The sequence below is a fragment of the Arthrobacter sp. B2a2-09 genome, from assembly GCF_027587375.1.
In the GTDB taxonomy this organism is placed as follows: domain Bacteria; phylum Actinomycetota; class Actinomycetes; order Actinomycetales; family Micrococcaceae; genus Arthrobacter.
Genome location: NZ_JAMXIC010000004.1, coordinates 1 through 57,381, shown reverse-complemented (window position 1 = coordinate 57,381; position 57,381 = coordinate 1). Strand labels below are relative to the sequence as shown.

Sequence of the window (57,381 nt, the reverse complement as noted above, 5' to 3'; positions counted from 1 at the left end):
CCGCCCGAGAGGGCATCGACCCTGGACTTGGCTTTGTCTGTCAGCTGGGCGAACTCGAGCAGCTCATCGGCCTTGGGACGCAAGTAGCTCAACGGCAGGCCGAAGTAGCGGCCATAGACAATCAGGTTTTCGCGGACCTTCAATTCCTCGTCCAGGTTGTCCTGCTGCGGCACCACTCCGAGGTGCGCCCGGACTTCCGGACCGTGGGTTTCCGGGTCCAGGCCCATGATGCTGAGCTTCCCGGACGTGCGCTGGGAGACTCCGCCGATCATTTTCATAGTGGTCGATTTGCCGGCGCCGTTGGGGCCAAGCAGGCCGAAGGACTCCCCTGCCGGGACCTCGAAGGAGATACCGTCGACGGCGATGAGCTCGCCGTAGCTCTTGGTGAGGTTTTCGGCTGTGATGACTGCGGGTGGGTTCATCTGGAAGCTGGCTGACGTGGAGAAAGAGCGGGTGGCTTCATTGTGCACCCCAGCAGACTAGTAGAGCCAAGGAATACGTGAAAGAGGTATTCCGCAATTTTCTGGAATAACCTCCTGAAACCGGGTTACCCCGGGCCCTGCGCGACATTCTGCTGGATCATTCCGCACCTCAGGCCCTGGAACCGCGTGATTCCAAGGCCTGACGGTTTATCCAGACGAATGATCCAGCAGAATCCGCCGGTTCCTCACTTCGTCGGATGTGTCCGCAGCACTTCCAAGCGCTGGCGGTACTCGGTCTCGTCGATTTCGCCACGTGCGTAGCGCTCCCTCAGCACGCTTTCGGCGCCTTGGGTTGCTGCCCAGTAGTGGTTCCTGCGCCACATCCGGCGGCCGAAGAAGATGAAGAATCCGATGACCAGGAACCAAAACAGCGGGATCAGGAGGAAAAACGGCCAGAAGACGAATCCGTCCCCGGGTCCATGGACGACGTCGGCGGGCAGCTGGGCGGCCGCGGCGCCGATGGTGGTGGTCAGTGATGTCAACATGTCCAGTCCAAACTCTCAACAGGCCGTATCTCGGCTCTGGTTCCAGTCTGGTTTTTGGCCCATCGAAACGCGTCGGCCAGCGGGAGTCACTTGCCACCCGCCGCCTACTCCCCCGGGAGACTGCGTCCCAGGGCTAGCTGCTCCAGCCCGGCCGGACCAGGCCGGATTCGTACGCCAGCACTACCAATTGCGCACGGTCCCGAACCAGCAGTTTGGTCATGATCCGCGAAACGTGCGTCTTCGCTGTCAGCGGGGTGATGAACAGCCGCTCGGCGATCTCTGCGTTGTTCAGGCCCTCGCCTACCAGTGCCAGGACTTCCCGTTCGCGCTCCGTGATTTGGTGCAGGGGTACCGTCTTCGACGCCGCTTTGCTGTGCAGGGCGAGCTGGGCCATGATGCGGCGTGTCACAGACGGCGAAAGAAGGGCGTCGCCGTCGTGCACTACCCGCACTGCGCGGATCAGTTCCTCCGGCTCGGTGTCTTTAACGAGGAAACCGGCGGCCCCCGCGCGCACGGCTTCGGCGATGTACTCGTCCAGCTCGAACGTCGTGAGGATGATGATGCGGGTGTGCACGAGGCGGGGGTTGGCCAGGATTTGCCGGGTTGCGGCCAGCCCGTCGCCGTCAGGCATGCGGATGTCCATGAGGACGACGTCGGGTGCCTCGCGCTCGGCCAGCCTGACGGCATCCCGGCCGGTACCCGCCTCAGCCACCACTTCCATGTCCGGCTCAGCGTCCAGGAGGGCCCGGAAACCGGCCCGGATGAGGTTCTGGTCGTCGGCCAGCAGCAAGCGGATCATGGCTGGCGTTCTCCCTTTTTGGGGTTCAGCGGGAGGTTGGCTTCCACGCGCAGCCCGGGCTCCAGCGAGGTCAGGCCAAGGGTGCCACCGAGGGCCTGGACGCGCTCATGCATGCCCCTCAGCCCGTTCCCGGCGGGCGCTCCCCGGAGGCCTCCGCCGTCGTCGTCGATCCTCACCCGCAGCTCGTCCCCTGCCAATTCCAGAAGTACGACGGCGGACGCCGCGCCCGAGTGCCTGCGGACGTTGCTCAGCCCTTCCTGGACGATCCGGTAGGCGGCTTCCTGCTGTGCCGTGCCTACTCGTTCCAGGCCAGCTCGTTCCGGGCCTACTCGTTCCGGGCCAACTCGTTCCGGGTCAGCTCGTTCCGGGTCGACGGAGTTTTCGAACCGCACCTGCAGGCCGCCGCGCCGCGCGTCTTCCACGAGTTCCGGGATCCGCCCCAGGCTTGGAGGCGGTGCGGGACTTAGCGGGGCGTCGTCGCGGAGCACTCCGAGGAGCTGACGGACTTCGGCCAGGGATTCCTTGCTCGCTGCCTTGATGGCTTCCAGCGCCGGGCGGAGCTTTTCGGGGTCGTTGGTGCCCAGATGGAGCGCCACGGAAGCCTGGACGTTGATCATCGACAGGGAGTGCGCCACCACATCGTGGATATCGCGGGCGAGTGTGAGACGGTACTCGTCCCGTTCGGCCTGTTTGGCGGCCTCCCGCCGTCGTCGGTATTCGGCCATCCGCTCGCCCCGCCGTCGGAAGCCTTCACCGATCAGTACAAGGATCGCCGCCCAGGCAACGCCGGCAGAGGCCCGGACCAGCCCCGTCTCATCCCCGGCGAGGACAGCCATCAGCACGACGGCTGCGGCGCAAATTCCCGCCCCAAGCCAGGCCTGCCAGCGGAGCCCCGCGGCAGCGGTCAGGATAATCGAGAGAGCCAGGGACAGCACTATCGGACCCCAGGCGTAACCGAGTAGCACGTAGCTGAACGTGGCCGCGAGGGTGATCGGCAGCATGACGGCGGGCTTGCGGGTCCGGAAAGCCAAGGCCACCGGTCCGGCCAGCAGCAGCATGAAGGCGAGGGGGTCCAAGGGGCGCAGGGCCACCTGATGGCTTGCCGAAAAGACGGTCCCCAGGACCTGGATCAGGGCCACCGCGATCACGATGAAACTCGTGGGAGGACCCTGGAAACGCCGCTGCATGCTCCGAGCCTAGCCGCGGAGGGCGCCGGCGTCGTCGGGTTAACGGTGTAGGGCGCCTACTCCCGCGGGAGTAGGCGCCCTACAAGGCGGTGGGAAGCAAAATCAGGCGACGCCGGAGACGCTTTCCGCTGCCAATTGGCGTTCCGCAGCTTCGACCACGTTGGTCATGAGCAGCGCCACGGTCATGGGACCCACGCCGCCAGGGTTCGGCGAAATCCAGCCGGCTACATCGGCAACGGCGGGATCGATGTCGCCGTGGACCTTGCTCTTGCCCGTCTCGGGGTCGGTTTCACGAGTGACACCGACGTCGAGCACGGCCGCGCCCGGCTTCACGTCCGCGGGTTTGACGATGTGCTTGGCACCCGCCGCGCCTACAATCACGTCCGCCTGCCGCAGCAGCTCCGAGAGGTTCTTGGTGCCGGTGTGCGTCAGCGTGACGGTGGCGTTCACGGCCCTGCGGGTAAGCAGCAGGCCGATCGAGCGGCCGATCGTGACGCCGCGGCCGACCACCACAACGTGCTTGCCGGCGAGGCTGTAGCCGTTGCGCTGCAGGAGCTCGATGACGCCGCGGGGCGTGCACGGCAGCGGCGAGGTGATCTCTCCGTTGACGTTGAGCACCAGCCGGCCCAGGTTGGTCGGGTGCAGGCCGTCGGCATCCTTGGCGGGGTCGATCCGCTCGAGGATGGCGTCGGTGTCCAGGTGCTTGGGCAGCGGAAGCTGCACGATGTAACCGTGGCAGGCGGGGTCCGCATTGAGTTCGTCGATGAGGGCCTCAACCTGGGCCTGGGTGGCGTCCGCCGGAAGCTCACGCTGGATCGAGTTCATCCCGATCTCCACAGACTGCTTGTGCTTCATGGACACGTAAAGCTGCGAGGCAGGGTCCGCACCTACGAGCACAGTGGCAATGCCCGGAGTTACGCCGCGGGCCCTCAGGGCAGCGACACGCTCAGTCAGCTCGGACTTGATGGCGGCGGCGGCGGCCTTGCCGTCAAGAATCTTTGCGGTCTGCGCCATGGACGGGTTCACCACTGCTCGTGCTGCGGGTACAGCGGGAAGTCAGCGGCGAGCTTGTCGACGCGGGCCTGCAATGCTTCAACATCGGTAGCGGAGCCGGACTTCAGCGCCGAAGCGATGATCTCGGCAACCTCGGTGAATTCGGTGGCACCGAAGCCGCGGGTAGCCAGGGCCGGGGTACCGATGCGCAGGCCGGAGGTGACCATCGGCGGGCGGGGGTCGAACGGAACGGCGTTGCGGTTGACGGTGATGCCCACCGAGTGCAGGAGGTCTTCGGCCTGCTGGCCGTCCAGCTGCGAGTTGCGCAGGTCCACGAGGACCAAGTGGACGTCGGTGCCGCCGGTCAGCACGGAAATGCCGGCTTCAGCGACGTCGGCCTGGTTGAGGCGGTCGGCGATGATCTTGGCACCTTCGAGGACGCGCTCCTGGCGCTCCTTGAATTCCTCGCCGGCAGCGATCTTGAAGGCAACAGCCTTGGCGGCGATCACGTGCATGAGCGGGCCGCCCTGCTGGCCCGGGAACACGTTGGAGTTGATCTTCTTCGCCCATTCCTGCTTGGCGAGGATCACGCCGGAACGGGGGCCGGACAGCGTCTTGTGCACCGTGGAGGTGACGACGTCGGAGTGCGGCACCGGGCTCGGGTGCAGGCCTGCTGCAACGAGGCCGGCGAAGTGGGCCATGTCCGTCCAGAGGAGCGCGCCAACTTCGTCGGCGATGGAGCGGAAGGCTGCAAAGTCGAGGTGGCGCGGGTAAGCGGACCAGCCGGCGATGATGACCTGAGGCTTCTCGGCAATGGCCTGTTCGCGGAGCTTGTCCATGTCCACGCGGAAGGTGTCTTCTTCAACCTGGTAGGCAGCTACGTTGTAGAGCTTCCCGGAGAAGTTGAGCTTCATGCCATGGGTCAGGTGGCCACCGTGGGCCAGGGAAAGGCCGAGGATCTTGTCACCAGGAGTGATCATGGCGGACAGGGCCGCGGCGTTGGCCTGCGCACCCGAGTGCGGCTGTACGTTGGCGTACTCAGCGCCGAAGAGTGCCTTCACGCGGTCGATGGCCAGTTGCTCGGCGATGTCCACGTATTCGCAGCCACCGTAGTAGCGGCGGCCCGGGTAGCCTTCGGCGTACTTGTTGGTCAGGACAGAGCCCTGGGCCTCCATGACGGCGCGGGGCGCAAAGTTCTCGGAAGCGATCATTTCCAGGGTGCCGCGCTGGCGGCCGAGTTCCTGTTCCAGAACCGCGGCGATCTCGGGGTCGAGCTCGGCAAGCGGCTGGTTGCTGATGGTCGCGGAGGTGATGGTGCTGGTGGTCACGAAGATCTCCTGGATAGGCATCGGGTATTTCTACAGGTCAGGCTACCGGCTGGGTTTTTTCCATGCCTTTGATTACGGGGCATGGCACAGCGACAGTAAAACGTGACCCTCGGCCCAGGCGTACGATCCGTGGTCTTCATCAATGCCGCTCCCTGGTGGTACACCACCCAACGCCAGTCGCGACGACTTAAACAGTACAACAGGTGCGCAACGGTAGGCTTGATCGTGTGACTGACTCCACCCTGCCTACGTCTTTTGTTGTAACCCTGTCCTGCCCGGACCGGCCCGGAATTGTGCACGCCGTCGCAGGCGCTTTGTTGGAGGCTGGCTGCAACATCGCCGATTCCCAGCAATACGGCAGCCCCAGCACGGGAAACTTCTTCATGCGGGTGGAAGCCACGACGTCCTCGACCCAGGCTGAACTGAGTTCGGCGCTGGCCCCGGTGGCCGAAGAGTTCGGCATGAAGTGGCAGATCAACCCGGTGGGCCAGAAGGTCCGTACCCTGATCCTGGGTTCAAAGGACGCACACTGCCTCAATGATCTGCTCTTCCAGCAACGCTCCGGAACCCTCCCCATCGAGGTACCGGCCATCGTATCCAACCACCGGGACCTCGAAGGTCTGGCGGAGTTCTATGGGATCCCCTTCCACCACATCCCGGTCACTCCGGACACCAAGCCACAAGCCGAGGCGAAGCTCCTTGCGCTCATCCAGGAGCACGGCATCGAGCTGACTGTCCTGGCGCGCTACATGCAGGTCCTCTCCAACGAGCTCTGCACCGAGCTCAACGGCAAGGCCATCAACATCCATCACTCCTTCCTGCCCTCCTTCAAGGGCGCCAAGCCCTACCACCAGGCGCATGCCCGGGGCGTGAAGATCATCGGCGCCACTGCCCACTACGTCACGGCGGACCTCGACGAGGGCCCGATCATCGAGCAGGAAGTCATCAGGGTGGACCACGCCCGCACAGCCGAGCAATTCGTGCAGATGGGCCGCGACGTCGAGGGCCGCACCCTCGCCCAGGCTGTGCAGTGGCACGCCGAGCACCGCGTCCTGCTCGACGGCACCCGCACGGTGGTGTTCAACTAGCGCTCCCCCCCTGCCCACCTACCCGTCGTCCCCACCCAACTAGCTCGCATTTGTTGTCGTTTTGACGCCTCATAACGGCATCTACTGCTAGTTAGTTGGGTGTTCTACGCTGGGTGCATGGACGGGACCCGGAGGGCCTTCAGCGACGAAGCCGACAATCACGAGGCGAACCTGGCCGTCTACTACGACCGGCAGGCCGGCATCCAGAACACCCGCGCCATGACCACGCATCGGACGGAGTGCCGCGATTGGTTCATTCGCCTGCTCAAGGACGAACACAGGCATTCTCTGTTCGAACTAGGCTGCGGCACTGGCGTCGAAGGTTTGGAATTCGTGCGGGCGGGACTGCACTACACGGGCGTTGACCTGTCCGAGGAGAGCATCCACGTCGCCCGCGCCAAAGGCTTGGACGCGAGCGTGGCCAGCGGCCGCGCCTTGCCTTTCGCGGACGTCTCCTTCCCGGCCGTGTGGACCATGAGCACCCTCCTGCACGTCCCCAACGCGGTAATCCACGACGTCGTCCGTGAGCTCGTGCGGGTCAGCGCGGCTGGCGCGCCGATCGCCGTCGGGCTCTGGTCCGGTGACGATGAAGAAGTCCTCAACCCCGAGGACCAGGACGAGCCGCGGCGGTTCTTCAGCCGGCGGAGCGACGACGCCGTGCGCCGCATCTTCGGTGCGCACGGCGACGTGGAGCACTTTGAGACCTGGCCCGAGGGAGCCGGAGCGGAGTCCGGACCCGGCGCGGGGAATTGGACGCAGCACTACCAATTCCTGGTCCTCCGAACGCCTCCCGGCCCACCCAAGTAGCTCGCATTTGTTGTCGTTTTCAAGGCTCATAGCGACACCTAATGCGACCCAGTTGGGATGGGCGGGCCAGACGGCGTGTTCTAGGCTTGCCCCATGGCTCCCATTTACACCTTCGCCGGGGATACCCCGGTCATCCATGACACCGCCTTCGTGGCACCCACGGCTTCCATCATCGGCAAGGCCACCCTTGGCGAGGACTCGAGCGCCTTCTATGGTGTGTCAGTCCGGGCAGACACCGCTGCGATCAGCGTCGGCGCCGGCTCGAACCTGCAGGACAATGTGGTCCTGCACGCCGACCCCGGTTTCCCCTGCACCGTAGGCGAGCGCGTCAGCGTCGGGCACAGCGCTGTCGTCCACGGATGCACTGTGGAGGACGACTGCCTTATTGGCATGAGCGCAACCATCCTGAACGGCGCGGTCATCGGTACAGGTTCGCTTGTGGCCGCCGGCGCCGTCGTGCTTGAGGGAACTGTCATCCCGCCGCGATCCTTGGTTGCCGGTGTGCCCGCCAAAGTGCGCCGCGAACTGAGCGAGGAAGAGCTCGACGGCGTGAAGCGCAACGCGGCCCACTACAAGGAACTCGCCACGGCGCACAGGGAGATGCACGCGAAACTCCCCTAACAAGCAAATGCGAGAGCTCCCACGGCAGACCTATGCCCCGACTATCACTGTGCCGGCGCCCTTCCCGGATTCATCGTTCCACTGTCGAATTCTGGTCGCGAGGGCTGCAAGGTCTTTGTCACGGGGGCCCTTGACGAGCTCGAACAGAGATTCATCGGGGTTATCTGAGTCTCCACCCCACGCCACGACCCCAGCACACTCCGCTAACAGGCTTCTGATGGTTCGAAGCTCCGAGCCGAATAGATAGCCTCGGCTTCCGAACGGGAAAGAACCCGGCAAGATCTGAATAGCCGTGCCTGATGCCAAGTTCGTAGAAACACCCGCCGCGATCTCTGACAACGGTCGGAAGCCAACCACGTCCCCTTTACCTAGCGGCCGGACCTCATAGTTGAAGCGGCGAGCGACGTAAATCAGGATCGCTTCGGGATCTCCGGCACGGACCGACACTGATGCGGCACTTCCGGGCACAGGACGCGCCCAAACTCCTTCGTTCGTATCGGATGATTGTGCCGTTCGCCAGCCGTTGTTGCTTCGTTTCGGTTGCTTCCCTGAAGGTGCCCCAACAACATGCGTGGCTTGGGCGACGGCTGGGGATGCCGTGACGATTGCACCGCCCGCGACGACTATTGCTCCCCCCAATACAGCGCCGAGAAGGGAGCGGCGGCCGACTTTTCGACTTGGAGTCTTCACGGGATTGGACCTTTCACGACGCGAATTGGTTGACCAACGGCTTGGAAAGTCAACCGAGATTGGTCTCGGTGAGGACAAGAAAGACAAACAGGGCAATTGCTGGCAGAAGGAGTGTTCCCAACCCCGCTGACCATGACTTAAGGTTCTTGAGTTGCCTTAGCTTCAGCAGCACGACAGCATCGGCGAGAAGAAACACCACAGTGATGAGAACGAAGAAGAAAATGCAAATGCTGAGATTCGTGTCGTCCTGACCGTAGCGGGCATCCGGGTATCCGCCATTTTCCAGGATCAAGTGCGCGGCGTTCAGTGAAGCTAGTGCCAACCATGGGAAGCCCAGCAGATTCAGGAAAACGACGGCCGCAAGCGAACCGGGCTCCCCCGCGCCGGGCGATGCGGGCTGGGCTTTTGTCATGCTCGCCTATTCCTCAAGAGGCCGTTGTACTTCTCAAACACCCGGTAGAGGCCTATGAGTTCTCCCCCGTAGCGCTGGGCGTCTGGACCTGTTCCGTTGTAGCGGGCCAGAGTCGTCTGATACTCGCTTTCGGGGTTTCCCCTGCCCAGAAGCACGTCCTGATCGACGGCTCCATGGATCAGGACCTGGGCGGCGGTTTGCACATTGAAGTTGTCGTCCTGGAGTTTCTGCCACATCGTCCACACATCGGGCTTATTATTGGGATCCATGATTGTGCCCGGCATCATTCCTTGGCTGATGCAGTAGTTTTGCGCCCGGATGGCAGTCCTCGCGAAGATTTGTCCCAGACCGGTGCTTGAATCATCGTTGCCGCGCCCGAGGAGTCCTGCGTAGTAGAGCCGCACTCCCTCGTCCGCCACCGTGTCGAGGTGCGTGTACTTGCGGTACTCCCACAACAGGGGACATTGGACCAACGATTTAGGCACTCGGAACCGACCCGCAGTCTGGGTGATTTGCGCATCGAAACGAAAGATCATCTCGACCGCATCAGTGTTAGACCGCAGCGTGGTCAGAGGCTCGCCTTCGTATTCAAGGCCCTTCTCCGGAACCCCGATCGACTCGAGATATGACTTGATGTCGGCCATCAATGCCCCTTGTAGCTGAGCATCAAGGAGGACGTCCACCACCTGAGTTTCCTTCGGCGGATTGAATGAATTCTGTCCCGCATCGCGTCCCGACGCGATGTTTTTGTCGATTTCGATGCTTCCGGCGCCCGTCCCGACAGTGATGGTTGATATCTGGTCGAAGGCCCAATCTTCCGGCAGCGGATATCCCAGGTTGCCCGAGAATCCGGTGGACATGTCACACACAAAACTGGCTGTTGAAAGCCCCTCGCCGGCTACACGGGAACACACGTTGCGAGGACCATAGATACCTATCTTGTAGCCTGCGGCGTTGAAGTCCATCGTGGACTTGATCCCTCGGAAGTGAGGGATGATGTTCTCGGTAACTTCATAATCGAGGGCGTCGAAATCAACGGCGAAGTAAACGGTCGTGCCGGGCTTGAACCCGTAGAAGCGGAGTCTTTCGATGGCCGCCAGTGCATCTGCTTGCCCCTGTCCGGCATTGAAGTATGCCGCCGCGCCGCCCCAGGTTTGGTAGATGGGGAAGACGCGCATACCGCTTGACTGGATTGCCGCGAGTTCCCCTTGTTCGATCTGTTTGTTCCAGGTAGAGCGGGGAGCATTAGACAGGTAACGGCCAATGATCTGGTAGCCCGCCGCCGTCAGAGCCGAAGCCCGTGCAGGAGTGATCGTGGTGATGCAGTCGGCAGCCGTTCCTCTCCGGGTGACATCGCCGGTGGAAACCAAAAGCGACGCCCATGTTTGAAAGTCGCCTTTTCCCGTGACGGGCAATTTGGCGAAGCCTTGAAAATCGGACACCAGCGCAGACAATTGAGCGGTAAACACATCCGCAAACGCGGTTCCGGCACGTTTATTGAAGATCATGGCGGCGCTAAACAGCCGAACCCAGGTTCCCGTGGAGCCAACTGTCAACGTGTTATTGCGAATCCCTGATTGTGTGCCCGGTCCAAAGAATCCGTTGGCCACATTGTCGCTCATGCCGATCTGGTACTGAATGGCAAACATGAGAGCCTTCTGCACATTCCGTGAGAAGAAACCGTCGCAGGGGACGATGAAGAATTCACGACGCGCGATGTACGCTGCATTCAGCCATTGTTGGGCAGAACGGACAGCACTGTCTCCGCCCGGCAGCAGGACGTACGGATCCATGGTCAGAAGGGCCTTGAATACTTTCGGCGCGACGCCATCACCAGGGAAGGCCTCTTGGACTCCCATGTCCAGTTTCAGCTTTCGGACGGCGTCCTTGACCCGCTGATTGTAGATTCCGTCGATTTCTCCGCCATCGTAACCCTTGCAATACAGAGCCGATTGGATGATCTTATTAATGCGCCCAGCGCCAGGAGTGGCCCCGTCGATATTTGGCATTTTGGATTGAAGAGTCGCCAACGTCGTTGGGCCAAAGCTGTCCGACAGCACGGTGATACCAAGCTCGAATTGCAGCGCCCGGGTCAGGGCGAACATGACCGCCCAGCTCGTTCGCCCGTTCTCCTCCACTTTTGGAATACCTGCGGAGTTGTAGGTGTTGATGAATTTCTGCGCACGGATAACCATTACGTCTGCCATTATTCCCCCAAATTGGCTTCATTTTCGTAAAGGGTCATAGCTACTAGACGCCGCCATCAAACATTGGTGGAGCCGGTTCTAGAACCGCCACCGACAGCAAGTCGGCGCCATGATGAGTCCACCCCCCGCCTAACGTTCACAAAAGGATTAGGCGGCCAATTTTGATGATTTTGTAAATGATAGCTCACTATCATTATTCGGTCAAACCGACTCTTGACGGATGCCTGCAGGCGTGGATGTCCGGGATACAGGCCTGGGCGTGCACTGCGGAAGAGCAACGCCAAACAATGGCTGTGGACCGTGTTCAGCTCACGAACCGAACTGGTCCACGCAGGCGCGCAACCCACTAAAATGCGAGGCCCGCTCTGCGTCCTTGGATCAGGTTTAGGAACGCAGAGTGGACCTCGCAAACGCAACAGCGGCAACTAGTCCAGGCTGATAGGCCCGAGCTCGTCCAACAAGTCACCGGGACCGGGGTTGCCTGCCACGGACGAACCACCGAGGTGGTTCACGACGCCCCACACGGCGTTGAGCCCTGTGGTGACAGCGCCTTCGGCCCAGCCTGCGGTGAACGAAACGTCGTCGCCGGCCAGGAAGATGCCGCGCTGGCTCTCCGGCAGCTTGTCCTGCTTGAAGTGCGTAAACAGGCGCTGCTGGTAGCGGTAGTGCCCGGGCAGGTTCGCCTTGAAGGCGCCCATGAAGTTCGGGTCGGCCTCCCAGGAGACTGTGATGGGCTGGCCCACGATGTGGCTCGCGATGTCCACGCCTGGGTAGATCTGCTCGAGCGAGTGCAGCATGAGCTTGACGCGTTCCTCGGCATTGAGCGAGAGCCATTTCAGCGCGTCGTCGTTCCACGTGTAGGAAAGCAGGATGACGGCAGGCTTGTCCGGGCCGTCGTCGAGCAGGTACGTTGCCCGGTTGAGCCGGTCGGTCAGCGTCATGGACAACACTTCACGGCCCGTTTCGGGGTCGACGTCCTTCCAGAACGGCCGGTCCACCATCACGAAGGTCTTGGACGACTGCATGTAATGCGAGCGCTCGATCGCGGTCCACAGTTCCGAGGGGAACAACGATTCGTGGGTGTGGATGCGCGTGGACAGCAGCCAGGACTGGCACGTGGTCACGACGGCGGGGTAGCCCGTTTCGCGGCCCCAACGCTCGCGCACCATGAGGTCGCCGTTCCCGCCTCGCTCGATGCGGTCCACGGCGCCGCGCGGGCAACCGGAATGCAACGATGCGAGCGACGTGCCCTCGGGCCAGTGAGCCATGCCCGACGGCGCGTGGTGCCACAGTGCCTCGGGGAGTCGTTGCGCTCCCCCGGTGATGAGCCGGTGCTGGTCATCGGCGTCGGTGTAGACGACGCGCAGGATTTCGAGGATGGAGTTGGGGAAGTCGGTGTCCCAGCCGCCGGTACCGAAACCTACCTGCCCGAAGGCCTCGCGGTGCGCGAATCCGGCATCCTTGAAGGACTTGCTCGCGGCGATGAAACCGTAGAAAGTCTGCTCATCCAGGAGCGGGAGCAGTTCGTTCCATAGTTCCTTGATGCGCTTGGTGTCACGGGCCCGGATCGCCTCCTGCATTTCCTGGAACGCAGCACCGTCATTCACGGCGGCCTTCCAGGCTGCGGCAACCTCGTGGAAGAACTCCGGAAGGTCAGCAGATGTGGCGGCGTAGTGCTTCTGTCCGGCGAGCTCGATCACGGTGCTTGATGTTGCGGGCGCGAGCGGGTTGGGGAATTCCTGGGTGTCCAGGCCGAGGAGGTCCACGTAGTGGTAGAACGCCTTTCCTGACACCGGGAAGCGCATGCCGCCGAGGTCGGCCACCACTCCGGGAGCGGAGGGGAAGCTCGCGGTGCGGAGCCGCCCGCCGATCTGGTCGGCCTCGTAGACCACGGGGCGCAGCCCGAGCTTCATGAGCTCGTAGGCCGTGACGAGTCCCGACAGGCCGGCACCGATCACCGCGACCTCCGTGCCGTACAGTTCCGGCTGAACAACCGCCAGGCCGTCGGGGTGGGCCAGGTAGTGGTCGTAGCTGAACGGGAAGTCCGGGTTCAGCATGGTGATGGGAGCGTCGGCCGGCGTTGCTTGGGAAGTTCCCGTGTGCCCCGCGCGGGGTGTGGGTTCCGTGGGCAATTCGGTGGCGGTGGTCATGAAAGTTCTGCCTTCACAGTTTCCGGGTCGGCGACCCTGGCGGATAGTTCACGGTATTCCTGTTCGCTCAGGGCCGCTACTTTGGAGTTCTGGCGTCCGTAGCCGAAGTAGAGGGCGATCCCGACCAGCATCCAGCCGCCGAACACCACCCAGGTGTCGGCTCCCAGGTTGGCCATGAGGTAGGCACACATCAGCGTGCCGAGAACGGGGGTGATCGGGTAGAGCGGCACGCGGAAGCTGCGCTTGAGCTCCGGGCGGTTGCGCCGCAGGTAGATCACGGCGACGTTGACCAGCGCGAACGCAAAGAGGGTGCCGATGCTGGTGGCGTCGGCCAGCGCGCCGAGCGGGACGAGCCCCGCGGTGAGTGCGACGGCGGTGCCCACGATGAGCGTCCCGGCCACCGGCGTGCCGGTGCGCGGAGAGATCCGGCCGAAGACCTCCGGGACCAGTCCGTCGCGGGACATGGAGAGCAGGATGCGGGTCTGGCCGTAGAGGACCGTCAGGACGATGCTTGCGATGGCGAGCACGGCTCCGATGGAGAAGACGAGCGCGATCCAGGGCTGGTGGGTGGTTTCCTCGAGGATCTGGACCAGGGCGGCCTCGGTGCCGCCGAACCATTCCCAGGGGCGGGCGCCGATGGCGGCCACGGCAACCAGGACGTAGATGCTGGTCACGATGACCATGGATAGCAGGATGGCGCGGGGCATGTCGCGCTTCGGGTTGCGGGCTTCCTCACCTGCCGTGGAAGCGGCGTCGAAGCCGATGTAGGAGAAGAACACCCGGGACGCGGCAGCCGAGACGCCTGCGGCCCCCATGGGCATGAGCGGTTCGAAGTTCCCGGCGTTGAACGCGGTGAACGCAACGGCGCAGAAGAACAGCAGGATGACAATCTTGATGCACACGATCACGGTGTTGATCCAGGCGCTTTCCTTGGCACCGCGCACCAGCAGGATCATCGCGAGGACCACGATCGCCATGGCCGGGATGTTGACCACGCCGCCGCTGCCCGGTGGCTGGGACATCGCGTCCGGCAGGAACTGTCCGAACGCCGCGAGCGTCTCGTTCACGTATTGCCCTGCGCCGACGGCCACTGCAGCCACGGAGACCGCGTATTCGAGGACGAGGCACCACCCACAGATCCAGGCCATACCCTCGCCCATCGTGGCGTAGGAGTAGGAATAGCTGGAGCCGGCAACAGGCACGAGGCCCGCCATCTCCGCGTAGGACACGGCCGAGAACAATGCCGCCAGCCCAGCCACTACGAAGGAAATCCAGACCGCGGGGCCAGCCAGTGGCACGGATTCACCCAGGATCACCAGGATGCCGGTGCCCAAAGTCGCGCCGACACTGATCATCGTCAGCTGGAGGACACCGAAGCTGCGGACCAGCGGCGTACCGCTTTCGCTGCTTCCGGCTTCGCTGACCATCTGCCCGATCGGCTTGCGGCGCAGCAGCTGCGAACCGAGCCCCGGGCGGCGAGCGGCGTTACTGGCACCTGTAGGTGTGGCTTGCGTTGGCTTGGTCTGGGTGGAGGTAGGCACAGTCACCGTTGACGTCCCTTCAGAGTAGTTTGCGGTTTCCCGTGTCCACCGTAAGCCTGTGAGCCAGCTCTCACGGCGGTGCAAAATGACCTATAGTGATCAACCATGAGACGTATTGCACAATCAGAAACGACGCCGGAAGCGGCGCTTTCCGGGCAGGTCAGCGTTGACCTGTCTGCGATTTCAGACAACATCAAAGCCCTCAAAAAGCGCACCCCAGCACCGCATTTCATGGCCGTCGTCAAGGGGAACGGCTACGGGCACGGCCTCGTTGATGTTGCCCGCACGGCGGTGGCGGCAGGAGCTGATTGGTTGGGAACCGCTCAGTTGAACGAAGCCATCACATTGCGCCAGGCGGGCATCACAGTGCCGGTTCTTTCATGGCTATATCTGGCATCCCAGACCAGCGCGACCATACGTGAGGCACTCGAGTACGACGTCGACGTTTCGCTTGGGAGCGTCGGTCAACTTGAGGTCCTGGCCGGGATCGCGAGGCAACTGGGCCGCCCCGCCGTCGTGCACCTGGAACTGGACAGCGGCCTCAGCCGCGGCGGCGCGCGCAAGGAGGACTGGCCCGAACTCGTGGCCCAGGCGCGCAAGGCCGAGCAGGACGGCACGGTACTCGTCCGCGGAATCTGGACCCACTTGGCCTGGGCCGACGTCCCCGCACACCCCGGAAACGCCGCGGCCGTAGCGGAGTTCGAGGACGCCGTTCGCGAAGCCCGCGCTGCCGGCCTGGACCCGCAGTTGCGGCACGTATCCAGCTCGGCAAACATCCTGGACCGGCCCGAATTCCACTTCGACATGGTCCGCGCCGGACTGGCGATCTACGGCTTGGCCCCGGCCGACCACCTGGATCCGGCCGACTTCGGACTGCGCCCCGCCTTGAGCGTCACCGCACCGCTCGTCATGGTCAAGAAAGTCCCGGCAGGGACCGGCGTCAGTTACGAACACCAAGCCATCACCCACGAGCCGCGCTACCTCGGGCTCATCCCCCTTGGCTACGCCGACGGCATCCCCAAGGGCATCAGCGGGCGGAGCCTGGTCCAGATCGCCGGACGGAAAGTCCCCGTGATCGGCAAGGTGTGCATGGACCAGTTCATGGTGGACCTCGGTCCGGATGCGTCTGGAGTCGAGGTCGGAGACACGGCGGTTCTGTTCGGCGATCCTGCCGGAGGAGCTGCGAGCGCCGACGATTGGGGCGCCGCCATCGGGAGCCATGGTGACGAGATCATCAACCGGATCGCACCGCGACTCCCCCGTGTGTATGAGTCCGGTGCCTACGAGTGCCCCGATTACCAGGAGGCAGCGAGCGATGTCGCCTGAGCCGACCCCCAGCCGCCTGAGTTTCGTCACGCTAGAGCAGTTCCTGAAGCAGCTGCCGCCCGAGTTGGAGATACTCCACGACGGCGGCAGCGGCGGGGAGCTGCTGCGCTGGGTTGAACCCAGCGAACTGGACGATCCCACCCCCTACCTGCCGGATGGGGAGTTCCTGCTGACCGCGGGGCTCCCTTTCCTGGGGGATGGCGGGTCCAGGGAGAACGTTGACGCTTACGTGAGGCGGCTGGTGGGGGCCAAGGTGGCGGCGCTTGGGTTCGGGATCAGGCCGTATTTCGACGCCGTCCCGGCCGAGCTGCTCAAGGCGTGCCGGCGGCATAAGCTCACCTTGATTGAGATCCCGGAATCCATCCCGTTCGCCGCGATCGGGCTGGAGTTCTCCCAGCTTCTGGAATCGGATAACGCGAAGGTCTTCCGCCAGCTCGCGGACACCAACAGGCAACTCATGCGGGCGGTCCTCTCCCCTCGGCCGGAGCACGAGCTGCTCGCTGCTTTGGTCCAGAAGGTGCCCGTCTGGGCACTTCTCGTCGGAGCGGACGGGCGGGTACGTGCGCGCGCCCACGCTGCCGGCGGCAGCACCGGCGTCGAGCATTCACTGCTGGAGCCCATGCTGGAACGGCTCCTTTCGGGCAGCGGGCCGCGGGTTGAGGTGGACGGCTTTGAGCAGCCGGGATCGGCGATGGTTTTCGGCCACCCGCTGCGGAGCACCAAGGACGCCAATCTGGGCGCCCTGATTCTGGGATCGGATGCTGCGCTGACTCCCGCCCAGAACAGCGTGGTGCAGTCAGTTGTGGGGTTGCTGGAGTTGCTCGTCCGCCAACGGACCAGCGGCTCGCTCGCGCCAAGCCAATTGGCCACGGCATTGTTGCTTCACCCCGAAAGCCTTGCCACCGGTGGGACCCGGCACGTCAACGGGCTCAAGGACCTCCTCGCCCAAAGCCTGTCCTCCACGCGATCCGCTCCCCTGCGCGTGGTCCAAGGCATCAAAGTGGACTCCCCCGAGTGGCCCGCGGGAGACAGCCCGGTGCGCGAGCTATTGCATTGGCGACGCCTGTTCGACACCAAACTGGTGGAAATCACCGAGTACGGATTCGCTGCGATCACTCGTTTGAAGGTGGACGACGCCCTCCTGGCGGACGTCGAAAAGCTGGGTTGGCGGCTCGTGATTGGAGATCCGACGGAGCTGACCGGACTCGCCGCAGCGCACCAGCGCGTGACCTCGCTCCGTTCACGGGTCCAGTCCAGCGGACGGAGCGCCCGGGTGGACGAGATGACATGGTCCGTCACCGGACTCCTGGGACGGGAGGCCGGGTCCATGTTGGCCGCGAGGCTTCTTGAACCCGTGCTTACCTTGGGAGCCGATAAACGCGATCCGCTCTTGGCAGTGCTCCGGGGCTGGCTGAGCGAAAACGGCAGCTGGGACGCCTCCGCCAAACTGCTGGGGTTGCACCGCAACAGCGTGCGCCGCCAGATCGGCCTGCTCGCCGAACTGCTCGACGCCGACCTGAACCAGGCCCAAGTGCGCGCGGAGCTCTGGATCGCGCTGCAGTACACGGACGGTTTGGTGGGCGGAGCGGACTCCTAGTCTTCGGCACTTCCGGGTTGTCGTCTCGGCGCCGCCCGCCTACAGAACTGTCTACGTTTGTGCTTGCGCAACACGTAGACGGTGCCGCGACCACACTGAGAAACGTCGATTTTGCACGTATTTTGCCCCATTCCACCACTTAATTTCGCCGTTTGACCACTGAGACGCGGTTTTCACGGCCTAGCATTCGACTGCCGGCTACACGGCGTCCGCCAGTAGCTCATATCGAAGTGGAGGAACGAAATGCTCACTACGATCGCGTTGAATGCAAGCAGCACGATGGCAGCGGCCCGAACCAAGATTGACGAAATGATTGTTCGTTACGATGGCTGGTTTCTGGTGTTTCTCGCCGTCCTGATGGCGCTTGCTTTTGTATTGCTCGCAGCGATGGCCATCTGGTGCTTGACGCAGGGACGAGGCCGGTTCACTGGCAACTGGAGTTGGAGCCAATGGGGCGTCTCTGTGTTCGTTGAATGCAGGTAACCAGCTGCAAGCCAACCGTCGTGGTGGCACTGACAAGCTGCCACCACGACCAGAGCATCGGAATCGCCCTCATGACTCTCAGCGTTGCCAACGTCAACTACGCCTACAACTCCAGAACCCAAGTGCTTAATGATGTCTCGTTCACGATCGCCGAGGACCAGATCATGGGCCTCATTGGTCCCAACGGGTCCGGGAAGTCCACCCTGATAAAGGTCATCCTGGATCTGCTCCAACTTCAAAGCGGCCGCATCCGCATCGGGTCTGAAAGCAGTCAGAGCCGCAGCGCCAAGATGTCTTCGATCTACCTGTCCAGCAATGATTACCTCCCTGAGTTCCTCACAGGCGAGGAATACCTGCGCTTTATGCACGGCCTCTACCGAGAACCCATGGATCACGCGGCACTGAGGACTCAATTCGTCAGGTACTCCATGCGCGACAGGCACCGCGATTTGATCGAAGACTACTCGCACGGCATGAGGAAGAAATTGCAACTCATCGCCGCGTTCATGCTCCGACGAAGATTTACCGTAATCGATGAAACCCTCAATGGCGTCGACATCGACGCCATCAACCTCTTCGAACGGGACATCCGGAAACTTGCCACAGAAGGCCGGTCAGTTCTGCTGTGCAGTCATGACTTCACCATGTTGGAACACGTCGCTGACGAGCTGGCGCTTCTCATCCAAGGGGCCCTAGTGGTTCAGGCTCCGGTCCGGAAAATTATCCAAGATCACGGCACAATAGCTGACCTTGCGAACGAATTCATTCAAGCAATGGAACCATCATAAATGCGCCTCAAGAGCGTTGTCCTGCTGTTTCGACTGTTCTGGCTCTTCATCGTGAGACGCGTCCTGGGACGAGGACTGCTGGCCAGCCCGGCTGCTCGGCTTTCTGCCATCTTCCTACTCGTTGTCGCGTTCGCCGGATTCAACGCGTTGAGCTATGTGGTCATCCGCCAGTATCTCGGTGGAACCGGCCTACTTGAGCCTGTTCTTCAAGTAGCCAACGCATCCGTCGGATTCTGGGTACTTATTGCGTACACACTAATCCGGGTGCTGTTTATGAAGGCCGATGAGCTTCTAAGGCTCTCCTTCAATCTGCCGGTGACCAACAAGGAAAGGACCATGGCATTTGCGCTGTTTGAGTCGTCCCTCGTCCTCCTCGTGACCGTGTTCATTTTCGGTGCTTTCTCCATTTCAACCGTGCTGATCGAGGGGACGGATTACATTCCGAGGGTTCTGGCGTCCATCTGGTTCCCCGCTATTTCAACGTACCTGCTTCTGAGCCTCGGCTACTATCTGCTTGAGCGTGCTTTACAGGCCCTCAGGATAGCTCGACTTCGTGGCCTGATAGTCCCGATGGTGCTTGCTTTCGGGCTGGCGGTCGCCTTTCCTCAAACCAACGAGCAGGGCAATCAGATTACCGAAAGCTACGTCAACGGGCGGGACTACTTCGCGCCTGCTTTACTCTACGCAAAGCTGCAGGAAGACGTCGGGCTCTTGTTTTCCACTTTAGTGCTGCTTGCGACATCAGCAGCACTAATTCCGGCAATCGTCGCCATCGCACCCAGGAACTACGTTCCGATGCGTCGCTTCTTCGTCTTTCTGCCTTCACGCTTGGCAGATCGCAAGTTCGGCGTTTACATTCTCGTCTTGTTTCGAAGTTTCGAAACAATGGTGGCCGCCTCTTTTATCATCATTTATTCAGTATTCGCCTGGCTCGAGCATTTGGTGTTGCCGCCCTACGCACTTGCCCTCATAACGTTTCAGGGAGTCTATGCATTTTCAAACTCGGAGCCCCTGCGACGCATGGTCACCTATCCGGGCAGCACCGTGGCGAACTACTTACGTCTCATAGGCTCGCAAGGCGTTCTCCTGGTGACTGTGGGCATCCCAGTCATCACGATTTCCGTGGCCCAGGGAGTCGCCTTCGAAACGTGCCTGCCAGTGGCGGGATTCTGCTTGAGCAACATTCTCATATCAACCTTGGTTGGCATCGCTTTCCCTCCCGAGAAGGGAAACCCATTCACTGTCATCATCGGGGTCCTGCTCACGGTGATAGTCGTCATGATTGTGGCACTTGGCTTGAACGTCTTTAACTTTGATCCAATGATCAGTGCGGGAATTTTCACCGCGCTTAACATGCTGGTCGTCTTTTACAGCATCCTGGGTATGCGAAGAATGGAAAGGATTGCACGCCATGAAGTGGCTGCTTAGATTCATCGTCGGGCTGACAGTCTCTTTTGTTGTCACCATGATCGTCGTTGTCGCAAGTTTCATCACCACGATGTTCTCTGCGTCCGAAATAGGAGTCAGGAAATTTGGCCTGTTCGGCGCGCTCTTCTTCGAGCCCCATGCACAGCCCGACGGGGCGACCGCATTGGAAATCGGGGTGTCAAACGGCGCGCCCATCGCTTTTGTCTTCGCGGCATCGCTGGTCTTTTATGTTGCCGTTGCATCAGTCCTGGAACGCCTAAAGCTCCACAAGAAGCGACTCCTGCAAGCGGACCAGGGTTGACCCCTCGAAAGTTCGCCCTCCGGGATGTGACTGCCGGGCTGATAGCCAAGCAACTCATATGGTCATGTAGATTGCCTTTTGCCGCCGCTGCTCTCGGCTTCACGGCGTGCACCTTCCTGGCCACCATGACCACTGACCCGATACTTTTCCAGGCTGGCCTGTGGCTCCTTGCGCATGCACTTTTCCTGCTGGCCGGTTTTCTGGTGCACGAGTCGTCTCACGTCGTGGGTATGCGGCTGTTTCACGGGGTCTCCGACGTCGTGATATCTGCCGGCGTCCTTCGCTTCTCCGTTATTCCCGTCGGGCGTCTCTACGGGTGGCAGATCGCAATCGTGGCGATATTTGGCCCGAGTGCATCATGCTTGGCCGGGGCGGTGGTTGCCCTACTCGCACCCGGTTCATTCCTGCAGTACTGGTTCCTGTTGCATGCAGTCTTCCTTCTGCCATTCTTTGGTGATGGACGCAGCCTCATTCTCGGAATCCGTGCGTGGGCTCGGCCTGTTGGGTTACTCGCGCCCGGGGTCAATTGCTGAGCTGCCCTTCCACGCCATGCACCGAACCTCAACCTTTTGGTGCAGACTCTTCCCACTCCCGGTACAGCTCCGGGCGGCGCTCGCGCAGGTACGGCACCTGTTCCCGGGCGGCCCTGACGCCTTCCGTGGAAATCTCGGCGAACAGCAATGCCGCACCATCCCCGGCAGCAGCGAGCAATGAACCGTCCGGACCGGCGACCACACTACCGCCAAGGAAGTCACAACCGTCCTCGTGGCCACTGTGGTTCGCGTAGGCCACGCTGAGCTGGCTCTCCAGCGCCCGGGCCCGGATCAGGACTTGCGGCACGGCGTCGAAGCCCGCGGACAGGGCGGTTGGAACCAGCAGAAGTTCAGCGCCTCGCATGGCCGCGGCGCGGACAGTTTCGGGAAACTCGACGTCGTAGCAAATCAGCAGCGACGTCTTGACCCCGTTGAAGTCCACGACGCCGGGAGCTGCTTGGGCGGCGGAGAACGCCTTTCGCTCCTCCCCGCCGAAGAGGTGCACTTTGTCGTAGTCCAGAAGCACGGTTCCGTGCGCGTCCAGAAGAGTGGCGGAGATATGCCAGCTGCCATCGGCAGCCGGTGCGGGAAGGCTGTAGACCAGTCCGATTCCGTGCGTGCGGGCGATGTCAGCAAGGCGCTCCCGGATGCCTGGGAGCGCTGCAGCATCCAGCTCCGAGTGGAGCCTCAGCGGCGCGTACCCCACTGGGAAGAGCTCGGGCGTCAGCAGCAAAGCGGCCCCTGCCGTGGCAGCGCGCTGCGCCGCAGCATCGACCGTCTTTAGATTGGCGTCGATGTCCAGGACAACAGCGTTGGCCTGTAGGACGGACAGCAGCATCATTACCACCTCGATAGCACCTTGCATCCCCCGGCAGGCGTTCTTGGGAGACGCGCCCGGGATTACTCGTGATTCCAGACTAGCCAGCCGCAGGCCGGTCCCACAGGACAAATGGACCTGCGGAGGACCCCACGGGGATGGTTCGTACAAATTGGGGGCATAGTTCATGATGCCGATGCAAGTTTACTCCATTGCGTTAACTTCTTGACTGCAACTGTGATTTGAGGCACGCTTCATGTCATGCCTGCAACATCCAGCTCGACGAAGAGCCACCGCAAAAACCCCGGCTCGCAATCAGCGCTGCGCCACCTGAACCAGCAGCGGCTCATCGAATGCCTGCTGAGCGGCCCATCCACCCAGGCCGAACTCGCCAGGCAGACCGGCCTTTCCACGGCAACGGTGTCCAACATCGTCAAGATCATGCAGGACGCGGGGCTCGTCTCCACCGAGCCGATCACCAGCTCCGGACGCCGCGCACTGAACGTCAGGCTCAACAGCAACGGCGCGGTCGCCGTCGGAATCGATTTTGGCCGGCGCCACCTGCGGGTGGTCCTGGCCTCGCTGGGCTATCACATCATCATCGAGGAAACGGTCACGCTTCCCCTTGGCCACCACGCCGAACAGGGCATCAGCGCCGCCGTCGCCCTCCTCAACAAACTATTGATCGAAAGCGGGGTTGACCGGAGCGCGATAGTGGGCGCGGGCGCCGGCATAGCCGGCCCCATCGACCGCCGCTCCGGCACCGTGGCACAGGGTGCCATCCTGCCTGAATGGGTGGGGATCCAGATTCTCGAACGACTGGAGGAAGCCCTCGATCTTCCCGTATACGTTGACAATGACGCCAATCTGGGCGCCCTCTCCGAGGTCACCTGGGGACCCCACAGCGGGATCGGCAACCTCATGTTCCTCAAGATCGGCTCCGGCATCGGAGCGGGCCTCATCATCAACGGCGCGCCCTACTACGGGGCGGTGGGAATCACGGGAGAAATCGGCCATGCGACCATCCACGAATACGGCGCAATCTGCCGCTGCGGCAACCGGGGCTGCCTGGAAACGATGGCTTCCACCACCACCATGATCGAGCTGCTCGGGAAGGGCTCGGGGCTGCACCTCGAGCCCGAGGACATTGTCCGCAACGCCCTGGCGAGGGATCCGGCAACCCTTCGCGTGGTGGACGACGCGGGGCTCGCGGTGGGGCGCGCATTGGGCAATGTGGCGAATCTCATCAATCCGGAAGTCATCGTTGTGGGTGGCCCCTTGGCCGGCCTCGGCGACATCCTCCTGGACCCGATCCGGCGCGGCCTCGTCCGCCATGCGGTGCCTGTAATCGGCGAGACAACGCACCTCGCGATGTCTTCGCTCGGCGCCCGGGCGGAGGCCCTCGGGGCGGCCGCTTTGGTGTTCCAGCACGCCGGAATCAAGCAGTCCTGAACATTTCGTTACCACGCTGTTATCGCCGTCTTGCGTTAAAGTCTTGACGACAAGCGGTGTGATCCAGTTTACTTTCTCATCAGATAGGCTCGCCATCCCCGAGCCGACAACGACGTCAAACATTGGAGGCGCGAGGGTATGTCGACCCCCATAACGCACCAGGATCCGGTTCTTCTCGAGATGCGGTCCATCACTAAGGAATTCCCCGGCGTGAAGGCGCTCTCGGACGTTAGCCTCCGGGTCAAGGTGGGCGAAATCCACGCGATCTGCGGCGAAAACGGTGCAGGAAAGTCCACGTTGATGAAGGTGCTCTCCGGGGTTTACCCCTACGGCAGCTACGACGGCGACATCGTGTACCAGGCGGAAGTCCAGCAGTTCAAGGACATCCGGGCCAGCGAGCATGCGGGAATCGTGATCATCCACCAGGAACTGGCACTGATCCCCGAGCTTTCCATCATGGAAAACATCTTCCTCGGCAACGAACCCGTCCGTCGTGGCATCATCGACTGGGCCGAGGCACGCAAGCGGTCAATCGAACTGCTCGCACGGGTTGGCTTGCGCGAGAACCCGGATACCCCGATCAAGGAAATCGGCGTCGGCAAGCAGCAGCTGGTGGAAATCGCCAAGGCGCTGAACAAGTCCGTCAAGCTGCTCATCTTGGACGAGCCCACTGCCGCCCTCAACGAATCGGACTCCCAGCACTTGCTGGATCTGATCCTTGGCCTCAAGGGCCGGGGCATCACGTCCATCATCATTTCCCACAAGCTCAATGAGATCGAGCAGATCGCGGACGAGATCACCATCATCCGCGATGGCAAATCCATCGAGACGCTCAACGTGGTGGAAGACGGCGTCGACGAGGACCGCATCATCAAGGGCATGGTCGGGCGGACGCTCGAGTCCCGCTTCCCCGACCACACGCCGAAGATCGGCGAGGTGTTCTTCGAGGTCAAGGATTGGAACGTCGGGCATCCCCAGATCCAGGACCGCTTGGTCTGCAAGAACTCCAACTTCCACGTGCGCCGCGGCGAAATCGTCGGCTTTGCCGGCCTGATGGGCGCAGGCCGCACCGAGCTTGCCCGCTCCGTCTTCGGCCACTCTTACGGCCGGTTCATCTCGGGGCAGGTGTACAAGGACGGCAAGCCGATCACCATGCGCAGCGTCCGCCAGGCGATCGACGCCGGTCTCGGCTACGTCACGGAGGACCGCAAGAGCCTGGGACTGAACCTCCTGGACGACATCAAGACCACTACGGTGTCTGCCAACTTGAAGAAGATCAGCCGGGGAATCGTTGTGGACACCAACAAGGAGTTCATGGTGGCCGAGCAATACCGGAAGTCGCTGCGCACCAAGACGCCGTCGGTGGAGGAAGGCGTCTCGAAGCTCTCCGGCGGAAACCAGCAAAAGGTGGTTCTCGCCAAATGGATGTTCACGGATCCTGACCTTCTCATCCTGGATGAACCCACACGCGGAATCGACGTCGGCGCCAAGTACGAGATCTACGGCATCATCCAGCAGCTGGCCAACCAAGGGAAGGGCGTGATTGTGATTTCCTCCGAACTCCCCGAGCTGCTGGGCCTCTCGGACCGTATCTACACCATCTTCGAGGGCTCCATCACTGGCGTGCTCAACAAGGAAGAAGCCAGCCAGGAGAGCCTCATGAAGCTCATGACATCCAGCCGCAAAGCCGCCTGACCCCGGTCATCTCCAGAACCACACGGACACAAGGACCCAAAACAATGAACGCGCTCAAGAAGCTATTCGGTGGCAACACCCGCCAATTCGGGATGATCTTTGCCCTGGTTGCGCTCGTCATCTTCTTCCAGATCTTCACCGACGGCCGAACGCTGACCCCCGGCAACGTCATCAACCTTTTCAACGGCAACTCCTACATCCTGATCCTGGCCATTGGCATGGTCCTGGTCATCATCGCCGGCCACATCGACCTTTCCGTAGGTTCGGTAGCGGCCTTCGTCGGTATCTCGGTGGCCCTGGCCATCAGGGACTGGCACCTGCCCTGGTTCGCAGCAGTCCTGTTCGGTCTCCTGCTCGGCGCCCTGATCGGAGCCTGGCAAGGATTCTGGACGGCATACGTCGGCATTCCGGCATTCATCGTGACCCTGGCGGGCATGCTGCTGTTCCGCGGTTTCAACCAGTTCGTCGGCAAGTCAAACACCGTTCCGGTCCCCGAAGACTTCCAGTACCTGGGCTCGGGCTACCTGCCCGAGGTGGGGCCGAGCACGGGATATAACAACCTGACTCTCCTGCTGGGCCTTATCGCCGTCGCGTTCGTGATTTTCAGCGAACTGCGCAGCCGCCGCAACGCTCAGGCGCTGGGCGCCGAAGTCCCTGAAACATGGGTGATGATCACCAAGCTCGTGCTGGTCAACGCCGCCATCCTGTACGCGACCTACCTCTTCGCCACGGGCCGCCCCGGCACCTCGTTCCCCATCCCGGGACTCATCCTCGCCGTGCTGGTCCTCATCTACGGTTTCATTTCCGCCAAGACGGTCATTGGCCGCCACATCTACGCAGTCGGCGGCAACCGCCACGCGGCCGAGCTCTCCGGAGTTCAGTCCAAGAAGGTCAACTTCATGGTCATGATGAACATGTCCATCCTTGCCGGCCTCGCCGGCATGATCTTCGTGGGCCGCTCCACCGCTTCAGGTCCGTTTGACGGCGTCGGCTGGGAACTGGATGCCATCGCGGCCGTATTCATCGGTGGCGCCGCGGTCACCGGTGGCGTGGGCACTGTGATCGGCTCGATCGTCGGTGGCCTCGTCATGGCTGTCCTCAACAACGGCCTCCAACTCCTCGGCGTCGGCGCAGACCTCACCCAGATCATCAAGGGCCTCGTGCTGCTGGCAGCAGTCGCCTTCGACGTCTACAACAAGACCCAGGGCAAGAAATCGATCATCGGAATGATGATGAAGAACTTCGGCCGGAGCAGCGAAAACGCTCCAGACGAAACATCCTCAACCAGGGAAACCATCTCCAAGGAAGCCTGATCGGCTTCAGGACGACTTGTTCCATCCACAACAAAGAAAGCGAAGCAAGATATGCGAATGTTTGGTAAAGCAGGAAAGGCAGCAGCGGTTGCTGCGATCGCGGCACTGGCGCTGACGGCCTGCGGCCGTACGGACAGCGGCAGCACCGGCGGTTCATCGAGCGGCAGCGAGGCATTCCCCAAGGGTTCCTCGATCGGCGTCGCGCTCCCCCAGAAAACCAGTGAGAACTGGGTCCTGGCAGAGAAGCTCTTCAACGACGGGCTCACGAGCGCAGGTTTCAAGCCGGATGTGCAGTTCGCCAACGGCGGCGTTTCGGAGCAGCAGAACCAGATCAGCGCCATGATCACCAAGGGTGACAAGCTCATCATCGTCGGCGCGATCGACGGCGCGCAGCTGGGTACGCAGCTCAAGCAGGCCAAGGACGCCGGCGCCACTGTCATCGCTTATGACCGCCTCCTGCTGAACACCGCCAACGTGGACTACTACGTGGCCTACGACAACTTCAAGGTCGGCGTGCTGCAGGGCCAGGCCCTGCTGGACGGACTCAAGTCCAAGAAGGCGAACGGCCCGTACAACATCGAGCTGTTTGCAGGTTCCCCCGATGACGCCAACGCGAAGGTCTTCTTCGACGGCGCCATGAGCATCCTGCAGCCGAAGATCACTGACGGAACCCTCAAGGTGGTTTCCGGCCAGACATCCTTCGAACAGGCCGTCACCCAGGGCTGGAAGGCAGAAAACGCCCAGAAGCGCATGGATACCCTGCTCGCAGGTACCTACACGAGCGCGTCGCTGGACGGTGTCCTGTCCCCGAACGACACCCTGGCCCGCGCCATCCTGACCTCGGTCAAGGCGGCCGGCAAGCCGCTGCCGATCGTGACCGGCCAGGACTCCGAAGTTGAGTCGGTCAAGTCCATCCTTGCAGGCGAGCAGTACTCCACCATCAACAAGGACACCCGCAAGCTCGTTGAGCACGCCATCACCATGGTCCAGGACGTCCAGTCCGGCAAGACCCCGGAAATCAACGACACCAAGTCCTACAACAACGGTGTCAAGACCGTGCCGGCATACCTGCTGCCTCCGGTCATCGTGACCCTGGCCAACGTGAAGACGGCCTACGTCGACGATCCGGTACTCGGCCCGATCACGAAGTAGTAGTTCTCATCTAGGCACCAGCGACGGCGGCCATCCCCACTCAAGGGGGTGGCCGCCGTCGTTGGGTCCGGTTCCAGGCGCCGTCGGGCAACGCTTCACAGGCCCCGCATAGCAACAGCAACACAGCCGCACAGCCGCGGTGCGCACTGTTAGGTGAGCAGGCGCGCCGCTGGGGCGGGCCAGGTCCAAAAGGAGAATCGTGAGCGTCCTCGCCCGGAGTGTAGGCAATGCCTTCCGCAACAAGATAAGAACCGCGGCTGTAGTGGCAGTGCTGGCCGTCGCGATCGGGCTGGCGCTGGCCATGCTCGTGGCCAACCAAGCCGTAGGCGGCAAAGTCCAGGAGCTCAACGCCTCCGTGGGCACGGTCCTGACCGTGAACCCCGCCGGTGCGCAGGGCTTCGACGGCGGTGGCGAGCCGCTCACCACGGCCCAGACCGCGACGGCGGCAGCCGTACCGAACGTCGTTTCCGTGGTGGGCACCAAGGCTCTGCGGCTGGAGACCGCAACGGCGGCCTCCGCCTCAACCACCGGCACCACGGCGCAACAGGCCGGACCGGGTGGCGGTCCCGGCGGCGGCACGAGCGTCACCACAAACCTTCAGGCCGCCATCGACGCCGGCACGCTCGGCAATCGCAACAACACCAGCGGCAGCACCGGATCGGGAAACACGGGCACGGGCAACACCGGAACCGCGCCGACGTTCTCGCTGCCCATCACGGCTACAGGTATCGGCGCCGAGGTGGACACCGCCGGCAAGGCCCTGAACATCACCAGCGGCACAGGCCTGGGCGACTACACCGTGGCTAGCACCAAGGCCCTCGTCGGAACCACGCTCGCGACAAAGAACAACCTCAAGGCCGGCTCAACGTTCACCATTGCCGGCAAGACGTTCACGGTGGCGGGCATCTTCGACGCCGGCACCACTTTCGGCAACAACGCCGTGTACACGACACTCGCCGAGGCCCAGGCCCTCGCCGCAACTCCGGGCGAGCTCTCCAGCATGGTGGTGACGGTCAACAGCATGGCGAACGTGGATGCTGCCAAGACGGCGCTGCAGACTGCCCTCGGCTCCAGTAAGGCCGACGTGACGCAGGGCCAGCGAAACCTCGACACCGCCGTTAGTTCCTTGGACAGCGTCAAGAACATTTCATTGGTGGCCTTCATCGCGGCACTCGGCACCGCCGGCCTGATCATCTTGCTCATCATGGTCATGCTGGTCCGGGAGCGCCGCCGTGAGATCGGCGTCCTGAAGGCCATCGGCGCCCGCAACCGGACCATCGGCTTGCAGTTCGTACTCGAAGCCCTCGTCCTCGTGGCGCTCGGCAGCGTCGTTGGCGCTGCAATTGCTTCCGTCGCCAGCGGCGGCATCGCATCGGCATTGATCAGTTCCAACAGCTCGACGGCGGCCACGAGCCAGCGCGGCCCCGGCGGCGGAGGCTTCGGCGGCGCTGGTCTTCCCGGCGGGGGCGGTCCCTTCGGCGGAGCCTCCCAGCTGCTGACCTCCGTGACGGCGAGCGCCTCCCCCGGCGTCATTGCCGCCGGCGTTGCCGCGGTCTTCGGCGTCGCCGTCGTGGGTGCCCTGGTACCAGCGCTGCTCACAGCCCGCATCCGCCCCATCGAAGTCCTCCGAGGAGAATAGCCATGATTGAAGTCAAAGACCTGGTCCGCCAGTTCAAGTCCGGCGACCGCACCATCAAGCCAGTCAATGGCGTGAGCTTCGAGCTCGAAAAAGGCACCCTCGCCTCGATCGTGGGGAAGAGCGGCAGCGGAAAGAGCACCCTGCTCTCCCTGCTCGGCGCCTTGGACAAGCCAACCAGCGGGGACGTCGTAGTGGATGGGGTCAGCCTGGCCGGGCTTCCCGCCGGCAAACTCACCGAATACCGACGCCGGGACATCGGCTTCGTTTTCCAGCAGTTCAACCTCATCCCCAACCTCTCGGCAGTGGACAACGTGATGTTGCCCATGGAGTTCGCCGGAATGCGGAAGGCTGCCCGCTTGGAGCGGGCGCGGTCCCTCCTGGAGCAGGTGCAGCTGGATCCGGAGAAACAGTCCCGGCGTATCAACAAGCTCTCGGGCGGCGAGCAGCAACGGGTTGCCATTGCCCGGGCGCTGGCCAATGAGCCCAAGCTCATCCTGGCCGACGAGCCCACCGGCAACCTGGATGAGCAGACCGGTGAGCACATCATCGAACTGCTGAGTTCGTTGAGCCGGGACCACAACACCACCATTCTGGTGGTGACGCACGATCGGAGCCTGGCTCAGAAAACCGAGCGCCGCTTCAGGCTTCAGCAAGGCAAACTGAGCGAGGAAACTGTGCGTCCGAGGGTCGCTGCAGGGGCCTGATCGGCTCTTCAGAGCTAGCGGACGAGAGGGCCGGGAATCGCAAGGTTCCCGGCCCTTCCGTCTTGAGCGCGGGAGGCCTTAGAAGCGAATCGCGTCGATAACCTTGACGCGCACCGCCACCAGTGCGGGGATGGCCCCGGCCAACGCACCCACCAACACAGCTGCTCCGAAACCGAGCATGGCCGCTTCGATGGGGAACGGCGGGTACTGGCTGAGGGCTGGGGCAACCTTTGATTGGATCCAGGGGTGTTTGACCACCGCCACCGCCACCATGACGCCGGCCAGACCTGCTACCGCCGTGGCCACGACGGACTCCATCATCACACCCAGGAAGATCCGCCCCGAGGTGGCTCCGAAACTCCTCCGGATCCCGATTTCCCGCACCCGGTAGCGGACGGTGACCATCGAGATGTTCAACATCCCCACCGCACCCAGCAAGAGAACCAGGCCCGCAATACCGCCCACCACCAACTGCACCGGAGCCAGCGGATCTCCTTGGGCGGCGAAGTCCATGCGCTGAGCCATAATGTGCATTTCCGGGAACTGCTGCGCCAAGTCGGCTTGGATGGCGGCCGAGAGCATTTCAGCCTGTGCGTCCGGCACCCACACCTTGAATTGCCCACCGAGCTGGTTGACTCCCATTTGCCTGGCGGCGCCGGACAGTATGTACGCCGCCGGGGGTGCATCCGGCCACGTGTCCGGCACGACGCCGATGATCACTGCATTCGATTCCTGCTCGCCTGCGGTCTTGATGCCGGGCTGCAAGGCAAGGTTGGGCCTGCCAGCCGCGTTGTAGAACGCTTCAGAGACGACGACGGCGGGCGCCAGCCGCTGTTCGTCGTCGCTGGCAAACCAGGACCCTTGCTGCAACTCCAGACGGTGAATGACCTCATATCCGGGGTCCACCACCATCAATTGAACAGGCTGGACACCGCGAGGGAATTGGAACGGCTGCTCGGCGTGGCCCTCGTGCGTGGAGAAAGCAATGCCGTAACGGTCAACGATGGACTGATAGGCCGCATCCAGACGTGCTGGATCCGGCTGGGTTGGACCATTGACCCCGAGTCCGAGGGTGGCTGAGCGTCCGCCGTTACGTTCGGACGAGGCTTTGAAGCCCTCGCGCGCAAGATTGCCGACGCCCACCACGGAGGTGAGTGCGGCGACGGACAGGGCCACGCCCAGCAGGGCCAACAAGATCCGGACTTTGTTGATCCGCAGTTCCTGCCACGCCTCCACCATGGCAGACATGAAGCCGATCATGGAAGGACCTCCGACGAGTCTGGCTCGGAGGCGACTGGCTCCGAAAGTTCTGACTCTGGGGGCGCTGGTTCCGAGGGCGTCAGGCCGTCTGTGGGCTGCAGGACACCCGCGTCTAGTCGGTAGCGAGACCGCGCCAGGGCGGCCACATTGCTGTCATGGGTGATGGTCACGAGTGCCGCTGCGGACTCCGTGGCGACCTCGTCGAGCAGTGCCATGACCAACTGGCCGGTCTCGACGTCGAGCGCGCCCGTGGGTTCGTCGGCGAGGATCAGTCGAGGCCTCCGGACTAGGGCACGCGCGATGGCCACCCGCTGCTGCTCGCCACCCGAGAGCATGTTCGGCATGGTCCGGGCACGGCCGGCAAGTCCAACACGGTCCAACATATCCATCGCCAATTCACGGCGCCGCAGGAAATCGCGGCCGCGGGCGTAGAGAAGGGGCGTGATGACATTGTCCAGCGCGCTGCGGCCCGGGAGCAGGTTGAACTGCTGGAACACGAAGCCCACCGTGGAGCCTCGAAGCCGTGCACGCGCGTTGCCTCGGAGTTGTAGCACAGGTGTGCCAACAAACCGGAGTTCGCCGGACGTGGGCACGTCCAACAGACCCAGGAGGTTCAGCAGCGTTGACTTCCCGCAGCCGGAGCGGCCGATGATCGCGGTGTGGTCGCCGGCGGAAATCTCAAGGTCGATCCCGCGGAGGATATGAAGCTTCTGCTCGTCAGGGAGCACCACCGTGCGCGTGACTCCGCGCAGGCTTACGAGGCTATCCATGCCTAGCCGCCCGCCGGACCGTAGGTGACCGCTCCCGGCCCGTAGCCTTGCTGGGAGGGAACCGCCGGAGCGCCGGGGACGAATTCAAGTACCTGTTCGCCTTCGGCGAGGCCAGAGAGCACCTCCACCTTGGAGCCGTCGTTGAGGCCCAGCTTCACAGGCCGTTGTTCTGGCGCTTTGCCCTCGGCAGCAGCGCCGGCCATCCAGACAATTCCCTCTTTGACACTGCCCTTCACGGAGGTCAGCGGGACGGTCACCACGTCCTTGGCTTCACCCGCACTCACCGTCATGGTTGCTCCTAGACCGGCAAAAACTTCCGTGCCGGCCGGAACAGGGCAACTCAGCGTCCCGGTGCTCGCGCCGCCAGTCTGTGTTTCCCCGCCCGGTCCAGGCGCTGCGGCCACCGGTAGTGCGCCAGCAGGCGCGGCCATGCCAACGCCGCCGGTTCCGCTCCCGCCGGTAGTAGCTCCGGCGTCGTTGGCGTTGTTCCTTAGAGTCACTGCAGGGCAGGCGAATGGAGCCGGCCCGCCCACCAGGGAAATCTGCGCCGAGCCTGGCTTGGCAAGAAGCCGAAACTGTTGTGCGGCGTTGACAGCACCGGAAACCGTGAAGGTCCCGGGATCAACCTTGCCCACGGCTTCGCCCACGCTTAACTGCTGGTCAAGGAGGGCAGTCAGTTCATTGAGCTTGCCGGCGGCAGGGGCGAGCACGTCGGTGTACACGTACACGGGTTCAGACGTGCTCTTTTCCGCGGGCGTTGTTGCAGTGCTGGCAGGCTTGGTCCGCTCGGACTTGACCTGGAAGAGCTGGTCCCCCTTGGCCACGGCCACGCCTTGCTCCACGTAGATATGGACGACAGTTCCCGCCGCCGTGCTCCGGACACCAATAACGGGATCGCTCTGGACAGTGGCCTTGACCTGGACCGTATTAGTGACCGTTGCACGAGCCGCGGGCACAACAGGCGTCTCCACCCTGGCCATCGGGGCCGGCTCGGCACCCTGCGGCTTCAAGCCATCTATAAAGGCGATCTTCACCAAGGCCGCGGCGATCACTGCGAAAACCAGCAGCCACGCCACAGGCAAAATGACACGTCGAAAAACACCCATCCCTGCTCCATTCGGTAACTCCCCACAGAACCTCTCTGCGAGGGATGATGACCATCAGCCTAGGCGATGGCTCCGACGAAATAGACACAGCTTGTGACCTGAGCGCGTCCTGTAAACCACACGGGGCAATGAGAGGATAGGCCGCATGAGTCTGCATATCGCCAAGCCGTGGTTGTTCAGCCAGCCGAACCAGGATCCCCGCTCAGCCACCGGCGAGGCTCTGAACTGGGGCATCATCGCCACAGGTGGGATCGCTAGAACCGTGAGCGGCGACCTCGCCCAGCTTGAGGACGCAAACCTCTACGCGGTGAGTTCCCGGCGCCAGGAATCCGCGGATGCCTTTGCTGCCGCGCATGGGGTCACGAAGTCCTACGGGGACGACGGCGGCGTGCCCGGCTACCAGCGGCTGCTCGCCGATGACGCCGTCGACGTGGTCTATGTGGCCACTCCGCACGCCCAGCACTTCGAGATCGTCAGGGACGCCCTCAACGCGGGCAAGCACGTTCTGTGCGAGAAATCTTTGACCATCAACGGCCGTGAAGCGGCAGAGCTGGTCGCTTTGGCCCGGGAGCGGAAATTGTTCCTGATGGAGGCTGTTTGGAGTCGCTTCCTACCAAGTATCCAGAGGGCATTCGCCATTGCCGCGTCCGGCGAGCTGGGCGAAATCAAGTGGGTCAGCGCCGACCTTGGTTTCCCTGCCCCCTACAATCCTTCCGCCCGCATCTGGGCCCCGGCGGACGGTGGCGGAGCCCTTTTGGACCTCACGGTGTATGCCCTGCTGTGGCCATTGGGCACCCTAGGTTTCCCGCAGTCAGTCAGCGCGATCGGCACTTTGACGGACGACGGCATCGACTCCCAGAATGCGCTCACGCTGGCTTACGACGGCGGTGCTATCGCCCAGCTGACCTCTTCTTTGCTGGCCCATGGGCCGCGCTCGGCGTCGGTTGCCGGTTCGAAGGGCTTCCTCCAGACGCAAGGGTCCATCAACAATCCGCGCGAGCTTGTAATTCGAACTGGCTGGGACGAACCGCGAATCGAACGCTTTGACGCGGTAGGGATCGGCTACACCTACGAGCTGCGTGAGGTTACGCGCTGTGTCCAGCAAGGACTGACTGAGAGTCCCGTGATGCCCTTGGACGATTCGCTGAACACCATGCGTCTCTTCGACGGGGTGCGATCCCAGCTCGGAGTCCGATACGCCAACGACGCCCGCTGAGCTGAATGCCGAATCCGTCGGCCACGGAGGAGATTCCATCCAACGTCTGGACTAGTTAACTAGTGAGGCCTAGGATGGGAGCGATCGTCGATCCAAGCTGACGCTGGGGGGTGTCGAGATGGAAGCTAAGCGAAGTAAGTCGCGCGTTCTTCATGTTCTCCGCTCCGTCATGCTCGCTGGCGCCGGTGCCGTCGTTTGGATGGCCCTCTCCTCCACGGCAGCCAACGCTGATTCCGGGAACACCAACCACACCCTTCTGGGCGGCGCGGGCTCCGCAGTGTCAAACGTCGTGCAAAACGCTGCGGCGGGACTTTCCGGAACCCTCGGCAATGCCGTTTCGGGAAGCGCCGGATCGGCGTCGGCAGCGGATTCCGTTCCAGCCCCTGTGGTCCATCTACCAGCGGTCGTCCCGCAGTTGGCCCGGAGCGTTGACCAACTTGTGGCCAGCACGCCCGTGGTCAGCGCAGTACTTCCTGAGGGGACCGTTGGTGCCGTGACTGCACGCGTTGTATCGCCAGCAGCCAGCGCGGTTGACGGGATTGGGTCAAGCGTTGGTTCCTTGGTTGGCCGCGTCGTTACCCCGGCGCTGGGCGCCGTCGGGCCCGCAGTGCAGGCGCTTCCCGTCATTCTCCCAGTGACCATCTCCGGCATACCCGCAACGACTCCCGCCGTTGACCTCCTCGGTGATCTCGAGGCGAGCGGAACTCCTTCTGGGCAATCCTCGGTTCTTGGGTCCGTTGCTGGTGGCTTGCCGCCCGTTGCTGTTAAAGCCGCGGCTCCGCTGTTTGTCCTTGGTGGCCACGAGGGCCTGCCGGTGCTGGCTGGTGCACCGTGGAACCAAGCCTCCTGGAACAGCGGGGCCAGCGGTCCTTCGGCGTCCAACGCGGCATTCCCGCGCGGTGCACCAGGCGGCAGCGACACTGTAAGCGGATCTGCGGCCCTTTCCAGCAATCCTTCGGGGGCTGCTGCAGCTTGGCTCCAAGGCACAAACCTGTTTTACCCCTTGGCTGGGACCCTCGTGTCCACGGCTGCTGCCGGCAGTGTTCCGGCTCCGGTGTCGTTTGACCCGGGTTCTTCCCCTGACTAGTTCCGAGCCCCGCCGCCTCCCCAGAAGACCATTCTGGGCCGTGGCAAACGGCCGATCCGGGCGCTCCCGCAGTTTCCTGCGGACCGTGGCGCCTTTGGGAACTAATCGTTCAGGAGAAAAACAAAATGCACAGCATGATTCGCAAGGGGCTGCTTGGCACCCTCTTTGCCGGTGGGTTGATAGCCCTCGGCGCAACTGCCGCGAACGCGGCAGACACCACTACAAGTGCGCAAGGCAATGCCTCAGGCACTCAAGTCGTTGCACCGGTATCCATTCCGGTGAACCTCGGGTCGACGTCGCTCTCAATACTCGGAAATTCGGGCGCCGCGACCACCACCCCTGCACTCGCCCCGGCTCCGGCCCCGGCGACCAATTCCGGCGGAGCAGCCGTCCCGTCCGGAACCCAGGTGGTGGCTCCGATATCGGTCCCTGTTAATATCGGAGCCACCTCACTGGCAGTTCTGAGCAATTCCGGCCCTGGAACAGCCTCTGGCACCCAGGTCACAGCACCAGTCAACGGGCTCGCCACCGTCGGTGACACGTCCGTCAACGTACTCAGCACGACGCCGGCGGGCACCGCCGGAGGCACCGGCGTCACCGCACCGGTCGACACACCAGTGACCGTCGGTGACACCTCGGTCAACGTACTCAGTACGACGCCGACAGGCACCAGCGGCGTCGCTGCCCCGGTCACCGCGCCGGTCAACGGCCTGGCCACCGTCGGTGACACCACACTCAACGTACTCAGCACGCCGCCGACCGGAAGCACCGGAACCACCGGCGTCACCGCACCGGTCAACACACCAGTGACCGTCGGTGACACGTCGGTCAACCTACTCAGCCCGACGCCAACCGGAACCACGGGAGTCACCGCGCCGATGGATCTGCTCGGCACCGCCTCTGCAGTCACCGGCGGAGGGGTCGGTTCTCTCTTGGGCACGGGGCTTACCGCACCCGTGAACCTGCTCGGCACCGCATTGGCCGGCCTGGGCTTGCCTTCCGCCGTCGGGACCCCGTCAGGCGTGAACCCGCCGGTCGTCACCCCTCCCGTAGTGAATCTGCCGGTCGTGAACGTGCCGGTAGGCGCTCAAGGCTTCGCTGATCCTGCTGCCGCCGTTCCGTCAACTGGATCGGCAATGCAAGCCAGCGCCGCCTCAGCTCCTTCAGCGGTTGCTGTTGGGGCTGGAACGGCCGTTCTCGCAAGCACTGGCTTCAATGGCCTGTGGTTGCTGTTCGCGGCAGCTCTGCTGCTGCTTGGACTCATCGTGATGGTGGGCAGCCGGAAGATCCGGGCAACCTTTCCCGCATAGTCACCGGCTCGGGCTGCTCCACCGCACCGGATCGCAGCCCGTTTCCCGGCTCCTCCGCAGGGCAAACAGCCCCGCGGAGGAGCCCATGCGTGGCACCACCGATGAATTGCGACTTTATGGCGCGCTACACCGCCGGGGCATAGACGGGAGGAAACAGCTCGGAAGCTTCGCGCAGCCGGTAGTCGCGTTCGCCGTAGGCTTCCACCATCTGGCCAAAAAGCCGTTGACCCTCAGCACGCAGTTCATCCAGTTCGATACCTGGGAGCGACCCGCCAACAACCACAGGGCGGCCAGCAACGTACGTGTCGGTGACGTTGCGTGCCGAGCCGTTCAGGATTAGCGTGCGCAGCGGATCTTCCACGACCCCGTCACGGAAGTCACCCAGTGAGGCGACCATGATGTCCGCTTGCGCGCCCGGGCACAGGCGTCCCAAATCATCGCGGCCCAATGCCCTGGCACCGCCCAGGGTGGCAGCGTCGAAGAACGCCGACACCGTGCCGGCGTCCCGTCTGCCCTCTGCGATACGGGCCAGGTGCGTGCCGATGTCGATGCCCTTGATCAGGTCCGGCGGGAACGAATCCGTTCCCAGGCACATGTTGACCCCGGCGGCTGCGAAGGCGTCAAAGGACTTGAGCATGCCTGAGTAGTGGAACGACGTCAGGGGGCAGTGGATGATGCTGACGTCATGCCGGGCCAGCACATCCAACGGCCCGCCCTCTGCACTGGAGGACGGGTCGGTGCCGTCGATGACAACCCCGTGCGGGATGAGGAGCCGGGTGGCCAGCAGGCCGGAATCCGCAAGTTGCTCCAGGACGGTGCGCCCCGTGAGCTTGACGAGCAACCCGTCTTCATTCGCCCCCTGGAGGCAATGCAGGCGGACCAGTGCGTTGCGTTCGGTGGCCAGCTCGGCGGTCCGGCGCATCAGTTCGTCCGAAAGTGTCTCAATTCGGCACGGCAGCAGGACACCGCTAAGCAACGGGTGTCCGAGCTCGTCGGCGTAGTCGAGGAACCGTGCGGCGTCGGCGAACCCTGCGCGTCCTTCCTCCTCGTCGAAGAGGATCACGCGTTGGCCGTCGTTGTCGGTGACATTGATCCCCGAGCGGTACGCGGGGCCAAGGAAGCCGCGCAGGCCAAGCTCGATGCTGGACTGCGCCATTCCTTTGAGTTCTTCGAAGGTTTCAGCCCATGAGCTGTGGATCTCCGAGGCGATCGGCATGTAGGTGGTCACGCCGTGCAAGGCCAGCTGCGCCAGTGCGAACTTGCGCACGCTCTGGCGCTGCGCGGCGGTGAAGACATCGCGGCGGCGGTTGTGGAAGTAGTCTTCAGACCATTGCAAGCCCGGAGCAATCTCCTCCGTGGGCCAGGAGTCGAAGATCATGTGATCGATGTCCATCAAGGCATCGAGGTCGATGAGGCCAGGTGCGATCAGGCTCTGTCCAAAGTCCCGGCGTTCGTCCGCGGGACCCGTGTAGTCGGTACCGACGTAGATGACCTCGTCATCCCGCATCACGACGTGCCCATCCGTGTGCATCACGTGCCTGGTCCCGTCATAGCCAAGAACGTACCGGGCAGAAAGTTGAGTAATCATGAACCCTCCAAGTTTGGTATCCCAGGTCAAGTAGCCGCAGATCAAGTTCGAAGCTGACGGAGCGCCCAAGCGCCCTCGCTTTCAGGACTTTCAACAGCTTTTGTGACATGTCTTGCATTGCGATGTGATCCACCTTACCATTTTTGGTATACCAAATGGCGTGGGGTACATCCATCTTTCGCCTCTGCAGCACACGAAGGATTCACAACAATGAAGAACCAATCCACAACCACTCCGGAGGTGGATACGCCCGTAGTCAAGGTCGACGACGGCCGGACCCGCCTCTTCACGCCGACCGCGCGGCAATGGGGATCGATGATCCTGCTCTCCACGGCCGTCTGCGCCGTCGCCATCCTGGCTGGAACGCACAAGATTCCCCTGGGCAACGCCGCGATCGTGCTCATGCCGGTCTTGTGGGCCGTGCTGATTGGCGCTGTGATCGGCGTGCAGAAGGTACGCCCCATGTCCGGCCAAAGCCGTGCCGTGGCCTCCGTGCTGCTCAACGTCAGCATCGTCATGTTCCTGGGGGCCCTCGGCACCCAGGTTGGACCCTCCTTCGCCAAACTGAGCTCCCTCGGCCCGGCCATCCTGCTCCAGGAAGTAGGCCACATCTTCGGAACGGTCATCATCGCCCTGCCGGTCGGCGTCGCGCTGGGCATGGGCCGCACGGCTATCGGCGCCACCTGGGCAATCGACCGCGAGTCCTACTTGGCCTACGCACTGCAGCGGTTCGGCGTGAAGTCTCCGGTCTACCGCGGCGTGTTCTCCGTGTGGCTCCTGGGCAGCGTCTTCGGAGCAGTCTTCATCTCCCTGCTGGCCGGACTCCTCAGCGGGATGGGAATCTTCGACCCGCTTGCCCTGGCGCTGGGCCTGGGCCTCGGCTCGGGATCCATGATGCTTGGCGGCGTAGCTGCCCTGTCCATCCTCTACCCGGGGCAGGCGCCGGAAATCATGGCGCTGGCGGCCCTGTCGAACCTGGTGACGAACCTTGTCGGCTTCTACGCCGGGGCCTTCCTTTCGTTGCCGATGTCCCTGCGGCTCTACAAGTTCTGGTCGCGCATCTTCCGCCGTGACGACGACGGCAAGCGCCTTGACCGCTACGGAAACGCTGTTTCAGCAAACCAGAGCCGGCGGCAGGACCGAAGCAAAGTAGACGTTTCGGCCGTAATCCAGGACCCGGAGGTGCGTACGAGGCCTTCAACGTGGATCATCGCTTTCGTTGCAAGCATCGCCGCGGGCGTGGTCCTCAACGCCTTGGGTACCAAGTCCATCAGTGTCAACGACGTCATCGGCGTAGTGATCCTCGGCCTCCTTACCGCCCTGGCATTCGTACTCGCCAAGTACGTGCCGGCCGTGCCGTCGAGCGTATGGGTCCTTGCTCTCGCCACTTTGGCAACGGCCCCGATCCATCCTTTCAGTGGAATGATCGTCTCCTTCACCCACAACCTTGACCCGCTGTACGTAGGCCTTGGATCAATCGCCCTGCTCGGCATGAACGTGGGGCGCGACGTCAACGCGCTGAAGTCCCTGAACTGGCGCACGGTGATTGTGGCGACAATCACGTTCTCCGCGAGTTTCGTAGCAGCCGCAGCACTTGCGCAATTCGTCATCCATGTCTGAGGGCTGACGCCGAACAACTGACGCCGCACGGGCGGTGGAATGGACTCTTTCGTCTATTCCACCGCCCTCCCGTGTCTCTGCGCGCGCCCTCGGCGGCGCATACGGGGTGATATTCGACGCATCGTGGTTCCTTCATGCGCCGGGGCTGCGCGACATACCGAGTCAGATGAACGGCGGAAGGACACCAGACCAGCTGTGGCTTGCTAAGATCTAAAGGCTCAACCGGTCCCCCGGAGAGCCTCCCCATCAACTGGTCCGGAACGGACGTGCCCCCACGCGCCCGATACTGGCCTCTGCCCGACCCCAGGAGACCACTGCTCTCATGACCGTACTGGCCGAATCTGACTATTTCGAGGTCCACGACGAGGATTACCGCAGCGAACTGGACTCGCGGTACGAGGAAGGTTTCGGGCGCGGCCCCGAGCTCGACGACGACTACGGCAGCGGTTACGACGAACTCGACAAGCTCTTCGATGGTTTGTTCGACGACGACGATGACGTCGACGCCCCGGCCAAAGCCGAAAAGAAGGCTCCGGCCCGGAAAGACGCTCCGAAGGCCGCTGCCGTAAAGACAGCCGCGCCTAAGAAGGCTTCGTCAAAGTCGTTGCCCGAGGCCAGCCCGGTCATTACCCGCAGTGTGGCACCTGTGGCCGCTCCCGCGATTGAAGCCCCGCTTGCCGAGGCCGCCGAAGAGACGCCGTCTGTGACCGTCGTCGAAAGGGCCGTCGTCGAACCGGCAAGCTCCGAAGAGGCTCCGGCTACCCAAGAAGCCGAGGCTCCCGCGGTTCCGGACAGCCCCTTCTTCGCCCCGCACATCGCCCCGGTCAACGGGCATGTGGAGTTCCTCCGCAAGCTCCGCCCGGGCTTCGAGGTCCCCTACGTTGATCCGATGCACTCGGTGGAGGACTGCCGGATTGTCACGCTGTTCTCCAACACCAGCGAGGCCTCCCCGCGGGGCGTTGTCTGGGCTGGCGACGACGCCGCCGCCACCCGGCTACTGGGCCTGCAGTTCCAGCTCGGCCTGCGCCCGGAATGGATGATGCCGTGGAACACCCACCCGTGGTTCACGCCGGGCGAGGCGAACGGAAAGCTGACTCCCGAGCAGATCGCCGCCGGCCTCAAGCCGCTCCTCGCTTTCCTCAAACTCGTTCCGCGCGCCTCGGCGATCGTCGCCCATGGAACGGAAGCCAACCGCCTGGCGCAGATGCTCCTCAAGACTGACAACCAGCTGATCTGGCGCCGCGGCCTGAAGGTCTACAAGGCCCGTTCGCTGCACGGGCGCGCCTTCGCCGGTTCCAAGGAACGCCAGACCGAATGGCTGATCGAAATGGGCCGCTCCTACGCGGACGCCATGGCCCGCGCGGGTCTCCAGGCCGGACGGCGCTAGGGCGCCTAGCGCCGCGACTTCCTGGCTGGCTTCCCGGCAAACAGTTTCCGGTCCAGCGAAACCGCCCCGGAACCGATGAAGGCAAACGCCAACGCCAACGCGATATACAGAATGAGCAGCTCAGCGTTGATTCCGGGACTATCACTCAACAACGGCTTGCCTGATTCGGTGACAAACCAGATCCCCGCGTACATGAGGGCGGCCAGGAAGCCAGCCACCCTGGTCAGGGCGCCGAGTACCAAGAGTGCGCCCAGTCCGGTTTCACCCCAGATGACCAGCCAGGACATCAGCCCCGCTTTTTGAACACCCATGGCGGCGATGGTTGCCTCAAACGCCGGCTGCCCGGCCAGCAGCTTCTGGACTCCGTGCAGCAGCAAAAGGCCGCCGAACACGATCCTCAGAAACGCGATGCCACGCGAGGATGAGGTCTGCGAAGGAAGGAGGAATTTCACCCGGTCCAATCTTCCATGCCGACGGCGCAGCTCAAAACGGCCGCCTTGTGATCCGGCCGCTTGAATCAAGCCAGCAGCGCCGGAATATCCTTGACTCCCGCCAGGATGTGATCGTGCGGGTGTCCGGCGAGTTCCTCGCGTCCCAGTTTTCCTGTCAGGACACCGACAGCCGTCACTCCCGCGTTCTTGGCCGCTTTGAGGTCGTTCGTGGTGTCTCCGGCAGCCAGCACTTCGCGGACGTCCATCACTCCCGTCAGCTCCATGGCGCGGTGGATCATATGGGGCGCCGGACGTCCGGCCGCCACATCGTCAGAGCAGACGACGGCGTCAAGCAAGCCGCCGTCGTCGGGCGCTGTACCCGTGCCCGCAAGCGACCAGCCGAGCCGCGCCAGGAGCGGCTCCGCGACATCGCGCGAGAATCCCGTGGTCAGGGCGATCTTGACGCCCCGGCTGCGCAATTCGCGGAAGGCGTCCTCAACGCCGTCGAGCGCTACCGGCGGGTTCTGCTCGTAGAAGTCAGCGAGAAGCTCCTTGAAGCGGAGGAACGCCGCCTGGACAATCTCCGGTGTCGCAGTGCCACCACCCTTGGTGATCAGCGCCGCGATGGCTTCCACTTTGTCGGCTCCCATCCATTCCTGGACGGCTTCGGGAGTGGTGCTTGCCCCGGTCTCTTCCACGCAGCGAGCCAGCGCCACGTAGACGTCCCCGTGTTCGTCGATGGTGGTTCCGGCCATGTCGCAGGCAACGAGCTTGATCATGTGTTCCTCTGGTCTATTCGGCGTGGATGCGCACCAAAGCGGCGCGGCGTTCCGCGGTGTTGTCGATGGTGAAGTTGGTGAGTGCCGGCAAGTACCGGTCCTCCGAGTATTCGATGGCCTTACCGTCGGCCGAGCTGGTCACGCGGCGTTCCCGCAAAAGGGGAATCCCTTCGGCTTGTTCGAGCAGTTCCGCATCTTCCTCGCCCGCGGCCACGGCGTCGATGGTGTGGCGGGCACTGTAGAGGTCCACGCCTTGAGCCTTGAGGAAGGCGAAGATGGAGCCTGAATCGGTATCGAAATCGAAGAGCAAGCGGCCCACCTCCAGGATGAAGCTGGTGCGCTCGATCATGGCGGGCACGCCGTCCATGTAGCGGACGCGCAGCAGCTCCACCACCTTCTCCCCCGGCTCCAGCCCGAGCGCGTCGGCCGCTTCGGCGCTCGCCTCACGGTGCGCCACCTCCAACGTTCGCTGCCCGGGGGTCTTGCCAATGCCGATGGCCCATTCGGTGAAGGAATTGAACGTCGAGAACGACTGTGATGGGACGGTCGAACGCACCATCGGCGGGCGGCCGCGGCCACCCGTGACGGCGCCCTCTGCCCGCAGGAACGCGAGCGCCTGACGGATGGGCCCACGGGACGTCCCGAACTCCTTGCACAGCGCGGCCTCGCTGGGCAATTGCGAGCCCGGCGGCCAGGTGCCGTCCGTGATGCGGCGCATGAACTCCTCGCTGAGGCGGACATGCAGGGGTGCGTTCTGCTGGATACTCACCAGTTGATAATACAAGTTGGCGCGGCCCGGCGCCCCATATTTCCGGGCTTGAAGGTAAACGATGAATGAACCATCAAGGTCCAAAGTAAAGTCTCGGTAAACTTGTATATACAAGTGGAGTTCTGGCTTGATTCCGCCTTCCAAGCAGTCCAATGTCAATGGCGTGAACATCCAACCTTCCCCCTCCGGCGGTCCGCCTGCGACAGGATCATGCTCCGATGTTGTCATCGTGGGCGCCGGCATCGTCGGGCTCGCTCACGCCGCACACGCCGTCGCCAACGGCTTGAGCGTGACAATCCTCGAGCGCGACCACCACGCCGTGGGCGCCTCTGTCAGGAACTTCGGCCACTGTTGCGTGACCGCCCAATCCGGCGAGCTTTACGAATTGGCAAAGACCTCCCGTAAGTACTGGCTCAAGTTCGCTGCCCTGGCCGGTTTCTGGGCCGTCGAATCCGGTGCCGTGGTGCTCGCTCGGACGGATACCGAAATGAACGTGCTCCGGGAGCTGTCCGCGGCCCGCGAAGAGGGCCAAGTTGAGCTGCTCTCCCCCGCTGGGGTGCGGTCGCGATTGGGTTCCGGCGCGGAAGGAACCGTGCCAGACGACGGCGGAGCGGCCTCCGCTTCCTGGCCCGGATTGGTGGGCGGAGCCTTCCTCCGGGACGACGTGCGGGTGGACCCCCGGACCACGGTCGCCAAGCTCGCCGACTGGCTCGCCCGCCAACCCGGCGTCGACATCCACTGGAACACCGCCGCCCTCGGCTTCGAAGACGTTGCTGGCCACCCAACCGTCCGCACTTCCCGTGGCGACTTCCAGGGCAAACAGGTATTCGTCTGCGTCGGCCACGACGTCGACTATCTGTTTCCTTCGCTTGCCGAGGAACACCGGATCGAACGCTGCGCCCTGCAGATGTCCCGCGCCGCCCAGCCACCAGGGCTGACGATCGGCCCCGCGGTCCTCACCGCGACGTCAATGCTCCGCTACCCGGCCTTCACGGACATGCCGGCAGCGGCCGCGCTGCGGGCAGAAGTGGAACAGGACCGGCCCGAGCTACTGGACATCGGAGCGAACGTGATGTTCACGCAACGCCCCGACGGGACGGTGATCCTCGGGGACTCGCACCACTACCACCGCACGGCGGCACCGTTCATGGAGGAATCCATCACCACCATCTTGAACACGGACATCGAGCGGGCCATGGGGACACCCTTGGACGTGATCGAACGCTGGCAGGGAATCTATGCCTCCAGTTCCGTTGCCCCCATCCTGGTCCGCGAAACCCAACCCGGCGTCACGGTCGTCTCGGTGACGTCCGGCGTCGGAATGACCCTGTCCTTTGGACTCGCACACCGCAACATCTCCCGGCTTTACTGACCCGTTCTTCCTTCCCATTCGCAAAAGGACTCCCATGAAAACGAAACTCTTCACTTCCTCCGCGCTTGCCATCGCTGCGGCGCTGGCCCTCTCCGCCTGCGGAGGGGCCGCCAATTCCGCCGGAACCCCGGGTGGAACAGCAAGCGCCGGCAGCAACGCGAACTGCCCCGGCGGTGAAATCAAGTTCGGCATCGAACCCTATGAGGACCCGGCAAAGCTCACCCCCGCCTACGATGTCCTGGCCGCCGCACTCTCCAAGAAGCTCAACTGCCCCGTCAAAGTCCAGGTGGTGGAGGACTACTCCGCCGAAGTCTTGGCGATGCGCAACGGCAAGCTGGATCTGGGCGAGTTTGGCCCGCTCGGCTTTGTGTTCGCCAGCCAGAAGGCCGGCGCCGAACCACTTGTTTCCTTCGCCACCGCCGAAAAGAAGCTGAGCAGCTACTCCGCAGGAATCTGGGTGGCCAAGGACAGCCCCATCAAGAAGATCGAGGACCTCAAGGGCAAGTCCCTCGCCCTTGGCAGCGTCGGTTCCACTTCCGGAGACGTCCTCCCCCGTTTCGGACTTCGAGGTGTGGGCATTGCCGATTCCGACCTCAAGATGGACTACACAGGCGGACACCCCGAAGCCTTGCTGGCTCTGAAGAACGGCAAGGTTGACGCCGCGGAAATCAACACCCAGACCCTCGCCACCGCCACCGCCGCGGGAACTTTCAAGCAAGACGATTTCCGTCGCATCTGGGCCTCCGATCCCATCCCCAACGACCCCATCACGGTCCGCCCCGACGCCGACCCCGCCTTCAAGAAGGCCGTCAAGGACGCTTTCCTCAACTTGGACCCCGCTGACGTTGCCAAGGTTGGCGCTTTCCTCGACGTGACTCCTCCGGGGCCGATGATCGAGGTCACCAAGGACAACTACCAGCCGCTCTTCGACCTGGCCAAGATCATGAACCTGACGGAGAAGAACCTGTAATGGATTCCCCGTTGCTCTCCGTACGGGGCCTCCACAAGTCGTTCGGAAACCGCCCTGTCCTCAAAGGCGTGGACTTCGATGTCCGCGCCGGGGAACTGCTTGCCTTCCTCGGCGCCAATGGCTCCGGCAAGTCCACCACCCTGCGTTGCGTCATGGGGATCGCCCAGCCGGACGCCGGCGTCATCGCAGTAGGTGGCGACGACCTTGGAAGCTTGCCGTGGCGCCAGTTGCAGGAGGCCCGGCGACGGACGGCCATGATTTTCCAGAAGATCCACTTGGTGCCGCGCCGCACAGCCCTGGACAACGTCTGCGCCGGAGCCCTGGCCCGGATTCCCACCGGCCGCTCTCTCTCGCCGCTGTTCTTTCCCCGCTCAGTGCAGCAGGAGGCGCTCGAATGCTTGGACCGAGTGGGCTTGGCGGACCGGGCCTTCGACCGGGTCGGCCGGCTGTCCGGCGGGCAACAGCAACGGGTCGCCGTGGCCCGGGCGCTCTGCCAGCGGGCCGACATCGTCCTTGCCGACGAACCCGTCTCCGCCTTGGATCCCCATGCCGCGGAACAGGTCATGGCCCTCCTGCAGCACCTCGCGCACGTCGAAAAGCTGGCCGTCGCGGCCGTACTTCACCAGCCGGATCTCGCGCTGCGACGCGCGGACCGCTGCATCGGATTGCTCCACGGCGCCACGGCCTTCGACCTGCCCTCGTCCGAGGTCGACGCCGCCCAACTGGACGCCCTCTACGCCCCGGACCGGGTGGTGGCAACGTGAGCAATGAAAGCAGGCCGTTTCCACTACGCCCGAAGCAGCCCCTGCGATGGACCGCGACGGCGGTGGCCGTTGTCGCCGTCGTCGTCCTCCACGCGCTGGCCATCCAGGGGACGGGCTTTGAGCCCGGGCTGCTGGTGGACGGGTGGAAGGGTATGGCGGCATTCGTAGCCGACGCATTTCCACCGGACCTGAGCTGGGACAAGACCATTCGGCCAGGTCTTGAGGCCACCCTCGTGACTCTGTGGATCGGCCTTCTGGGCACCACGTTCTCGGTTCCGTTCGCCCTGCTGCTGGCCGTGCTGGCGTCAAGGAGCACGGCCCCGCACCGGCTCGTCTACCAGGGAGCACGCGCGGTTCTGTCCTTCTTCCGCGCCGTGCCGGACATTGTCTTCGCCCTGATCTTCGTCACGGCAGTCGGCCTCGGCCCATTTGCCGGCGTGCTGGCCCTGATCTGCCACAACACGGGCGTGATGGGCAAGCTGTGGGCCGAGTCCATGGAAGAGAGCGACGCCGGTCCGCAGGAGGCACTGCGCACAGCCGGCGCCAACCGGATCCAGCAGGTGGCCAATGCCACGCTGCCCATGGTGGTTCCCCAGTTCGTAGGCCTGCTGCTCTACCGCTTCGACGTGAACGTGCGTTCGTCACTCGTCTTGGGCTTGGTGGGAGCCGGCGGCATCGGGCTGCTGATCAACCAGTCCATCAAGTCGTTCCGCTTCGACTCCATGCTGACCCACATCATCATTGTGCTGGTGTTGATCATCGTGGTGGACCAGTTCTCGGCCTGGGTCCGCAGGAAGCTGGCCGCCTAAACGAAACTGGCTCGCAGTTGTTGTCGTTATGAGCTCTCAAAACGACAACAACTGCGAGCGAGTTGGGTGGGGCGGGCGCCTAGTTCAGCGTCGCGACAACCTCGTTGAGCTTTGCGGAGGGACGCATCACGGCCTCTGCCTTCGCGGCGTCGGGGCGGTAGTAGCCGCCGATGTCGGCAGGCGAACCCTGGACTCCGAGCATCTCGGCAACGATGGTTTCCTCGTTGGACGCCAGGGCCTCGGCAACGGCGGAGAACGCCGCGGCGAGCTCGGCGTCGTCGCTCTGCTGTGCCAGTTCCTGCGCCCAGTACTTGGCGAGGTAGTAGTGGCTGCCTCGGTTGTCGAGTTCGCCCACCCTGCGCTTCGGGGACTTGTTGTCCAGCAGGAACGTGCCCGTGGCGCGGTCCAGCGTGTCGGCGAGGACCTGTGCCCGAGCGTTTCCGGTGGTCGTGGCGAGGTGCTCGAAGCTAACGGCCAGGGCGAGGAATTCGCCCAAGCTGTCCCAGCGCAAGTGGTTTTCCTGCAGCAGCTGCTGGACGTGCTTCGGGGCCGATCCACCGGCACCGGTCTCAAAGAGGCCGCCACCATTGATCAGCGGGACCACGGAGAGCATCTTGGCGCTGGTACCGAGTTCGAGGATCGGGAACAGGTCGGTGAGGTAGTCACGCAACACGTTGCCGGTCACCGAGATGGTGTCTTCGCCCTTGCGGATCCGCTCCAGCGTGAACGCCGTGGCTTTCTCCGGGGACATGATTTCGATCTGCAGGCCCTCGGTGTCGTAATCCTTGAGGTATTCCTTGACCTTGACGATCAGCTGGGCGTCGTGGGCGCGGGTTTCGTCGAGCCAGAAGACAGCCGGCATCTTGGAGGCACGGGCACGGGTGACAGCCAGCTTGACCCAGTCGCGGATCGGCACGTCCTTGGTCTGGCAGGCGCGCCAGATGTCGCCCGGGGAGACCTGGTGTTCGATCAGCACGGTTCCTGCGGAATCCACAACCTGCACGGTCCCGGCGTACTCAACCTCGAAGGTCTTGTTGTGGCTGCCATATTCTTCAGCCGCTTGTGCCATCAGGCCGACGTTCGGAACCGTACCCATGGTGGTGGGATCGAAGGCGCCGTGGGCACGGCAGTCATCGATGACCACTTGGTAGACATCTGCGTAGCAGCTGTCCGGGATGACGGCGAGGGTATCGGCTTCCTTGCCGTCCGGTCCCCACATGTGGCCGGAGCTGCGGATCATTGCCGGCATCGAAGCGTCAACAATGATGTCGCTGGGAACGTGGAGGTTGGTGATGCCCTTGTCGGAATCGACCATGGCCACTGCCGGGCCGTCTTCCAGGCCCTTCTTGATTGCCGCCTTGATGCCTTCGCGGACGTCTTCCGGGAGTTCATCGAGGCCGTTGAGGATGGACGCGAGGCCGTTGTTGGCGCTCAGGCCGGCAGCAGCGATTTGCTTGCCGTAGGTGTCGAAAAGCTCTGAGAAGTACGCCTTGACGACGTGGCCGAAGATGATCGGGTCGGAGACCTTCATCATGGTGGCCTTCAGGTGTGCCGAGAACAGCACGCCTTCTTCCTTGGCGCGGACCACCTGGGCAGCCAGGAACTCGTCCAAGGCCGCGACGCGCAGCACGGTGCCGTCCACTACTTCACCGGCGAGGACGGGGAAGGCCGGCTTGAGGACCTTGACGGTGCCGTCTTCGCGGACAATCTGGATCTTGACGGTGTCATCGGCGGGGATGACCACGGACTTCTCGTTGGAGCGGAAGTCGTTCGCCGTCATGTGCGCAACGTTGGTCTTGGAGTCGGCGCTCCAGGCACCCATGGAGTGCGGGTTCTGGCGGGCGTAGTTCTTCACCGACAGGGGCGCGCGGCGGTCCGAGTTGCCTTCACGCAGGACCGGGTTGACGGCGGAGCCCTTGATCTTGTCGTAACGCGAGCGGACGTCCGTCTCGTCGTCAGAGGAAGGGTTGTCCGGGTAGTCCGGAAGCGCGTAGCCCTGACCCTGGAGCTCGGCAATGGCAGCCTTCAGCTGAGGGACGGATGCGCTGATGTTGGGGAGCTTGATGATGTTTGCTTCGGGCTTCTTTGCCAGTTCACCCAGTTCGGCCAGTGCGTCACTGATCCGCTGCTCCTCAGTCAGGTAGTCACCGAAGACGGCGATGATTCGGCCAGCCAGCGAAATGTCGCGGGTCTCGACCTCCACGCCGGCCGTCGAGGCGAAAGCTTCCACAATCGGCAGGAACGAGTACGTCGCCAGCATCGGCGCTTCGTCAGTGTGGGTATAGATAATCTTTGCCATTGGCGGGGCATCTCCCTGAAAGTCTGCAGATTTCAACATCTCTAACTTACCTGAGGGGGCCCGATTGGCGCCTACTGGGACGGGTCCGGGCTACCTGTGCAACGTCATACCCCGCCGAACGTTATGTACCTCCGCGCCAAATCGGAGTAGGTTCATTGGGTCAAACTGTGGCCGACGACACGTGGCCGCCAAACGATTGGCAGGACAATCATGACAAAGAAATCACTCCCCATCACTGGTCTCCTGAGCCTCCTTACCACCGCCGTTTTGACCCTCTGTGCCGCTGGAGGGGCGGCAGCCGCAACGCCTTTCAGTGCGGTTTCGAGTTTCGCAGCGCCTGGGACGCCGCAGCTCGTCAGCATGGCAACAGCAAACACCGACCCCACGGGGTACTGGACTGCCGAACGGATGCAAGCAGCAATCCCCGGCGATGTCCTCGCAGCTAAAGCCCTCGCACGAGGCGGCGCCTCCAGCACCGCCAGTGGCGCGATCGAAACCGGCCCGCCCGTGAAAATCGCCAGCACCAAGGGCGGCAGCCCGAGTCTGCATCAAGACGAAGACCCCATTGACCACGTCGGCAAGGTCTTCTTCACCATGGGAGCCTTCGCCTACGTCTGCTCCGGCAACGTCGTCGTGTCGGACAACGACAGCACAGTGGCGACCGCGGGCCACTGTGTCAACGAAGGTCCTGGAGCGTTCGTCAAGAACTTCGTTTTCGTTCCGGCCTATCTCAACGGAAAGGCTCCTTTCGGCATCTGGCCGGCCAAAGCCCTTTACACCACACCCCAGTGGCGCACCACGGGCGATATCCGCTATGACACCGGCTTCGCGGTGACTGTCAAGGTAGACGGCAAGCACCTCGCCGACGTCGTTGGCGCCTCCGGGGTAGAGTTCAACATTGACCGGGGTTTGAGCTATCAGGCTTTTGGCTACCCTGCCGCCCCTCCGTTTGACGGCCAGTCGCTGAAGAGCTGTTCGGGCGACGCCACCAAGGATCCCATCAATCCACAGTTCAAGGCGCAGGGCATTCCCTGCGATATGACCGGTGGATCATCGGGCGGACCTTGGATGGTCGACTCCGAGCGGGATTCCTTCCAAAACTCCATTACGAGCTATGGCTACCCTGGCGGCCCGGCCTTGATTTACGGGCCTTACTGGGGCTCCGTCATCCGGGATGCCTACGAGTCGGCGTCCACGTCCTAGGCCCTCCGGCCGCTCCGAAATTGGGCAGAATTCGCATCTTGTCAAAAACGAAAGTCAAATCTCACAAAATTTGAACAATCTATTTACAAACTTGTCACGGCTTGGGTAGTTTCGGTTCCGTCAGTCGGCGGCCACCACAAACCGGCCGCCTTCCCCCTCGATATCTAGGACGACTGTGACGAGAACCAAAACCCTGGCCACAAGCCTGTTCAGCCTGACTGCCACCGCCTTATTCGCACTGGGCGCCGGCAGCGGGGCGATCGCGGCTCCGTCCATAAGCCACGGCACCGACGCGTCGACCGTCAGCAGCAATTCGGCGTCGGACGCCAACACCGCTGACTATTGGACTCCTGAACGGATGAAGAACGCCGTCTCCGGCGACGTTCTGGCCACCAAGGCGCTCGCCCGAGCACAGACCACAGTTGACCCTGCCGACTTCCCGGTTTCGCCCGAACAGGTTTTTCCCGAACTTGTTTCTCCCGAGCTTGGGCGCGCGATGACCATCGAAGGCCAGAAAGCCACCAGCACCGCAGCGCAGTCCCCCGCCGTAGACCGTAAAGCCAACGCCAGTGAGTCTTCCGTTTCGCACATCGGAAAGGTGTTCTTCACCCTCGGCGGGGTGAACTATGTCTGCTCCGGCAACTCCGTGACCTCCGCCAACCAGAGCACGGTGTCCACCGCCGGCCACTGCCTGAACGAAGGCCCCGGGGTGTTTGCGAGCAACTTCACATTCGTTCCTGCCTACCTGAACGGCGCCGCGCCCTACGGCAAGTGGACCGCCAAGGCGCTGTACACCACCAGCCAGTGGTCCTCGAGCGGAGACATGCAGTACGACACCGGTTTCGCCGTCATGAACACCCTCAATGGTCAAAAGCTCTCAGCCGTGGTGGGTGCCTCGGGAGTCCAGTTCAACGCCACACGCGGACTGGCATACAAGTCGTTCGGCTACCCTGCAGCATCTCCCTTCACCGGAGAGTCACTCAAGAGCTGCTCGGGCACGGGCGCCAACGATCCCTACAACCCGCAGTACAACACCCAGGGGATCCCCTGCAACATGACGGGTGGGTCCTCCGGTGGTCCATGGTTCATTGGAACCAACTCCGGCGGGTACCAGAACTCGGTGAACAGCTACGGCTACGGCAGCAACTCCACCAAGATGTACGGCCCGTACTGGGGCACGGTCATCCAAGGCACGTACCAGACCGCGTCCTCAGCCCCGTAACCTCCCCCGGGACATGCCCCCTGTTTGCTCCCAGGACTGGACATATTGCGAATATGCCCAGTCCTGACCACAAAAAATGGACATGTCCTCCCGGGAAGGGAGGGCATGTCCATTTTTTGGTGGAGCGAGAGGACTTAGTGGAAGAAGTGGCGTGCTCCCGTGAAGTACATCGTGATGCCGGCGGCGTTGGCTGCGGCGATGACTTCCTCATCGCGCACTGAACCGCCCGGCTGGACGACAGCACGGACACCGGCGTCGATCAGGATCTGCAGGCCATCAGCGAACGGGAAGAACGCGTCGGAAGCAGCCACGGCACCGCGGGCGCGCTCAGGTGCGCCGACAGCGCCGGCGTTGGAAGCACCGCCAGCACCCTCGACGTCGGACTCCACCTGGACGCCCAAGGTGTTGGCGCGCTCAACGGCCAGTTTGCACGAGTCCAGGCGGTTGACCTGGCCCATGCCGATGCCGACTGCCGCTCCGTTGTTGGCGAGGAGGATCGCGTTGGACTTGGCGGCGCGGCAAGCGGTCCAAGCGAACGCGAGGTCCGCCAGCGTGGCGTCGTCGGCGGCCTCGCCGGCTGCGAGGGTCCAGTTGGCGGGGTTGTCGCCGTCGGCGTCCACCTTGTCGGCTTGCTGGACGAGGACGCCGCCCGAGACCTGGCGGATCTCCGTCGGGTAGCGGCCGTAACCGTCCGGCAGCGCCAGCAGGCGGATGTTCTTCTTCTTGGACAGGATTTCAACGGCTTCCGGCTCGAAGCCCGGCGCGATGACAACCTCAGTGAAGATCCCGGCCACGGTCCAGGCCATACCCGCCGTGACAATGCTGTTGGCCGCGATGACGCCGCCGAAAGCGGAAACCGGATCGCAAGCGTGGGCCTTGGCGTGGGCGTCGGCGATGGGGTCGGACGCATCCGGGGAGCCAACGGCCACACCGCACGGGTTGGCGTGCTTGATGATGGCGACCGCGGGCTCGGAGAAGTCGAACGCGGCACGGAGGGCGGCGTCGGCGTCGACGAAGTTGTTGTAGCTCATGGCCTTGCCGTGCAGCTGGTCTGCCTGGGCGATGCCGGCGGGCGCGGCCTGGTCCACGTAGAGGGCAGCCTGCTGGTGCGGGTTTTCGCCGTAGCGCAGCACCTCGGAGCGCTCCAAGGCGAGGCCGGCGTAAGCGGGCCAGTCGATGATGCCGTCGCCGTCTTCGTCAAGGAACTGGCTGGCGGTCCAAGTGGCAACGGCGGTGTCGTACGTTGCGGTGTGCGCGAAGGCCTTGGCCGCCAGGCGGCGGCGGGTCTTCAGGTCGAAGCCACCCGCAGCGGCGGCTTCCACCACGGCGCCATAAAAGGACGGGTCAACAACGATTGCGACGGCGGCGTGGTTCTTGGCGGCCGAACGCACCATGGCGGGGCCTCCGATGTCGATCTGCTCGACGACGTCGTCCTGGGCAGCGCCGGAGCGGACGGTCTCCACGAACGGGTAGAGGTTGACCACCACGAGGTCGAAGGGCTCGATCTCCATCTTGGCCAGCGTTTCCATGTGGGCGGGAACGCGGCGGTCGGCCAGGATGCCGCCGTGCACGCGCGGGTGCAGGGTTTTCACCCGGCCGTCGAGCATCTCCGGGGAACCGGTGACTTCTTCGACTTCCTTGACCGGAATACCGGCTGCGGCGATCTTCTTCGCGGTGGAACCGGTGGAGACGATGGCGACTCCTGCTGCATGCAGGCCCTTCGCGAGCTCCTCCAGCCCCGTCTTGTCGTAAACCGAGATCAGTGCACGGCGGATGGGAACACGGTCAAGCTGCGTCAAGCTCACAAAAGTCTCCGTCTTATATCGCGGGATTCCGCGGTTGCTGGGGATACGGGCAAGTTTATCGTGTTGTCGGTCCTCTTCGTTTTTCGAGACGTAGCGGCGCCCGCAACATATGGTTGGGCCATGGATTCCGCAGATGTGATTTTGGTGGCCGACGTCGGCAAGAGCCGATGCAGGGTTGAACTCAGGCAGGGCGATGAGGTGTTGGGCTCGGCGGACCAGCAGGGCTTCCCCGGGTTGGGCATGGACAACGGCGCCCGGCTCGCCTTCGATCTGCTCGCAGACACCGCAGCCATGCTGCCGCGGGGACTCCCTGAAGCATTCCCGGCCGGTTCCTTGCGGGGAATCGGCGCCGCGGTAGCCGGGGTTGAGGCCTCCGAGGCCAACTCCCACGGGCTCGCCGTCCTGCTTTCCGAACGCTTCAAGGTCCCGGCCGCGGTTCTCTCGGATGCCACCGCGGCCCAGCTCGGCGCCCTGGACGGCGCACCCGGAACAGTGCTGATTGTGGGCACGGGGGCTGTTGCCTTCCGCTTCGACGACGCCGGGACCCTCCACCGTGCCGACGGTTGGGGCCCGCTGTTGGGCGATCGCGGAAGCGGCCGGTGGATCGGCCAGCAGGGTCTTCAGGCCGCACTTCAAGCGCACGACGGCGGACCGGGCACTTCGTTGCTCGCCGCGGCCGCCGCACTGCTCGGCTCGCCCGCGCAGCTTCCGGCGTGGCTCGCCGAATCCGATAACCCGGCCCGGACGATGGCGCGTTTCACCCCCGTGGTGCTGAAAGAAGCGCAGGCGGGGGACGCCGTCGCACGCGGCATTGCGGTTGAAGCTTGCGGGCTTCTCGTGGACACCGTGACCCTTGCTTCCGGCGACACGAAGCAAGTGGCACTTCTTGGCGGCGTGGTGAAATCGGAGTTCTTCGGAGGGCTCTTGCACAACGCCCTCGCTTCGGCTGGGATTGAGGTGGTTGCGGCACTCGGCGATGGCATGGACGGGGCCGCCCTCGCAGCGAACCGCCGCGGGCTCCTCCAGGAAAGGTACATTCACCGTGACGGAACAGCCTGACGCATCAGCTTCCCCGGGTCCGCTCAGTGGGGATGGGCTCGAGGAACTCCGCTCCGAGCTCGCGGGCCTGCAAACAGAAGCGGCATCGCCCGCGCTCAGTGACTTGGACTCCATGGGCACAGCCGAACTCGTCGCCGCCATGAACGAGCAGAACCGCGGCGTCCCGGCCGCCGTCGAACAAGCCAGCGGGCAGATCGCCGCAGTGGTCGACGCCGTTGCGGAACGCCTCGCACGTGGCGGCCGGCTGCTTTACGTCGGCGCCGGAACTGCCGGGCGGCTCGGGGTCTTGGACGCGAGCGAATGCCCGCCCACCTTCGGCACTCCCCCGGGCCTCGTCGTCGGGATCATCGCGGGCGGCAACCAGGCCATCCAGAAACCGGTGGAATATGCCGAGGACAACGCCACGGCTGGAGCCCGGGACCTGCACGACATCAGCGTGACCGAGGCGGACGCCGTCGTCGGAATCTCGGCTTCAGGACGGACGCCATACGTGATCGGCGCCCTTGAGGAGGCCCGCAGCCGAGGCGCATTCACTGCCTCGATCGCCTGCAACCACGATTCACCCATCAGCAAACTGGCGGACGTGGCGATCGACGTCGTGGTCGGTCCGGAGTTCGTTGCCGGTTCCACTCGGTTGAAGGCGGGCACGGCGCAGAAACTCGTCCTCAACATGATCAGCACGCTCGCCATGGTCAAGCTCGGGAAGACCTACGGAAACCTGATGGTGGATCTGCGCGCCACCAACAACAAACTCCTTGCACGGTCCCAACGGACTATCCAACACGCCACCGGCGTGGACGCGGAGACGGCGATTCGCGCGCTGGATTCCGTGGGTGGATCAGTCAAGGCGGCCATCCTGGTGGTGCTGACGGGCATCGATCCGGCGCAGGCGAAGGGTGCTTTGGCTGAGGCCGGCGGCTTCCTGCGAAAGGCGATCCAGAAGCACGGATAGAGTTTCCCCAGGAGGGGAAATGAATACTTACACGACAGTCCCGAGTGGCGAGCAGGTGGTCCAGGAGCTGCCGTGGCGGTGGAAGGTCCAGGGCAGGATCTTCCTGATCGGCGGCCTCGGCTTCATGTTCGATGCTTGGGACGTCACCCTCAACGGCATCCTCATTCCGCTGCTTTCCAAGCATTGGTCCCTCCAGCCCGCCGACGCCGGATGGATCGGCACTGCCAACCTGATCGGCATGGCCTTGGGCGCCTTCGCTTGGGGCACTATCGCGGACACGATCGGCCGGAAGCGGGCATTCACCGCTACCCTGCTGATCTTCTCCATCTTCACGGTGCTGGGAGCTCTCGCCCCGGACTTCGTCTGGTTCTGCGTCTTCCGCTTCATTGCCGGCTTCGGGCTGGGCGGCTGCATTCCAGTGGACTACGCGCTGGTAGGTGAATTCACACCACGGAAGCAGCGCGGCAGGGTACTTACCGCCATGGATGGTTGGTGGCCAGTCGGCGCTGCCCTGTGCGGTTTCATTTCGGCCGGACTCGTCGCTGCCTTCGCGGACTGGCGCCTGACGATGCTCGTCATGGTGTTGCCTGCCCTGCTGGTGTTCTGGGTCAGGCGGAGCGTGCCCGAATCCCCGCTCTTCCTCATCCGCAGGGGCAGACGCCAAGAGGCCGCCGACGTCATTGACAGTCTCGTCCTGGCCACAGGAGCCGAGCCCCGCGCCTACAGCCTGCCCGCACCGCAAGACGCGCCGTGTCTCTCCGCTGGCAGCGCATGGCAGCAGCTGCGACGCGTCTGGCAGTTCAATTGGAAGATCACGACGGCGGCCTGGGCCCTGTTTTTCAGCATCCTTCTGGTCTACTACTTGAGCTTGACGTGGATGCCGCGGATTCTGATCGGCGCCGGATTCGAGGAGTACAAGGCCTTCGTGACGACGGCCGGGATGGCCGGCGTCGGGCTCCTGGGCGTGGCGGTCGCGGCAGTGTTGGTGGAGTGGGTGGGCCGCAAATGGATCCTGGCCATCACCGGGCCGATGTCCGCATTGACCCTGGTGATCGTTTCATTGGTAGTGGATATTCCTGACGCGGCGGTGTTCTGGCTTCTGGCGTTCGGCTTCGTTATCCAGGTGGCCATCCCGGTGCTCTATACCTACGTATCGGAGCTCTACCCCACCGAGCTTCGGGGTTCCGGCTTCGGCTGGGCGTCCACGTTCTCACGGGTTGGTGCCGGGATCGGGCCGCTCGTTTTCGCCTCGTATTTCTGGCCCCAGTTCGGCCTGGCAACGTCCTTCGCCTTGGCTGGCGCGCTGATCGTGGTGGCGGTGCTGTGGATGGCGTTGTTCGCGCCGGAGACCAAGCAGCTCGACCTCCACTGAGCATGCCCCCTGTCCGCGGCTACGAGTGGACATAACAGCAATATGTCCATCCTTGGCGGCCGCCAGTGGGCATGTTCCGTGGGGGTGCCCAACTAGCTCGCATTAGATGTCGTTTTCAGGCCTCAATACGACATCTAATGCGAGTCAGCGGATGAGCGCCGCTGGTGCGCCGTGGTTTGGGAAAGTATGCGCGTTACTCGCCGGGGCTCTGGT

The 57,381-nt window shown here is 63.3% G+C and carries 50 protein-coding genes and 1 riboswitch (1 of these 51 only partly in view); of the genes, 30 read left to right on the top strand and 20 right to left on the bottom strand.

The genetic code is table 11. The annotated features are described in order from the left end of the window. From NFJ07_RS05890 to glyA, 6 genes are all read right to left on the bottom strand, one after another. A protein-coding gene (locus NFJ07_RS05890; RefSeq protein ID WP_269993393.1) for an ABC transporter ATP-binding protein crosses the window boundary here: on the bottom strand, window positions 1–422 show its 5' portion. The gene continues 508 nt to the left of window position 1, outside the view; the window shows 422 of its 930 coding nt (coding positions 1–422); its start codon is at window positions 420–422; its stop codon lies off the left edge, out of view. 245 nt (window positions 423–667) lie between these two features. Beyond that, the gene (locus NFJ07_RS05885) at window positions 668–967 is read right to left on the bottom strand and encodes an SHOCT domain-containing protein (RefSeq protein WP_269993165.1); all 300 of its coding nucleotides are present in this window, start codon (window positions 965–967) and stop codon (window positions 668–670) included. A gap of 133 nt (window positions 968–1,100) precedes the next feature. Continuing rightward, window positions 1,101–1,766 (bottom strand): response regulator transcription factor, encoded by a 666-nt coding sequence (locus tag NFJ07_RS05880; protein ID WP_269993164.1) that lies wholly within the window; start codon window positions 1,764–1,766, stop codon window positions 1,101–1,103. Then, window positions 1,763–2,953, bottom strand: a complete 1,191-nt coding sequence (locus tag NFJ07_RS05875; protein WP_269993162.1) for a sensor histidine kinase — start codon at window positions 2,951–2,953, stop codon at window positions 1,763–1,765. The genes NFJ07_RS05880 and NFJ07_RS05875 overlap by 4 nt, the downstream gene beginning before the upstream one ends. A 102-nt stretch (window positions 2,954–3,055) precedes the next feature. Beyond that, window positions 3,056–3,967, bottom strand: a complete 912-nt coding sequence (locus NFJ07_RS05870) for a bifunctional methylenetetrahydrofolate dehydrogenase/methenyltetrahydrofolate cyclohydrolase (RefSeq protein WP_269993161.1) — start codon at window positions 3,965–3,967, stop codon at window positions 3,056–3,058. 8 nt (window positions 3,968–3,975) lie between these two features. Continuing rightward, entirely contained in the window at window positions 3,976–5,295 is a 1,320-nt protein-coding gene (gene glyA, locus NFJ07_RS05865) for a serine hydroxymethyltransferase (RefSeq protein WP_442865302.1), read from the bottom strand. 84 nt (window positions 5,296–5,379) lie between these two features. Further along, window positions 5,380–5,465, bottom strand: a riboswitch (ZMP/ZTP riboswitch). A 36-nt stretch (window positions 5,466–5,501) separates the two neighbouring features. Between glyA and purU the strand changes: the two genes are divergently transcribed. The 3 genes from purU (at window position 5,502) to NFJ07_RS05850 (ending at window position 7,790) form a co-directional block, all read left to right on the top strand. Beyond that, window positions 5,502–6,362 carry a formyltetrahydrofolate deformylase gene (gene purU, locus NFJ07_RS05860; RefSeq protein ID WP_269993160.1) on the top strand — a complete coding sequence of 287 codons (861 nt, stop codon included), beginning with the start codon at window positions 5,502–5,504 and terminating at the stop codon, window positions 6,360–6,362. Between the two features lie 117 nt (window positions 6,363–6,479). Further along, window positions 6,480–7,169: a class I SAM-dependent methyltransferase gene (locus NFJ07_RS05855; protein ID WP_269993158.1), complete on the top strand. Its 690-nt coding sequence runs from the start codon at window positions 6,480–6,482 to the stop codon at window positions 7,167–7,169. A gap of 93 nt (window positions 7,170–7,262) precedes the next feature. After that, window positions 7,263–7,790, top strand: a complete 528-nt coding sequence (locus NFJ07_RS05850) for a gamma carbonic anhydrase family protein (protein ID WP_269993156.1) — start codon at window positions 7,263–7,265, stop codon at window positions 7,788–7,790. Window positions 7,791–8,529: 739 nt separating this feature from the next. On the opposite strand, the gene NFJ07_RS05845 is transcribed toward NFJ07_RS05850, so the two are convergent. The 4 genes from NFJ07_RS05845 to NFJ07_RS05830 form a co-directional block, all read right to left on the bottom strand. Further along, complete coding sequence (locus NFJ07_RS05845) at window positions 8,530–8,892, bottom strand: hypothetical protein (protein ID WP_269993155.1); 363 nt, start codon at window positions 8,890–8,892, stop codon at window positions 8,530–8,532. Further along, window positions 8,889–11,099 carry a glycoside hydrolase domain-containing protein gene (locus NFJ07_RS05840; protein ID WP_269993154.1) on the bottom strand — a complete coding sequence of 737 codons (2,211 nt, stop codon included), beginning with the start codon at window positions 11,097–11,099 and terminating at the stop codon, window positions 8,889–8,891. Before NFJ07_RS05840 ends, NFJ07_RS05845 begins: the two co-directional genes overlap by 4 nt. A 425-nt stretch (window positions 11,100–11,524) precedes the next feature. Next, window positions 11,525–13,249: a flavin monoamine oxidase family protein gene (locus NFJ07_RS05835; protein ID WP_442865301.1), complete on the bottom strand. Its 1,725-nt coding sequence runs from the start codon at window positions 13,247–13,249 to the stop codon at window positions 11,525–11,527. Continuing rightward, the gene (locus NFJ07_RS05830; RefSeq protein WP_269993390.1) at window positions 13,246–14,676 is read right to left on the bottom strand and encodes an amino acid permease; all 1,431 of its coding nucleotides are present in this window, start codon (window positions 14,674–14,676) and stop codon (window positions 13,246–13,248) included. The genes NFJ07_RS05835 and NFJ07_RS05830 overlap by 4 nt, the downstream gene beginning before the upstream one ends. A gap of 219 nt (window positions 14,677–14,895) precedes the next feature. Here NFJ07_RS05830 and alr point away from each other — a divergent pair, with 219 nt between their 5' ends. From alr to NFJ07_RS05795, 7 genes are all read left to right on the top strand, one after another. Continuing rightward, the gene (gene alr, locus NFJ07_RS05825; RefSeq protein ID WP_269993153.1) at window positions 14,896–16,116 is read left to right on the top strand and encodes an alanine racemase; all 1,221 of its coding nucleotides are present in this window, start codon (window positions 14,896–14,898) and stop codon (window positions 16,114–16,116) included. After that, window positions 16,106–17,713, top strand: coding sequence for a PucR family transcriptional regulator (locus tag NFJ07_RS05820; RefSeq protein WP_269993152.1), 1,608 nt, complete (start codon window positions 16,106–16,108; stop codon window positions 17,711–17,713). Before alr ends, NFJ07_RS05820 begins: the two co-directional genes overlap by 11 nt. 243 nt (window positions 17,714–17,956) lie before the next feature. Beyond that, window positions 17,957–18,196 carry a hypothetical protein gene (locus tag NFJ07_RS05815; protein WP_269993151.1) on the top strand — a complete coding sequence of 80 codons (240 nt, stop codon included), beginning with the start codon at window positions 17,957–17,959 and terminating at the stop codon, window positions 18,194–18,196. Further along, on the top strand, window positions 18,187–18,984 hold the full coding sequence (locus NFJ07_RS05810) for an ATP-binding cassette domain-containing protein (RefSeq protein ID WP_269993150.1): 798 nt from the start codon (window positions 18,187–18,189) through the stop codon (window positions 18,982–18,984). Before NFJ07_RS05815 ends, NFJ07_RS05810 begins: the two co-directional genes overlap by 10 nt. After that, window positions 18,985–20,412, top strand: a complete 1,428-nt coding sequence (locus tag NFJ07_RS05805) for a hypothetical protein (protein ID WP_269993149.1) — start codon at window positions 18,985–18,987, stop codon at window positions 20,410–20,412. Then, on the top strand, window positions 20,396–20,713 hold the full coding sequence (locus NFJ07_RS05800) for a hypothetical protein (protein ID WP_269993147.1): 318 nt from the start codon (window positions 20,396–20,398) through the stop codon (window positions 20,711–20,713). The genes NFJ07_RS05805 and NFJ07_RS05800 overlap by 17 nt, the downstream gene beginning before the upstream one ends. A gap of 71 nt (window positions 20,714–20,784) precedes the next feature. Next, on the top strand, window positions 20,785–21,246 hold the full coding sequence (locus NFJ07_RS05795; protein WP_269993145.1) for a hypothetical protein: 462 nt from the start codon (window positions 20,785–20,787) through the stop codon (window positions 21,244–21,246). Window positions 21,247–21,274: 28 nt separating this feature from the next. Here the strand turns inward: NFJ07_RS05795 and NFJ07_RS05790 are convergent, their stop codons facing one another. Next, window positions 21,275–22,084, bottom strand: a complete 810-nt coding sequence (locus tag NFJ07_RS05790) for a nitrilase-related carbon-nitrogen hydrolase (RefSeq protein WP_442865300.1) — start codon at window positions 22,082–22,084, stop codon at window positions 21,275–21,277. A 240-nt stretch (window positions 22,085–22,324) separates the two neighbouring features. Between NFJ07_RS05790 and NFJ07_RS05785 the strand changes: the two genes are divergently transcribed. The 6 genes from NFJ07_RS05785 to NFJ07_RS05760 all read left to right on the top strand — a co-directional run bounded on the left by NFJ07_RS05785 (window position 22,325) and on the right by NFJ07_RS05760 (window position 30,018). Continuing rightward, window positions 22,325–23,515 (top strand): ROK family transcriptional regulator, encoded by a 1,191-nt coding sequence (locus NFJ07_RS05785; RefSeq protein ID WP_269993141.1) that lies wholly within the window; start codon window positions 22,325–22,327, stop codon window positions 23,513–23,515. 138 nt (window positions 23,516–23,653) lie between these two features. Then, a complete protein-coding gene (gene mmsA, locus NFJ07_RS05780; protein ID WP_269993139.1) occupies window positions 23,654–25,210 on the top strand; it encodes a multiple monosaccharide ABC transporter ATP-binding protein in 1,557 nt (518 codons plus the stop codon). Window positions 25,211–25,254: 44 nt separating this feature from the next. After that, window positions 25,255–26,523 carry a multiple monosaccharide ABC transporter permease gene (gene mmsB, locus NFJ07_RS05775; protein ID WP_269993136.1) on the top strand — a complete coding sequence of 423 codons (1,269 nt, stop codon included), beginning with the start codon at window positions 25,255–25,257 and terminating at the stop codon, window positions 26,521–26,523. Window positions 26,524–26,574: 51 nt separating this feature from the next. Then, window positions 26,575–27,675 carry a substrate-binding domain-containing protein gene (locus tag NFJ07_RS05770; RefSeq protein ID WP_269993134.1) on the top strand — a complete coding sequence of 367 codons (1,101 nt, stop codon included), beginning with the start codon at window positions 26,575–26,577 and terminating at the stop codon, window positions 27,673–27,675. A gap of 199 nt (window positions 27,676–27,874) precedes the next feature. Further along, a complete protein-coding gene (locus NFJ07_RS05765; RefSeq protein ID WP_269993132.1) occupies window positions 27,875–29,314 on the top strand; it encodes an ABC transporter permease in 1,440 nt (479 codons plus the stop codon). A 2-nt stretch (window positions 29,315–29,316) separates the two neighbouring features. Beyond that, window positions 29,317–30,018 (top strand): ABC transporter ATP-binding protein, encoded by a 702-nt coding sequence (locus NFJ07_RS05760; RefSeq protein ID WP_269993131.1) that lies wholly within the window; start codon window positions 29,317–29,319, stop codon window positions 30,016–30,018. 78 nt (window positions 30,019–30,096) lie between these two features. On the opposite strand, the gene NFJ07_RS05755 is transcribed toward NFJ07_RS05760, so the two are convergent. Genes NFJ07_RS05755 through NFJ07_RS05745 form a run of 3 tightly spaced genes read right to left on the bottom strand, consistent with a single transcriptional unit; the run spans window position 30,097 to window position 33,154 of the window. Continuing rightward, a complete protein-coding gene (locus NFJ07_RS05755) occupies window positions 30,097–31,278 on the bottom strand; it encodes an ABC transporter permease (RefSeq protein ID WP_269993130.1) in 1,182 nt (393 codons plus the stop codon). Next, window positions 31,275–32,048: an ABC transporter ATP-binding protein gene (locus NFJ07_RS05750; protein ID WP_269993129.1), complete on the bottom strand. Its 774-nt coding sequence runs from the start codon at window positions 32,046–32,048 to the stop codon at window positions 31,275–31,277. The genes NFJ07_RS05755 and NFJ07_RS05750 overlap by 4 nt, the downstream gene beginning before the upstream one ends. Window positions 32,049–32,050: 2 nt before the next feature. Then, window positions 32,051–33,154, bottom strand: coding sequence for an efflux RND transporter periplasmic adaptor subunit (locus NFJ07_RS05745; protein WP_269993128.1), 1,104 nt, complete (start codon window positions 33,152–33,154; stop codon window positions 32,051–32,053). Window positions 33,155–33,299: 145 nt separating this feature from the next. On the opposite strand from NFJ07_RS05745, the gene NFJ07_RS05740 reads away from it, so the two are divergent. The 3 genes from NFJ07_RS05740 to NFJ07_RS05730 all read left to right on the top strand — a co-directional run bounded on the left by NFJ07_RS05740 (window position 33,300) and on the right by NFJ07_RS05730 (window position 36,767). Then, window positions 33,300–34,370, top strand: coding sequence for a Gfo/Idh/MocA family protein (locus tag NFJ07_RS05740; protein WP_269993127.1), 1,071 nt, complete (start codon window positions 33,300–33,302; stop codon window positions 34,368–34,370). 118 nt (window positions 34,371–34,488) lie between these two features. Continuing rightward, window positions 34,489–35,457 (top strand): hypothetical protein, encoded by a 969-nt coding sequence (locus tag NFJ07_RS05735; protein ID WP_269993126.1) that lies wholly within the window; start codon window positions 34,489–34,491, stop codon window positions 35,455–35,457. Window positions 35,458–35,582: 125 nt separating this feature from the next. Next, on the top strand, window positions 35,583–36,767 hold the full coding sequence (locus tag NFJ07_RS05730) for a hypothetical protein (RefSeq protein WP_269993125.1): 1,185 nt from the start codon (window positions 35,583–35,585) through the stop codon (window positions 36,765–36,767). A gap of 124 nt (window positions 36,768–36,891) precedes the next feature. Here the strand turns inward: NFJ07_RS05730 and NFJ07_RS05725 are convergent, their stop codons facing one another. Next, entirely contained in the window at window positions 36,892–38,355 is a 1,464-nt protein-coding gene (locus tag NFJ07_RS05725; RefSeq protein WP_269993124.1) for a chlorohydrolase family protein, read from the bottom strand. 210 nt (window positions 38,356–38,565) lie between these two features. Here NFJ07_RS05725 and NFJ07_RS05720 point away from each other — a divergent pair, with 210 nt between their 5' ends. Together NFJ07_RS05720 and NFJ07_RS05715 are read left to right on the top strand one after the other, a co-directional pair. Further along, window positions 38,566–39,975, top strand: coding sequence for a DUF3100 domain-containing protein (locus NFJ07_RS05720; RefSeq protein ID WP_269993122.1), 1,410 nt, complete (start codon window positions 38,566–38,568; stop codon window positions 39,973–39,975). A gap of 889 nt (window positions 39,976–40,864) precedes the next feature. After that, on the top strand, window positions 40,865–41,362 hold the full coding sequence (locus NFJ07_RS05715) for a uracil-DNA glycosylase (RefSeq protein WP_269993389.1): 498 nt from the start codon (window positions 40,865–40,867) through the stop codon (window positions 41,360–41,362). Between the two features lie 5 nt (window positions 41,363–41,367). On the opposite strand, the gene NFJ07_RS05710 is transcribed toward NFJ07_RS05715, so the two are convergent. From NFJ07_RS05710 to NFJ07_RS05700, 3 genes are all read right to left on the bottom strand, one after another. Continuing rightward, the gene (locus NFJ07_RS05710) at window positions 41,368–41,814 is read right to left on the bottom strand and encodes a DoxX family protein (protein ID WP_269993121.1); all 447 of its coding nucleotides are present in this window, start codon (window positions 41,812–41,814) and stop codon (window positions 41,368–41,370) included. A 65-nt stretch (window positions 41,815–41,879) separates the two neighbouring features. Further along, a complete protein-coding gene (locus NFJ07_RS05705; RefSeq protein ID WP_269993120.1) occupies window positions 41,880–42,572 on the bottom strand; it encodes a phosphonatase-like hydrolase in 693 nt (230 codons plus the stop codon). A 13-nt stretch (window positions 42,573–42,585) separates the two neighbouring features. Beyond that, complete coding sequence (locus NFJ07_RS05700) at window positions 42,586–43,341, bottom strand: GntR family transcriptional regulator (protein ID WP_269993119.1); 756 nt, start codon at window positions 43,339–43,341, stop codon at window positions 42,586–42,588. A gap of 163 nt (window positions 43,342–43,504) precedes the next feature. On the opposite strand from NFJ07_RS05700, the gene NFJ07_RS05695 reads away from it, so the two are divergent. From NFJ07_RS05695 to phnE, 4 genes are read left to right on the top strand one after another with little or no spacing between them, the layout of a single operon-like run. Next, window positions 43,505–44,713, top strand: a complete 1,209-nt coding sequence (locus NFJ07_RS05695) for a TIGR03364 family FAD-dependent oxidoreductase (protein ID WP_269993118.1) — start codon at window positions 43,505–43,507, stop codon at window positions 44,711–44,713. Between the two features lie 34 nt (window positions 44,714–44,747). Beyond that, window positions 44,748–45,683 carry a phosphate/phosphite/phosphonate ABC transporter substrate-binding protein gene (locus tag NFJ07_RS05690; protein WP_269993116.1) on the top strand — a complete coding sequence of 312 codons (936 nt, stop codon included), beginning with the start codon at window positions 44,748–44,750 and terminating at the stop codon, window positions 45,681–45,683. Then, entirely contained in the window at window positions 45,683–46,447 is a 765-nt protein-coding gene (locus tag NFJ07_RS05685; protein WP_269993115.1) for a phosphonate ABC transporter ATP-binding protein, read from the top strand. The genes NFJ07_RS05690 and NFJ07_RS05685 overlap by 1 nt, the downstream gene beginning before the upstream one ends. After that, the gene (gene phnE / locus NFJ07_RS05680; protein ID WP_269993114.1) at window positions 46,444–47,256 is read left to right on the top strand and encodes a phosphonate ABC transporter, permease protein PhnE; all 813 of its coding nucleotides are present in this window, start codon (window positions 46,444–46,446) and stop codon (window positions 47,254–47,256) included. The genes NFJ07_RS05685 and phnE overlap by 4 nt, the downstream gene beginning before the upstream one ends. A gap of 79 nt (window positions 47,257–47,335) precedes the next feature. On the opposite strand, the gene NFJ07_RS05675 is transcribed toward phnE, so the two are convergent. Further along, window positions 47,336–49,555, bottom strand: a complete 2,220-nt coding sequence (locus tag NFJ07_RS05675) for an NADP-dependent isocitrate dehydrogenase (protein WP_269993113.1) — start codon at window positions 49,553–49,555, stop codon at window positions 47,336–47,338. A gap of 210 nt (window positions 49,556–49,765) precedes the next feature. Here NFJ07_RS05675 and NFJ07_RS05670 point away from each other — a divergent pair, with 210 nt between their 5' ends. Continuing rightward, a complete protein-coding gene (locus NFJ07_RS05670; protein WP_269993112.1) occupies window positions 49,766–50,758 on the top strand; it encodes a trypsin-like serine peptidase in 993 nt (330 codons plus the stop codon). A 175-nt stretch (window positions 50,759–50,933) separates the two neighbouring features. Then, window positions 50,934–51,980 (top strand): trypsin-like serine peptidase, encoded by a 1,047-nt coding sequence (locus NFJ07_RS05665; RefSeq protein WP_269993111.1) that lies wholly within the window; start codon window positions 50,934–50,936, stop codon window positions 51,978–51,980. Window positions 51,981–52,114: 134 nt separating this feature from the next. Here the strand turns inward: NFJ07_RS05665 and purH are convergent, their stop codons facing one another. Further along, window positions 52,115–53,785, bottom strand: a complete 1,671-nt coding sequence (gene purH, locus NFJ07_RS05660; RefSeq protein WP_269993110.1) for a bifunctional phosphoribosylaminoimidazolecarboxamide formyltransferase/IMP cyclohydrolase — start codon at window positions 53,783–53,785, stop codon at window positions 52,115–52,117. Between the two features lie 120 nt (window positions 53,786–53,905). Here purH and NFJ07_RS05655 point away from each other — a divergent pair, with 120 nt between their 5' ends. From NFJ07_RS05655 to NFJ07_RS05645, 3 genes are read left to right on the top strand one after another with little or no spacing between them, the layout of a single operon-like run. Continuing rightward, window positions 53,906–54,844 carry an N-acetylglucosamine kinase gene (locus NFJ07_RS05655; RefSeq protein ID WP_269993108.1) on the top strand — a complete coding sequence of 313 codons (939 nt, stop codon included), beginning with the start codon at window positions 53,906–53,908 and terminating at the stop codon, window positions 54,842–54,844. Beyond that, the gene (gene murQ / locus NFJ07_RS05650) at window positions 54,828–55,796 is read left to right on the top strand and encodes an N-acetylmuramic acid 6-phosphate etherase (RefSeq protein ID WP_269993106.1); all 969 of its coding nucleotides are present in this window, start codon (window positions 54,828–54,830) and stop codon (window positions 55,794–55,796) included. The genes NFJ07_RS05655 and murQ overlap by 17 nt, the downstream gene beginning before the upstream one ends. A 19-nt stretch (window positions 55,797–55,815) precedes the next feature. Further along, window positions 55,816–57,168, top strand: a complete 1,353-nt coding sequence (locus NFJ07_RS05645) for an MFS transporter (protein WP_269993105.1) — start codon at window positions 55,816–55,818, stop codon at window positions 57,166–57,168. Window positions 57,169–57,381 lie beyond the last annotated feature (213 nt).

Coding starts and splice junctions, on each gene's coding strand:
- alr (WP_269993153.1), top strand. CDS start 14,896: ATGAGACGTATTGCACAATCAGAAACGACGCCGGAAGCGGCGCTTTCC.
- NFJ07_RS05740 (WP_269993127.1), top strand. CDS start 33,300: ATGAGTCTGCATATCGCCAAGCCGTGGTTGTTCAGCCAGCCGAACCAG.
- NFJ07_RS05645 (WP_269993105.1), top strand. CDS start 55,816: ATGAATACTTACACGACAGTCCCGAGTGGCGAGCAGGTGGTCCAGGAG.
- NFJ07_RS05820 (WP_269993152.1), top strand. CDS start 16,106: ATGTCGCCTGAGCCGACCCCCAGCCGCCTGAGTTTCGTCACGCTAGAG.
- NFJ07_RS05715 (WP_269993389.1), top strand. CDS start 40,865: ATGCACTCGGTGGAGGACTGCCGGATTGTCACGCTGTTCTCCAACACC.
- NFJ07_RS05735 (WP_269993126.1), top strand. CDS start 34,489: ATGGAAGCTAAGCGAAGTAAGTCGCGCGTTCTTCATGTTCTCCGCTCC.
- NFJ07_RS05785 (WP_269993141.1), top strand. CDS start 22,325: ATGCCTGCAACATCCAGCTCGACGAAGAGCCACCGCAAAAACCCCGGC.
- NFJ07_RS05670 (WP_269993112.1), top strand. CDS start 49,766: ATGACAAAGAAATCACTCCCCATCACTGGTCTCCTGAGCCTCCTTACC.
- NFJ07_RS05725 (WP_269993124.1), bottom strand. CDS start 38,355: ATGATTACTCAACTTTCTGCCCGGTACGTTCTTGGCTATGACGGGACC.
- mmsB (WP_269993136.1), top strand. CDS start 25,255: ATGAACGCGCTCAAGAAGCTATTCGGTGGCAACACCCGCCAATTCGGG.
- NFJ07_RS05730 (WP_269993125.1), top strand. CDS start 35,583: ATGCACAGCATGATTCGCAAGGGGCTGCTTGGCACCCTCTTTGCCGGT.
- NFJ07_RS05675 (WP_269993113.1), bottom strand. CDS start 49,555: ATGGCAAAGATTATCTATACCCACACTGACGAAGCGCCGATGCTGGCG.
- mmsA (WP_269993139.1), top strand. CDS start 23,654: ATGTCGACCCCCATAACGCACCAGGATCCGGTTCTTCTCGAGATGCGG.
- NFJ07_RS05705 (WP_269993120.1), bottom strand. CDS start 42,572: ATGATCAAGCTCGTTGCCTGCGACATGGCCGGAACCACCATCGACGAA.
- NFJ07_RS05750 (WP_269993129.1), bottom strand. CDS start 32,048: ATGGATAGCCTCGTAAGCCTGCGCGGAGTCACGCGCACGGTGGTGCTC.
- NFJ07_RS05720 (WP_269993122.1), top strand. CDS start 38,566: ATGAAGAACCAATCCACAACCACTCCGGAGGTGGATACGCCCGTAGTC.
- NFJ07_RS05770 (WP_269993134.1), top strand. CDS start 26,575: ATGCGAATGTTTGGTAAAGCAGGAAAGGCAGCAGCGGTTGCTGCGATC.
- NFJ07_RS05745 (WP_269993128.1), bottom strand. CDS start 33,154: ATGGGTGTTTTTCGACGTGTCATTTTGCCTGTGGCGTGGCTGCTGGTT.
- NFJ07_RS05885 (WP_269993165.1), bottom strand. CDS start 967: ATGTTGACATCACTGACCACCACCATCGGCGCCGCGGCCGCCCAGCTG.
- NFJ07_RS05845 (WP_269993155.1), bottom strand. CDS start 8,892: ATGACAAAAGCCCAGCCCGCATCGCCCGGCGCGGGGGAGCCCGGTTCG.
- NFJ07_RS05835 (WP_442865301.1), bottom strand. CDS start 13,249: ATGACCACCGCCACCGAATTGCCCACGGAACCCACACCCCGCGCGGGG.
- NFJ07_RS05840 (WP_269993154.1), bottom strand. CDS start 11,099: ATGGCAGACGTAATGGTTATCCGTGCGCAGAAATTCATCAACACCTAC.
- NFJ07_RS05810 (WP_269993150.1), top strand. CDS start 18,187: ATGCAGGTAACCAGCTGCAAGCCAACCGTCGTGGTGGCACTGACAAGC.
- NFJ07_RS05800 (WP_269993147.1), top strand. CDS start 20,396: ATGAAGTGGCTGCTTAGATTCATCGTCGGGCTGACAGTCTCTTTTGTT.
- NFJ07_RS05790 (WP_442865300.1), bottom strand. CDS start 22,084: ATGCTGCTGTCCGTCCTACAGGCCAACGCTGTTGTCCTGGACATCGAC.
- NFJ07_RS05760 (WP_269993131.1), top strand. CDS start 29,317: ATGATTGAAGTCAAAGACCTGGTCCGCCAGTTCAAGTCCGGCGACCGC.
- NFJ07_RS05870 (WP_269993161.1), bottom strand. CDS start 3,967: ATGGCGCAGACCGCAAAGATTCTTGACGGCAAGGCCGCCGCCGCCGCC.
- NFJ07_RS05855 (WP_269993158.1), top strand. CDS start 6,480: ATGGACGGGACCCGGAGGGCCTTCAGCGACGAAGCCGACAATCACGAG.
- NFJ07_RS05830 (WP_269993390.1), bottom strand. CDS start 14,676: ATGGTCAGCGAAGCCGGAAGCAGCGAAAGCGGTACGCCGCTGGTCCGC.
- NFJ07_RS05755 (WP_269993130.1), bottom strand. CDS start 31,278: ATGATCGGCTTCATGTCTGCCATGGTGGAGGCGTGGCAGGAACTGCGG.
- NFJ07_RS05875 (WP_269993162.1), bottom strand. CDS start 2,953: ATGCAGCGGCGTTTCCAGGGTCCTCCCACGAGTTTCATCGTGATCGCG.
- glyA (WP_442865302.1), bottom strand. CDS start 5,295: ATGCCTATCCAGGAGATCTTCGTGACCACCAGCACCATCACCTCCGCG.
- NFJ07_RS05815 (WP_269993151.1), top strand. CDS start 17,957: ATGCTCACTACGATCGCGTTGAATGCAAGCAGCACGATGGCAGCGGCC.
- NFJ07_RS05805 (WP_269993149.1), top strand. CDS start 18,985: ATGCGCCTCAAGAGCGTTGTCCTGCTGTTTCGACTGTTCTGGCTCTTC.
- NFJ07_RS05850 (WP_269993156.1), top strand. CDS start 7,263: ATGGCTCCCATTTACACCTTCGCCGGGGATACCCCGGTCATCCATGAC.
- NFJ07_RS05655 (WP_269993108.1), top strand. CDS start 53,906: ATGGATTCCGCAGATGTGATTTTGGTGGCCGACGTCGGCAAGAGCCGA.
- NFJ07_RS05690 (WP_269993116.1), top strand. CDS start 44,748: ATGAAAACGAAACTCTTCACTTCCTCCGCGCTTGCCATCGCTGCGGCG.
- NFJ07_RS05880 (WP_269993164.1), bottom strand. CDS start 1,766: ATGATCCGCTTGCTGCTGGCCGACGACCAGAACCTCATCCGGGCCGGT.
- NFJ07_RS05685 (WP_269993115.1), top strand. CDS start 45,683: ATGGATTCCCCGTTGCTCTCCGTACGGGGCCTCCACAAGTCGTTCGGA.